The following is a 57671-nucleotide window of genomic DNA, read 5'->3' as shown; positions in this document are numbered from 1 at the left end:
TTGGCGTAGTGGGAGCCGGGATCGTGGGCGCGGCGATTGGCACGCGGCTGATTGGCGATGGGCATGCGGTAACTGTGTTTGACGCCGATCCTGAGGGGCTGCCGACATCGTCGGGCAATGCCGCGCTGATCGCGCTGCCGGAGATCGCGCCGATTGCCAGCCCCGGCATGCTGACCGCCGTGCCCAAATGGCTGCTCGATCCGCTGGGGCCGCTGACGCTGCGCTGGCAGGACCTGCCGGCACTGGCGCCATGGCTGATCGCCTTTCTCGCCGCATCGACGCCAGCCCGTGGAGCAAAGGCGCGGGCGGCGCTGACCGACTTGATGCAGACAGCCCTGCGTGACCATGAAGCCCTGGCGGAGATCGCCGGCATTCACGGGCATCTGCGGCAGACGGGCTATATCTCGCTGCATGATAGCCAGGCGAGCCTTGATGGCGCGCTGCGCGAAGCCGCAGGGGTCAAGCAGGCGCTGGGCTATGACTATGAAGCCATCTCGCCAGAGACAGCGCGCGCCATGGTGCCCCAGTTGGAAGGGCAGTTCTTTGGGGCCGTGCATCAGCCGGTCTACTGGATGGTGACCAATCCCCTGACGGTGCTGCGCCAGTATCAGGATTTTCTGCGGCGCAGCGGACAGTTGGTGCGCGGCACGGTGATTGGCGCCGAGCAGCGAAGCGATGGGATCGCGCTGCGCATTGAGGGCCAGCCAGAGCAAGTGTTCGACAAGGTGGTGGTCGCGGCCGGGGTCTGGTCGCGTGAGCTGGTGCGCGGCCTAGGGCTGAAAGTGCTGCTGGAGACAGAGCGCGGCTACAATACCACCTACACCGATCTCGGCTGGAACCTGGCCATGCCGGTTGGCTTTGCCGATCACGGGTTCATTGCCGTGCCACTGGTCGATGGGCTGCGCATCGGGGGGGCCGTGGAACTGGCAAAGCCGGAGACCAGCCCCAATTTCGGCCGGGCCAAGGCGATGCGCGCCAAGATGCGCCGCTATGTGCCGGCGCTTCCCGAAGGTGGAACAGAATGGATGGGGCGCCGGCCCTCGACGCCGGATTCCTTACCGGTGATCGATCAGCATCCTGGCGATGATCGGATTCTCTTTGCGTTTGGGCATGGGCATCTGGGGCTGACGCTGAGCGCAGTGACGGCGCGGCTGATAGCCGAGGCGGTTGGTGGGGCGAAGACGCCGGGGGCCTTGTCGATCAGGCGGTTTCAGTAGGGGTTATTCCCCGTACCGCAAGCCGGGAGAGATACCCACCCTGCTCGATTTAATAGACTTAGCTGACGCTAAACCCTAACTCGCGCCCCTCCCCCAAGGGGGAGGGCGGACGACGGTGGTCTGATCAGAAGCCGTATTTGGCAAGGTTCGGGCGGTTCGCGAGACCTTCTTCGACCACGGCACGGACCTGGGCGGCTTCGGCGCCGACCAGTTCAAGGCGAGGGGCGCGCATGACCGGCGAGGTGCCGCGGACAATGTGCTCGGCCAGCTTGATGTTGTGGACGAATTTCGGACCGATATCGAGGTGCAGCAGCGGCAGGAACCATCGGTAGATTTCCAGCGCTTCGGAAATCCGCCCCTGCTGAACCAGCTGGTAGATCGCGACTGTTTCCTTGGGGAAAGCGACGACAAGCCCGGCAATCCAGCCATGGCAGCCCAGGATCAGGCTTTCCAGGGCCAGGTCATCGACGCCGGTCAGCAGCTGATAGCGATCACCGAGGGCCTTGATGGTCTCGTTGATGCGGCGGGTATCCCCGGTTGATTCCTTGATGGCGACGAACTTCGGCTCGTCGGCCATTTCCTTGAGCATGGCTTCGCTGATGTCGATGCCATAGGCCAAGGGGTTGTTGTAGACGATGATCGGTAGGCTGGAAGCGGCAGCTATGGCGCGATAATGGGCCACAACCTCGCGGTCATCGGCCAGGTAGCGCATGGCCGGCAGGACCATCAGGCCCTTGACGCCGATCTTCTCACCTTCGGCGGCCAGCGCCGCACCAGCGCGGGTGGAATCTTCGGCGATGGTCAGCAGTACGGGCACGCGGCCAGCTGCTTCCTCGATTGCGGCCTTGGCAATGGCCAACTTCTCGCTCGCGACCAGGCTCGAGGCTTCACCAAGGGAGCCGCAAACGATGATGCCATCAACGCCGGCTTCGATCTGGAAAGCGACGTCGGCGCGGACGCCGGCGAAATCGACTTCCTGATCAGCGGTCATCTTGGTGGTGATCGCCGGGAGAACTCCCTTAAAATCGCTCTTCTGCATAGCATTCTCCATGACGAGATGGCGTCCAGCGCCGGTTTGTTGATCATATTTAGCCCTTTGTATTTAGTTTGTCGACAATAATCCAAGGCCCATCCGTCCGTTTTCCGTAAAGCCATATAGACCAAGCACTTAATGTCGCCAAACTGTCCACAATCGCATTGACAGCAGCTATTATTGACTGGATCATCATCGTCGAAGGCAGGTTGGCGTGTAATGCGACCCACGCAGAGTGCCAGGAGAACCGATGCTTATCTCGCAATACACCATGCCCGGTCGGCACATTCGCGACCACCTCATCGATGTGCCGCTGGACTGGTCTGGCGACCGCGACGGCCCGACGATCAAACTGTTCGCACGCGAGGTCGTCGATCCCGCCAAAAAGGACGAGAAGCTGCCGCTGCTGGTCTTCCTGCAGGGTGGTCCGGGTGGCAAGTCGCCGAGACCAACGGCGACGGCCCCCGCCTGGCTGGGCGAGGCACTCAAGACGCACCGTGTCATCCTGCCCGATCAACGCGGCACTGGTCGCAGCACGCCGGTCGACGCCGCCACCATGGCCCAGTTTACCGATCCACAGGCGGCGGGTGATTACCTCGCCCATTTCCGCGCCGACTCCATCGTTGCCGACTTCGAACACTTGCGGAAAACCGTGTTTGGCGAGACGCTCTGGCAATCACTGGGGCAGAGCTATGGCGGGTTTCTCACCCTGACCTATCTGAGCCAGGCGCCCGAAGGCCTATCGGCCTGCTATGTAGCCGGCGGGCTTCCCAGCATCACCCCTTCGGCGGAATTGGTGTATCAGCGGACCTATCCGCGCGTCGAAGCCAAGACCCGGCGCTATTACCAGCGCTATCCCGACGATGCCGTCACCGTGGGCGCATTGGCCGATTTTATCGGCAATAACGATGTGCGGCTGCCCGATGGCGACCGGTTGAGCATTCAGCGGCTGCAGACCGTGGGCATCGATTTCGGCATGGCGCCGGGATTTGAGAATGTCCACTGGATGATCGATGAGGCCTTTGCCTCCCCTGCCCGCGACAGGCTGTCCGACCATTTCCTCGCCGAGGTCATGCGGGCCACCAGCTATGACAGCAATCCACTGTTCGTGGTGCTTCAGGAAAGTCTTTATGGCGAGGGCGCCGGTGCGACCGGATGGGCGGCGCAACGGGTGCGGGACACCCTGCCCCAATTTGCCACCGACAGGCGTCCATTGCTGTTTACCGGCGAAATGATGTTTCCCTGGATGCTGGACGAGATCCGTTCGCTCCGCCCGTTCAAGCCTGGGGCAGAGGCATTGGCGCAGCGGCCACGCTATAGTGCGCTCTATGACACAGCCCGCCTCGCGGCCAATGACATTCCGGTCGCCGCCGTCATCTATCACGATGACATGTATGTGGACGCTGCCCTGTCGCTAGAAACCGCTGCCTCGGTGGGCAATCTCGAGCACTGGATCACCAACGAATTCGAGCATGACGGCATCCGCCAGAGCGCCGGGGTGTTCAAGCGGCTGCTTGGCATGGTTGCAGAAAAGGGTGGACCACGCAGAAGCTGATTGATGCAAAGCAGAACTGCGCAAGAGGAGGCTTGCACTGCCATGTTGGATTTCAATCTCGGCGACTTTTATCCGTGCACGGATCGATCGGACGGCGATGCCAGTCCCTGCACGGAAACTGAACCCAGACGAGGCCCGGCGTTCACCGGGATACTCGGCTGGCTGCGTGTGTTGGTACGGCGGCCGATCAAGGGCGCGGTCCGCCGCTCTCGCGCGCTCGGACACGCACCCGGCTAAGCCTCAGGCGATGCCGCTTGATCGGGCCGCATCCAGTTCTTCCAGCAGGCGGATGGGCACCATAACGCCTTCGCTGGCGGAGCGGGCACGCGCCTCCAGCCGGCGATCACCTGCCAGCCGAACGCCGTCCTGATTGGTAATGCTGGCAAACAGGGTTTCGGCGCGCGCCATATTGCTGGCGAAACCGGCGCCGAGGAACCGCTGGGGATCGAAGGCAATAATCAGTTCGCCCCCGAGTGGCGGGCTGCCCAACCCCTCATCCTCGGCAAAGGATTCCTGGCTGGTCAGATCACCGATCATCGGGCCGGCCAGCAATTCGACCATCAGGGCCAGGGCCGTGCCCTTGTGCCCGCCAAACGGCAGCAACGCCCCGGCCAGGCCCAATGCGGGATCGATTGTTGGCTGGCCATCGGCATCGATGGCCCAGCCCAGCGGAATGGACTTGCCCGCCCGCTGATGCAATTCGATCTCTCCACGCGCCACCGCGCTGGTGGCAAAGTCGAAGACGAAGGGATTCCCATCGGGGCGAGGCCAACCAAAGGCAAACGGGTTGGTGCCAAAGATCGGCTTGCTGCCGCCGTGGGGCGCCACGGTGCGCTGGCCGGCGGTCATGCCAATTGAGACCAGGCCGGCCTCTGCCAGGGGTTCGAGATCGGCCCACATGGCCGAGTTATGGTAGCAGTGGTTGATCGCCAAGACGGCAATGCCAAGCGATTGGGCCGCAGCAATCAGGGCGGGCCGCCCCACTTCATTGGCCAGCGGTGCAAAGCCGCGCCCCGCATCGACGCGCAGGATTGCCGGCGTTTCCTGCACCAGCTTGGGTACGGCCCGACCGTCGGCCTTGCCATTGGCGACGGCTCTCACATAGCCCAGCAGGCGATAGACCCCGTGCGAACGGCACTCATCGGCCTCGGCCGCAGTGACATTGCGGGCCACCGCATCGGCCTGTGCAGCCGAAACACCGTTCGCGGTCAGGACGTTAGTCGCCAGAAGCTGGATTTCGCTCAGGGAAAGCCGTCGCTCATTGTCATCATCAGACATGTTTTGATGCCGTCCATTTGTGTGGTTTCCGACCCAAGTATGGACAGATATGCGGGCAATGTCGACACAGTGTGGACAGTTAACGCCTTGTTTTATCCATGATGAGAGCGCGGTTTTGCCGCCGTTCTTCGATAGGACGCCGCGGAGCGCCGATCATAAATCGTTAAGTGGAGCTACCGCCGGGATGGCAACAACCGACGAAGCCAAGTCCGGGCGGAGGCCGTTTCCGATGATTGCCAAGGGGTGGAAACTGATGTTCCTGGCACTGGCATCATGGGCGATTGCGCTTGGCGTGCTCTATGGATTGCTCAAACTTTTCAGCCTGTTGACGGGCTGATCGCGGGCCGCGAATATCCGCATGGCGCTGAAACAACGCCAAGGCATCCCGCGCCGCTCCTGCGGGATCATGCATCTCGGCGACCCGCAGCCTCCCCGCAGCGGCAAGACGAAGGGCCAGTTCCTTATCGACAATCAGCGCCTGCAGTGCATCGGCCAGCGCAACCGGCTCGCGCGGCGGGACCAGAAGGCCGGTTTGACCGTCGATAACCAGTTCGGGAATACCGCCGACGCTGGTAGCGACCACCGGTCTCTGCTGGGCCAGCGCTTCCAGCAGAGCGATCGGGATACCCTCGCCAAAGCTGGCCAGTACCGAGATGTCGGCCTCGCCAATCATCTCGACCACTCGGGCATTCGGCACGGCCCCTGAAAGGGTGACGCGGCCGGACAGGCCCTTGGCCGCAACGGCAGTGGCAATTGGCTCCGCAAGCGGCCCACCGCCGACCAAAGTGCAATGGAAATCGACACCACGCCGGGTGAGCAGCTCGAGCGCATCGAGCAACACGCCGTGCCCCTTTTCGTCGGAAAGGCGGGCCACGCAGATCAGCCGACCGGCATCAGGCGGCGGCCGAAGACGGTGCGGATCGGGCGAGGGAAAGCCGCAACGGATCACCGTCACCTTGCTGGCATCTGCCGGCGCAATGTTGTGACGCAACAGGCCCTGGCCATAAGCGCTGATGCAGATCGCAAAGCGGGCATCGGCCAATTTATCACGATGCCGGAATACGTCCGGCTCATCGAGATCAATGCCATGAAAGGTCAGGCTGAACCCGACTTGTGCCAGGCGCGCGGCCAGCCAGGCAGTATTGGAGCCGGCATTGCCGAAATGACAGTGCAGATGGGTGACCCCGCCGGCGACCAACCAGCGAGCCAGGAGGACGGCCTCACCAAAATAGGCCAGCCATTTCAGCTTGGCGCGCCAGCCGGGTGCCGAGCCGATCGCGTCGCGAAAAATCGAAAAGCCCAGGCGCGGGCGGGTGAAGAGCATCCAGACAAAGGCACCGATCAGCGGCAGGATCGGGGGCGGCAACAGCCACCGGGTCTTAGCAAACTCGCTGCGGGCTGTCTCGTCCAGCAAATCTTCGGGGCGCGGGCGCCGCACCGAAAACCGCACGATCTCAACCCCCAAAGCTTCCAGCTCGAGGATTTCGCGCTGGATGAAGGTGTGACTGGGTGCGGGATAGAGGCTTGCGATGTAAGCGATCTTCATGCTGTGCGCCCAAGCAAGCGGCGCGACAGGCCGGAAATTTCCATGCGCAGCAAATCGCCCGACGCGCGACCGGACGCATCGACGAGCCGATCCTGGCTGATGAACCAGCGTTTCAGCGCCATGATCTGCAAGTCCTGGAGATTGTTTACACCGGGGTCGGCGGATACGGCGTAGCTATAGCCGGCCTGCTCGGTCAGTTGCTGGATGGTCTGCGTGCTGTCGCCATTGGGATAGCTGAACCCGACAATAGCGGTATTGGCCGCTTTCGCCAGGACGCTCCTGGAGCGCGCGATTTCGAAGTCGAGCTCGGCCGCCCACAATTGCGGCAGCAAGGGGTGGGTCATGGTGTGAGACCCGATTTCGTGACCGCCTGCCACCAGAGCACGCAAGGCCGCATCATCCATGATCCTGTCGACTGCCGCCGGTCGACTGGACCCGGCCTGCTTCTCCAGAGCGTCAACCCATTCCATGCGGGCCTGAGGCGTCATTGCCTTGGCTTGCCCCACCTCGGCGCGGGCATCGCGGCCAAGCGACACAAGCGCCCTGCCCGCTCGGTCATACCAGGTCTGACTTTCAGTACCCACCAGTCCGGCGACGATATAGAACGTCGCACGGAGACCAAAATCGGCAAGGATGGGAACGGCATAGCGGGCATTGTCCACATAGCCGTCATCGAAGGTGATGGCGGCACGCGGCCTGGTGGCCGGAGCAGCGGCTTGCCAGGCTGCCAGGCTCTGCGCCAAGGGCGCCACGTCGTAGTATCTGGCCAGCACCCGGCAATGCTCGGCGAAGACTTCTGGTGTCACCACCAGGTCGGGATCGTGGTAAGCCGCGCGTTGTTCGGCGGGCAGAACCCGATGATAGCACAGGATGGTCAGGGACTGGCCGTTCCGCCGCTCGACCGACGCGGTGAGCCCGCTCAGCCGCGCCGCCGTGGCAACAAGCCCACGCGCGCCTCGTTTGGCTCCAGCCTTGATCCCGTCAAAATTCATGCCGCATCCAACACATTCCTGCTGCTGCTCAATATGCACACCTGGCCAGGCAGGCGGGTCATTTTTCGCAGAAATAGTTAGCTCCTTTGTCTCGGCGGCACCAATACACGCGGATATTAAGGTTCTTTAGGCATCAGGCCGGTCAACGGTAGAGTATCGTTCGAGCCTCCCCTATATTGCTGACATAACACCAGATCCGGCAGTCGCTACTGGCCGGCCAAAGGTCATCCAAGGCATGCCGCTCCCACTTTCCAACCGCGAGACTATTGCGTCCCGGATACACTTTCTCGGCGCGCCATTCGATGTCATCGATCGCGATGCGGTCATCGAGGCCCTGCGGGCAGGCAGCAATCAGACGCCGTTCCGCTACATCGTCACCCCCAATGCCGATCACATCGCCAGGCTGTCGAGCCGGGATGATCTGGACACCTGTTATGAGAACGCCTGGCTGTCGCTATGTGACAGCAAGCCAGTCTGGCTGCTGTCCAAGACGCGGGGCAGGAATCTGGATCACATCACTGGCTCAGATCTGACACGCACGATCTTTGAGGACGTGCTGCGGCCCGGTGACGATGTTGCCTTGATCGTCGCAGAAGATCGGATTGGCGTGGATATCGCCAAGGCCTATCCGGCGGTCAATTTCCGCTGGCATGCACCGCCGCATGGCATTCTGGAGAAACCCCAGGCGCAGCAGGCCGTTATTGATTTCGTTCAGGCGTCGCCATCACGGTTTGTCTTTTTCGCCATTGGTGGCCCGCAATCGGAATGGCTGGCTGCAAACATCAAGGGCCATGCCACGGCCCGCGGGACCGCGCTGTGCATTGGCGCCTCGCTGGAGTTTCTGACAGGCAGGCGCAAGCGGGCGCCGCTGTGGATGCAGCGGTTTGGGCTGGAATGGCTGCATCGCCTATCGTCAGAACCGCAACGGCTTTGGAAACGCTACCTGTTCAGCGTTCCGGTGCTTCTGCGTCTCTATATCGCCGAGTTTACGCCCCCCCGGCAAAGCGAGCCGCGCCAGTGAACCATCGTCCCAAAGTCCTGCTGATCGCGGAAGCCTGCAATCCCGAATGGGTCAGTGTTCCCCTGGTTGGGTGGTCGATGGCTTCGGCACTGCGCGGAGTGGCGGACGTTCATATCGTCTCCCAGATACGCAACCGCGACGCGCTGGTCCGCGCCGGATTGGTCGAGGGCGTGGATTTTACCGCCATCGATTCAGAACGCATTGCCCGGCCGCTGTGGCGGCTGGCAACGGTCCTGCGCATGGGGGAAGGTCGTGGATGGACTACCGTCCAGGCGATTGACGCCATCTCTTACCGCTATTTCGAGCGTCTTGTCTGGCGACTGTTCGGGAGCAGCATCAAATCTGGTGAATTCGATATCGTTCACCGACTGACGCCGCTCTCCCCGACCATACCCAGCTCATTGGCCGGCAAATGCCGCAAAGCGGGCGTGCCATTCGTGATCGGTCCGCTCAATGGCGGCGTGCCCTGGCCCCGGCAATTCGACGCGGAGCGCCGTCGCGAACGTGAGTGGCTTTCCTATGTCCGCTCCGCCTACAAGCTCTTGCCGGGCCGTCGCCAGACCTTGCGCGCCAGTGCGATCATGGTCGGATCACGCCACACCGAGGCGGAAATCCCCGAACAGTTTCGTCCGCACACCATCTATTTGCCCGAGAACGGGATCGATCCCGATCGGTTCTCGCACCGCGCCGATCATCAGCCCGGCACGCTGCGCGCCTGTTTCGTTGGGCGGATGGTTCCCTATAAGGGGCCCGACATGGTCCTGCAGGCGGCAGCGCCTATGCTGCGCGAAGGGCTGATGCGGCTGGACTTTGTTGGCGACGGCCCCATGCTGGAGGAATTGAAGGCCCAGGCCATCGCCGAAGGCATTGCGGACGCAGTAACATTTCACGGCTGGGTAGCCCATCAGAGGGTACAGGAAATCTTGAGCCGATCGACGCTGTTTGCGTTTCCCTCGATCCGAGAATTCGGTGGGGGCGCTGTGCTCGAAGCCATGGCTCTGGGCGTGCCGCCGCTTATAGTGGACTATGCCGGACCAGGCGAGCTGGTCGACGCTGGCACCGGCTTCAAGGTACCGCTCGGGTCTCGCGAGGAAATTGTGGCGGCCCTTCGTGCTGCCATGGGCAAGCTCGCCTCGGAGCCGGACCTGTTGCGTGAGACCGGCAAACGGGCGCGTGATCGGGTCGAGACCCATTTTCTCTGGTCCCGCAAGGCCGAGCAGGTGCTCGAAGTCTATGGCTTCGCCCTCGGACAGCGTGAGCGCCCGCAGCCGTTGGAGGCCGCCGCCCTTGCGCCGGATCGGCTCGTGGGCGGCGCGCTCCTCTAGCGTTCGTTCCCCTGCGCAGTGGCCTTATTCAGGACCTTGCGCGCGTCGGCCGCCAATATGCGAACACTGGGATCGAGAACCATGGAATTGTGATCGCCAGGCACCTCGACCACGGTGAGGTTCGGGGTGTAGTGCGACCAGCCATTGTCCTCGTAGAAGAACTTGCGGCCGGGCTGCAGAATGCGGCCATCGCTCAGGCGATATTCCACCTCGGGTTGGGGACGGAACAGGGTGACGTCACCATCATAGGGCTTGACCACGTAGCGCGGCAGAGCCCGATTGAAGGCAGCTTCGATAGCGTCGTTATTGTAGCGGCCGGTACCGGCGACGCCGGCAGCCTCGCTGAGCAGTCGCCGCTGGAGTTCGCGCCGCCACATCAGCTTTCCCGCAATCCAGTTGGAAAAGAACGAGATTCCCTCGCGCCGTATGTCCTGGAGCCGCATGCTGATCAGGTCGGCGGTCGTCAGTCCCGGCTGGGTGGGGAGCGGGGTATCCAGCATGATCAGGTGGCTGACGGTTTCACCCTCGCGGCGCAGCTGCTGGGCCATCTCGTAAGCGACAAGGCCACCGCCGGAGAAACCGGCAAGCATATAGGGCCCGGCAGGCTGAACCGCACGGACCTCCGCGAGGCAGCTGGCGGCCATTTCCTCGAAGGTTTCGTGCGGGGCCACTTCGCCGTAAAGGCCACGGGCCTGCAGGCCGTAGACGCTGCGATCCTGCCCCAGCTGGCGCGCCAATTGACGCAGATTGAGGATATTGCCGAACATGCCGGCACAGATGAACAGCGGCGTTGCATTGGCATTGGGAGCAATATGCATGGCCACACGATGGATTGGCTGATCCGCCGGCATCGCATCGGCAGGCCCGGTTTCGTCGCCGCCTTCGGCTGTGGGCAGCTTCCTGGCCAGCTGCGCAATGGTGGGGGCTTCGAACAGTGTCGAAATCGGCAAGTCCACGCCATAAGCCTGGCGAATGCTGCGGAACAGGCGAACGGCGACCAGCGAGTGACCGCCAATATCGAAGAAATTATCCTCGATGCCGACCTGACCAATGCCAAGCAACTCGCGCCAGAATTCGGCAAGGCGGGTTTCGACAGCGTCGCGTGGTGCCACGTAGTCGCTCTCGAGGTCCGCGGGGCGCTCGAACAGCTGATCGTTTTTGCCCGGTCCTTCCGCCAGCTTTTCGGCCCGCTCGATCAGGCGAGGCAAATCCATTGAGCTGACGATGGGTTGCGCAACCTTGGTGGCGAGCGCCCGTTCGAGGGCTTCAAGCGCCTGGTCCGGCAGGATGCCCTGGCGCATCTGGGCAGCCAGCTGGCGCAATCCGGCCGACTGGGGGCGTTCGCGGCCATGGGCCTGCGGTGCGGTGCCAAAACCACCATCGCCGGAGAGCCGCTTGAGCAGGAGCCTGTCGACGGTGAGGATGAGGTTGCCCTCAGGATCGGTGATGACGACATCGAACGCCGCATAATCATCGCCAAAAGTGGTGCTGTCGGCCAGGCGAACCCAGCTGATGACGTCAGCGGGCAGCGGCTGGACCTGCACTATGCGCCCATAGGATGCCGGCGCCCACAGGACATCCGAGTCGGCATAGCCCGGCACCAGCTCCATGGCGAAACCGGTGGCGATATCCAGCAGACCGGGATGAGCCTGATAGCCGGCCGCCAGATCAGACTGGAAGGCAGGCGGCAGCGCCAGCGTTGCCACCGCGTCGTCGCGGCCGATCGCCAGACTGCGCAGAACACGCCAACGCGGACCGAACCGCAGGTGTGTTTCCTGCGCCGAGCTGAGGCTTGCGCCCGTCCCCGCAGTGTCCGAGCGCAGGGTACTGCGCGCCTGGGCGGCAGCGATCTCGGCACCACGGTCCAGTGGCAGGCTGGGCGCTGCCGTCAGGCTGGCTTCGGCGTGAATCTGCATCTTGTCGGGGGTGCTGCCCGAAGCGATCACGACACGATAGCGCTCACCATGCAGCTCAAAGCGCAGCCGGACCAGCCGATGCTCATTGTCGGCGATGAACATCGGGCGTTCGAATTCGAGGTCTTCGATGGCCATCGACGGCATTTCGGCTTCGCGCATGGCCTGCGTGATCAGCTCGATATAGCCGGTGCCTGGCATCAGAGCCTGCCCGGAAGCCAAGCGGTGTTCGTCAAACAGCCAACACGAGCGGGCATCGACCTCGGCTTCCAGCCAGCGCGTGCCGTCGGCATCTTCGACCCAGCGATGAAAGAACGGACCTTTGGCGGAACCGAGAACGCGCGAGGCTGCAGAATCGTCGTCCGTGGCGAGGTTGCGCGCGGCCATGCCGACGCCATTCCAGATGCCCCAGTGGACGGCTACGGTCCGACGGTCAGCCCGCGCCGACTGGTTTTCGGCAAAGGCGTTGAGGAAGGCGTTGGCTCCGACATAGTCCACCTGCCCGGCTGGCGCCGTATCGGTACTGGTCGAGGAGAACAGCACCAGCAGATCGAGCGGCTCGTCGGCCAGGGCCTTGGCCAGCACCAGCGTCCCCTGAACCTTTGGGGCCAGCACGCTCTCGGCGCTGTCATCGGTTTTGGTGGCGAGCGGAGCGTCATCGACAATGCCGGCGGTGTGCAGCACGCCGTTGACCATGCCGAACCTGGACTTGGCTTGCTCAAGCGCCGCCTGCACATCGGCTGGATTGCCGACATCGCCGCGCACAACGAGGACTTCGCCGCCCCTGGCCCGCATGGCCGATATCGCCGCGATGGCCCGATAGCGTTTGTCGGCACGGGGCAGCACTCGCTCCAGCAGCGGCCACTCGCCCTCCGGCGGCAGGGTGGTGCGGGCCATCAGGATGATACGGGCGCCGTAGGTATCGACCAGTTGCTCGGCAAAGGTCAGGGCCAGATCGCCAAGACCGCCGGTCAGCAGATAGACGCCCCCCTGACGGAAAGCGGGGGCCTGGTCAGTTGCCGGCGCCAGCTTCAGAGGCTGATGAATCCGTGACCAGCGGCGGCTACCCCGCCAGGCGACAATCTCGGACGCGGGCGTCGCCAACACTTCCTCGAGCAGGTGCTCGAGCATGGCGGATGGCGTTGTAGCCGAAACCGTACGCCCCTTGAGCGCAGCAATCAGGCTCTTGGGCGTATTGGCGGCCGCAATTGGCAAATCAACATCGACCAGTCGTACGGTCGCGCCGGACAACTCGCGCGGAATGACCAGCGCAGGCCCTTCAATGGTGGCTTTTTCCGGCTGGGTGAGACCTTCGCCATCAACCTGCTGGGCCCCATTGGTGACCACGGTGATCCCGAGCGCGTCAGAGGCGCCGGCATCGGCCAAGGCCTGGGCCAGATGCAGCAGACCATAAAAGCCGTTCTGCTGGATCCGGTCAAAGTAACTGGACCCAGGCCGGAAGGCTGCACGATGGGTGAGCAAGGGCAGATAGATGACCCGCATCGGCAATGCTGCATCGGCTGTCAAGCTGGCAACGAGCCTGTCATAACCTTCGCGGCCGTGTTCGGGGGCGAGCACATAGTCATCAGGGCCGCGGCGGATAAATCCATCGCCGGATGCGACCACGATCACGCGATGGCCGGCGTCGCGCAGCCGTGTGGCAAGCTGTTGCCCGGTATCGCCATCGTCGGCGAATAACAGCCAGGTCTTTGGCACGCTATCGGCACCGGCGATAGTATCGGGCACCGAACGTTTCCAGGCCGGGCGATAGCCCCAATCGAGCATATCGGCCAATTTGAGCAGAGGGGCGTCCTGGCGGGCAGCCTCTTGCTGGCGCTCAAAGAAGTACTTGCGATGCTGGAACGGATAAGTCGGCAGGCTCACGCGCTGTCCGAAGGGAGCCTCCACCTTGACGGGCAGGCCGACAGCCCAGGCACGGCCGAATGCCGTCGTGACATAAAGCTGCTCGTCCACGGCTTCGTCAGGGTGTGGCAACGAGTTGATGACCCGGTTGGCGTCGATATTGCCCTGGGCTTTGGCGAGAGAAGACAGTCCGCGTGACGGGCCAACCTCGATGAAGATACGGCCTTTGTCTTCGCTCAAGGCCGCAAGGCAAGCTTCGAACAGCACGGTCGAGCGGAGATGGCGGGTCCAATAGTCCGCGCTGGTCGCGTCGGCCGCCGACAGGGGCGCACCGGTCACATTGGAAATGATCGGGATCTTCGGAGCGCGCAGGCTGAGTGTGGCAACGAAGGCCCTGAACCGGGGCAGGATCGCCTCCAGCATGCGCGAGTGGGCAGCAACGTCGATGGCAATCGGCGTCGCGTCGATGCCACGATCCCGCAGCACGGCGGCGAATCTATCGAGATCGGCAGGCAGGCCGGAAACCACGCAGAGCCCAGGCGCGTTGACCGAAGCCATATCGAGTTCGGCCGGCAGAATGGCCCGCAATTGTTCGGCGGCCATCGAGACGCTGAGCATGCCGCCTTTTTCCAGCGTTTCAAACAGTTCGCCGCGCACCCGGACAAGATTGACCGCGTCGCTGAAGCTCATCACCCCGGCGATGCAGGCGGCGGCATTTTCGCCCATGGAATGACCGACCAGGGCGACGGGATTGATGCCGCGCGCCAACCAGAGGCGGGCGATGGCGATTTCAACGATCAGGATCGCCGGCAGTTGGACCGATGGCAGCGCCAGACGCGGATCGGGGACCGTTGCATCCAGCCAGCTGGCGCGCAGTTCTGCGGCGGCGGTTGCCGGGAGATAGCCCAGCCCCTCATCGACGATCGAGCGGAAGTGCGGGTCATTGGCATAGAGGCTGCGGGCCATGCCGTGATGCTGGGCTCCACCGCCCGGGAAGAGAAACACGGCGCCTGAGCTGTTCTCAACAAACGCGTGGCCCATCGCGCGCTTGAGCTCAGGCTGGGTCAAGGCGGCAATCGCATCGGCCCGGCCACGCACGGCGACGGCGGCGCGATGTTCAAAGCTCCTGCGGCCGGCCACCAGCGTATGGGCGACATCGGCAAGCGCCAGATCCGGATTGGCGGCAATGGCTGCGCCCAAATGCGCCTGGGCCGCTTCGACGGCCTTGCGGCTCTTGGCCGAGAGCACCAGCAGATGCACGTCATCATCGTTTGCCGGGGTGGCTTTGCGGGCGGGCGGTTGTTCGACAATCACATGCGCATTGGTGCCACCAACGCCGAGCGAATTGACGCCGGCACGACGCAACCGGGCGCTGGCGGGCCAATCGGCAAGCTTGTCGTTGACCACGAAGGGGCTGGCGGCAAAATTGATAGCGGGGTTGGGCTTTTCATACCCCAGGGTTGGCGGAATGACCCCATGCTTGACCGCCAGGGAGGCCTTGATCAGGCTGACCACGCCGGCTGCAGTATCAAGGTGGCCGATATTGGATTTTACCGAGCCGATGCGGCAATAGTTGCGCTTGTCGGTGCTGAGGCGGAAAGCCTCGGTCAGCGCCTCGATTTCAATGGGGTCGCCGAGATAAGTGCCGGTGCCATGGCACTCGACATAGCCGATGCTATCGGCGGCAATATTGGCAATGCCCTGGGCTTCGATGATCGCCTCGGCCTGGCCGGTGACGCTGGGCGCCAAATAGCCCGCCTTGCTGGCCCCATCATTGTTGATGGCCGAGCCCTTGATCACGGCATGAATGGTGTCGCCATCGGCGATGGCGTCCGAGAGGCGGCGCAGAACCACGATGCCGACGCCGCTGCCAAAAACCGTGCCGGCTGCCCGGTGGTCGAAGGCTCGGCAATGACCCTCCGGCGAGAGGATTTCGCCATCCTGATAGACATAGCCGCGCCGGTGCGGCTGTTCGATGGTTACGCCGCCGGCAAGGGCCATGCCGCATTCGCCATTCATCAGGCTCTGGGCGGCGTAGTGGACGGCGACCAGTGAGCTGGAACAGGCGGTCTGCACGTTGACGCTGGGGCCCCGCAGGTCGAAGGAGAACGAGACGCGGGTGGAGAGAAAATCCTTGTCATTGCCGGTGTGGCGCAGCAGGAACATGCCGGTCTGCTCGACCAGTTCACGATTGCTGCAGACGTTGAAGTAGAAATAGCTGCCCATGCCGCTGGCGGCGAAGACACCCACCGGGTCGACTTCGCGGTCAGGCATGCGTCCGGCATCCTCAAGCGCCTCCCAGGCGCATTCCAGGAAATGGCGATGTTGCGGATCCATGATCGCGGCTTCCTTGGGGCTCAGCCCAAAAAAGTCGGGATCAAACATTTCCATTTCCGGCAGGTCCGCGGTGCGCTGCACATAGCGACGGTCATCGACGGGATCGCCGGCAAGGGCAGCAGCGGCGACCTCCCCTGCCGTCAGCGGGCGGATCGACTCGACGCCATTGACCAGATTGGACCAGAACGCATCGACAGTGCTGGCGCCGGGCACCCGCATCGCCATGCCGACAATTGCAATATCGTTCGGTGAAATCTCGTCGTGCGGTCCCGACATTCCGGCCCCCGGTCTACAAGCGCGGCGCCACCAAGACAATCATACCAGCCACCATCACTTGGGCGTGGTTTTAGCCGATATTGATCGTTTTCGGAACAGCAGTTGAGGCACAAGCTGGTGACTTGGTTACTGGGTCGGGCCCCGATTTTCAGGGGCGGCGAGAGTAGTAGCCCACGGCTCCGGCGCGGCGGCCATTGCTCATTTGTACTCGATCAGAACCGCGCGGCGACCAGCGAGCGTTTCCAGATAGAACTGCGCGATCCCCTGGCACTCAGCAAACTTGCCAAGCACGGAAAACGCCGCAGCGCGCCAGTTCTGGGCATCGGACGCGCCCATCCGAAACGCCTGTCGGCAGATATCGGCGGGATAGGCCAGCAGCAAGAGCAGCCAGGACGGCCCCAGAATTGCTGACAGGACAAGCGATGTCGGCGCAATGGCGGACCAGCCCAAGGCGCGCGCCACATTGCGGCGCCAGATGCCGTGGGCATTGTCGCGGTGCAAGGCCGAAACCTCGGCGAAGGCATGGCCGCTCCGCACCGCGCGGCGCCACCACTGCCCGAGGCGGACGATATTGGCGTCGTGAAGGGTCATTTCGGCCGGGAGGCGCCAGACCAAGCCGCCGCGCTCACGCAGACGCACGCAAAGCTCGGGTTCCTCTCCGGCAATGAGTTCGGGGCGGAAGCCTCCAATGGCCTGAAAAACCTTCACCCGCACCAGAAAGTCGCCACCGCACTCGGCGATTTCGCCGATAGGGCCGTCCCACTCGCGATCGCACATCGCATTGAAGATGGTCCGGTCGGGGTATCGTTCACGCCGCCGCCCGCAAACCAGCGCGACGTCCGGGCGCTCATCGAGGAAATCTCGGGCGGTTTCGATCCAAGCTGGATCGAGCATGCAATCGCCGTCGACAAACTGGACGAATTCAAGGTCGTGATCGCGCGTGAGTTGGGAGAAGCCGGCATTGCGGGCACGAGCGGCCGTGAAGGGAACGGTGGTATCGAGGTCGATAACCGCTACCCCGCGCGCGCGCGCCATCGCCTGGCTGCCATCGCTGGATCCAGAATCGACATAGACCGAGCGCCCGGCCAACTCGCCGAGACGGTCAATGCAATCCACCAGCCGTTGCCCCTCATTGCGGCCAATGACCACGACGCCGACATTGCCCGGAGCGGTGCCCATTCAGTTTGCCCTTAGCCCGCGATTGGCGAGGAAATCTCCAACCAGTCGCGGCGCATCCCCATTGGGCTTGCGTTCCAGCCAGCACCGCAAGTGCCAGATGCCCTGCCCCGTCAACCAGCCGAGATCGGATGCCAGCGCGCCAAAGCCCTTGTGATACTTGTTGAAGTAGCGCCGTCGGGATTGAAACCAGTAGCTGGGTCGGCGGTTCACCTTCGGGCCCTTGCTGGGGAGGCCGGTGGCACGCCCACACAAATGTACAACACGGCTCGCCGGCACTGTCCAACATTGCCAGCCAAGATCAACGGCGCGCCGACAGAAATCGAGTTCCTCATAATAGAGGAAATAACCCTCATCGAGTTGGCCCACCTCTTCAAGAACGTCCCGCCGGATCATCATGGAGGCGCCCGAAACCCAATCTGCCTGGCTGGGCCGATCGGAGACTGGCAGCACAACGCGCCAATGGCGCAACAGCAGCGAAACCGGGCCCACGCGGGCCTCCGACTCCAGTTCGCCAAGCGCAGTGGGAAATCGGAAGGAACATGCCTGCAAGGTACCGTCGGGGTCTTCGAGCCGGCTGCCGACAATGCCGACATTGGGGTTCTGATCGAGAAAATCCGCCAGCGCCAGCACAGCGCCGCTTCGGACCACCGTATCGGGGTTCAGCAGCAGGTAGGACTTCGCGCCGCCGAGATCGGCGTCGACGACTTCGATACCCCGATTGTTGCCATAGGCGAAGCCGCCATTGACGTCCTGCGGCGCCAGCGTGACACGGTCGGACCAACCATTGCCGTTGATGGCCTTGCCAATGACCTCGGCCGAGCCATCGCCCGAGGCGCCATCGATGACCACGATATGGCTGCCTTGTGGCATGGATGGGTCGGCCAACAGTGCGGCGACGCTATCAATTGTCAGCTGCGCTGTTCGATAATTCACGATGATGACGGCGACGTCGAGCATAACTATCCTAAGCTTTGAGACAGCAGCGTGCCTCGCATTGCTGGAATTGGGTACCTGGTACGCTCATAGTGCATGCCGCAATTTACAGGGCAGATTTATTGTACAATAGTGAATTGTCCTTCCATTAAACCTCGGACGTCAAGCATGCCCCGCAGGAAATTCGGCTTCCCCGCCCTGCGGCGTCGGACTGCTCTATCATTGTTGCCAATGGGATTTTTCGGTGCGCTGCTGCTCGGCAGTTCGGCACGCAGCGCCGCGACCGACCATGCCAGCGCCCTGTCACTCTATGACCGCCCCGCGCTGGTTCCAGAGCGGCCGCTGAGCGTTTATCACCTTGGCCACAGTCTGGTCGGGCGGGACATGCCTGCCATGCTGGCCCAACTGGCCGGCAACGGGCACGATTATCAGAGCCAGCTTGGTTGGGGGACTTCACTCAAGGAGCATTGGGGGCCCATCGAAGGGATCAATGGCTTCGATGTCGAGAATGACCACCCCCGCTATCGAGACGCGGCAAGCGCCGTCGAGAGTGGCGATTACGACAGCATCGTTGTCACGGAAATGGTCGAGATCCGTTCTGCCATTGCCTACCACGACAGTGCGAATTATCTGGCGCGCTGGGCAGAACGCGCCCACAGCGCTCGCAATGATGTGAATGTTTATCTCTATGAAACCTGGCCGGAGATCACCGATCCGGAGGGATGGCTGGAGCGCGTCGATCTCGACCTCACCCGATATTGGGAGCAGCAGATCTTGTTGCCAGCCGCAGCGAAATCCGGGCATCCGATCTATGTCATTCCCGGCGGCCAGGCGCTGGCTGCGGTGGTGCGCGCCGTTATTGAGCGCGGCGGCGTCGACGGCGTGACGCGGGTGGAGGACTTTTTTGCCCTTGCGCCCGATGGCAGCCAGGATGCGGTGCATTTCAACGATCTGGGCGCTTATGTCATCGCTCTCACCCATTATGCCGTGCTGTATCAGCGCGACCCCAGCGGACTGCCCTATCAACTCAACAAGGCTGGCGGCAGCGCCGCAGTGTCACCTGGCCCGGCGCTCGCCGAACTCATGCAGGCGACGGTGTGGCGGGTTGTGAACGCCTATCCGAAAACAGGCTTGCCCAACCTGCCCTGACGGCAACACGGTTTTGCTGCGTCTCAAAGCGAACTCGGCGGTCAGAGAGCAACACCGCCAGGACGCGACCCAGTTCAGGGCCTGTTTGCTTTGAGGGCGACAGCAACCCACCCCGCCGCCGCCTGGAGCGACCAATAACCGCTCGGCGACAAGCCTGCATGGACGCAAGTATCGACACGGCTTTGTGATTTTTGCTTGGCGCACGATCTTAACTAAGCTCTTGATACCAAATGGACAAGATTTGAGCTGCGACCTATAGAATTCAGAAAAGCTTGGGCTTGCAAAGCGGGATGTGGATATGCGCGCGCTCAACATGTTGCTTCTGTTTTTAGTCTTGCTTGCATCGCCAGGCGCATTCGCCCAGTCGGAGTACCATCTGCAGCCTGGCGATTCCGTACAGATATGGGTCGACCAATATGCCGACATGTCACGACAGGTTGCATTGGCGCCGGATGGCAGGATTTCATTGCCGCTCGTGGGCAGCGTTGCTGCCGAAGGACTCTCGCTCGAGGACCTCGAAGAAGCGCTGATTGCCAAGCTGCAGCCCTTCCTGACTGAAGCCGTCAGCCTGAATGTCTCGCTGGTGCCGAGCGAGCAGAATGCGCCGAGCGTCTTCGCTGCGGGGGATGTCGCCGAACCGGGAGTTTACCCCTTCCGTCAGGGCATGACGGTTCTGCACGTCGTCGCCGTTGCCGGAGGGCCTTACCGCAGCACCTTCCTGGCAGCTGACCAGGACCGCGCCATCGAACTGGAAAGCAGTATAGACAATGACCAGGCTCGAATGGCCGAACTGTCGGTCACGATTGCCCGGCTGAATGCCCAGATTGCCGGGAATACGCAGTTGGACCTGAGCTCGGCGGAGAGCAGTTTACCAAGCTCGGCCTATATCGAGCGCGAGCAGGCCCTGCTTGCCATGCAGAGCGACTATCTGGGGGCACAACAGGATACCCTGGAACGGCTGCTGGCGGTCAATCAGAGTACGATCGAGGGGATCAAGGGCCAAATTGGTAGTATGGAGCAGCGGATCGCGTTGTCCCAGGAAAGGCTGGCAGCGGCAACCACGCTGGTCGAGCGCGGGGTAATGCAGGCCTCCCAGATGCGCGAGATCGAGATCAATATAGTCGACATGGAGGGGACCCTTAGCCAGTTGAAATCGGCGCTATCCAACCAGCAGGGGAGCATGCTGACCGAACAGGCCCGTGTCGACGGGCTCGTCCAGGATTATCGCGTGGGTCTGATGACACAGCTGGGGGCCGCAGAGCGCGAACGTGACACCTTGATTGCAAGATTGGCGGAAAGCCGTCGTGCGTTGACGTTGTACCGGCCGATCCAGGGAGGGGAAACGAGTCTGCGCTACTCCATCGTTAGGACGAAGGATGGTAGCACCACCACAATCGATGCTACCGAAGAGACACCGGTTGCGTTGGGCGATCTTGTGCGCGTAACGCGGGTGGCACAGGCAACGGCGGCAAGCCCTCAATAGGGCGACGGAGACTGGGACTGCGATGGACAGCGAACTACGAATTGTGCGCTATTACTGGGACCTTGTGTGGCGGCGCCCGCTGATCTGGCTCGTCCCGGCTCTGGTGGTCATGGTGATCGGCGCCTATGTCGTGTTCTCGATGCCGCGTTCCTACGTGTCCCAAGCGCGAATCGTCGCCCAATCACCGCAGATTTCCAGCGCCCTGGTCGAAAGCACAGTGACCGGAGAACGGCTGCAGTTCTTCGAACAGCGGGCTTTTTCACGGGACAACCTGGTCGGCCTGGCCAGAAAGTTCAACCTGTATCCCGGCGTCGCCAATACCGGTTCGGACAGCCAGCTCGCCACGCTGGTGCGCAATCACATAACCCTGCGCTACATGCCGGCCGACCCTAACGACCCCTCGTCGGATGCGGCGATCTTCACCCTTGGATTTGAAGGCGACACACCCCAGCTCGCTGCCGATGTCACCAACGAGATCATTGCGATGATCATCCGCGAAAACCGCGAGGCGCGCATGGGGCAGGCAAGGGAAGCCAGCCGCTTTCTTGAGCAGGAGGTGGCGGCATTGCAGGCGCAGTCCGACCAGGTCGAGGCGCGCTGGAATGCGTTCATCACCACCAATGAAGCGCTATTGCCGAGCCGTCTTCCGCTTTACACATCCGAGATGCAGGAACTCAATCAGGAATTGCTGACGCTGCAGACGGCCAGCGCTACCCTGATGTCCGATACGCGCCTGTTGGAAACCCAACTCTCCATTGCGTCTTCAGCGCAGACCAGCGCGGCTGCGGCGCCAATTGACGCCCTCCGGGCCGAGTTGTCGGACCGGCTGACGATATTCTCCGATTCTCACCCACAGATCCTGGCGCTGCGGGCACGCATAGCCGCAATGGAGGCGAGCCTGGCCAGAGGAGAGCAGCAGCCTGGTGAGGCGCCACGAGCGGAAGTTGCCCTGCTCACGGAGCGCATCGCTACAGCAAACCAGCAGCGGCAAGACTTTATCGCCCGTCGCGCGGTGGTCAACGAGCGCGTGGCCGCCTTGCGTGCCACCATCGCCCAGATGCCAAGTGTGGAGGCAGAGCTGTCGGCCCTGCAGCGTGAGCGCGATGCCATGCAGGCCAGCCTGGCCGGCATGCAGGCCAAGCTCGATACCGCTCTGGTGGGCCAGCGCCTGGAAAGCGATCAGCAGGATGCGCAGGTTCGGGTGCTCGATGCTCCCGAGGTGCCACGCTACGCCAGCGGCTCGGGTCGGACCCGCAATATGATGATTGTTCTTGGCCTGGCGGCGATCGTCGGACTGGCTTGTCTGGTGCTGGCGGATCTTCTTGATCGCACCATCAAGGGACGCCGGGACTTCACAGGCGTGCTGGAAGGCGCAACACTCGTGGTGCTGCCAAATTGGAGCGCCGGCAGCACCAGCCTGGGCGTGCCGATTGCTGTGGTGGGTGTGGTGATCGCAGCATTGGCGGCGATGCTCTATGTGACGCCCCTTGGCGCCACGCTGAGTGAAACCATCGGACTTGTGATTAGGCCCAGTTAGGCTCGGAGTAACAGACGTGGACAGCTTTATTAACGCCCTGACCCGCGCGCAAGATGCAGCAAGGCCGGCGCCTCAGGTCGTCCATCCGCTATCGGCGCGGCCGCATCTCAATCTGGTGCAAGAACCGCGCATGCTGGTGCCGACTGCGCTCAAGTCCAACCGCATCGTCAGCTATGATGGCACCGACAAGATGACGCGTGCTTTCGATGTGCTGCGCAATACCTGCCTGAAAGAGGCAGACCCGGACGCGACCGAAAGCGCCATCATTGCCGTTACCGCGCCGACAGTTCATTGCGGCACGTCGACGACTGCTGCCAATCTGGCATTCTCCATCGCCCGTATGCGCAAAGGCGAGGTTGTGCTCGTGGACCTGGCCCCGAGCGGCAGCGGACTGCGCAGCCTGCTTGGACTCGATCTGCGCAACAGCCCCGCCCCGCAGCCGAGCGATGCGTTCCAAAAGCTCGAGGTCGGAGGCGTCACCGTCCGCCTCACCAGTCTGCTGCCGGCAATCGAGGGCAAGGCTGGCGCCGAGCTGCGCAACGCCTTCATGGAATGGGCGAATACCGTCCGCCGGGATTTGGGGCCCGTCACGATCATTTTGGACCTGCCGCCCCTGCTCAGCGATGATCGAGCCGTTTCGCTGGTGTCGGAGATCGATATCGTGCTGTTGCTGCTTGCCGTCGGGGAATCGACGATGGCCGATCTCGACAATTGTAGAAGCTACCTGCACGGCGCCCGCTCCGTGCAGTTGGTGCTCAACAAGGCCCGCAGTTATGACCTTTGAGGTCGTGTTGAGGTGAGCTGATGTATGAACGGCATTTCGGCTTCAAGGAACGACCATTTTCGATCCTGCCGGACCCGCGGTTCCTCTATTTCGGTAGGCCTCACCGCATTGCTTACGCGATGCTGGAATACGGACTGATTGGCCAGGCCGGATTCACCGTCGTTACCGGGGCAATTGGTTCCGGCAAGACTACTCTGGTTCAGCGTTTGATCAGCAACCTCCCAGACGCCAATGTCACACTGGGCCTCATCTCAACGACATCGATCAGCACCGGCGGGCTGATGGAATGGATCATGATGGCGTTCCGCCAGCCATTCGAAAGCCTGTCCTATCCACGCCTGCACCAGGATTTTCAAACCTTTCTGCACGACCAGGCAGACAAGGGGAAACGAGTCGTCCTGGTGATCGATGAGGCGCAAAACCTTGAATTGGCACGCCTTGAGGAATTGCGGATGCTGTCCAATCTCAATATCGACAGCATGCTGCTGCAACTGGTGCTGGTCGGCCAGCCGGAACTGCGCGAAATGCTGCAACGCCCGGAGCTGAGCCAGTTCGCGCAGCGCATTTCATCAGACTTCCATTTGCCGCCGATGTTGCGGTCTGACGCTGTGGCCTATTTCGAGCATCGCCTGAAGACCGCAGGCGGCAATCCGCACCTGTTCTCGCGGCAGGCAATCTACGAAATCTTCGACTTCGCGCAGGGAACGCCACGCTCCATCAATATCCTGGCCGATAAGTGCCTGGTTTATGGCTTCGGCGATGGCGCGGCCAAGATTGGCAAGCACATCGCGCGCCGGGTGATCGACGATGTCAGGCATTTCGGGATTCATGCCGCAGTGCCGCGTCAGACCGACCTGTTCAACTGAGATCAGCGGCCCCGCACCCATTTTTCCCGGCTGCGTGCCGGCAGCTTGGTGGCGAGGGCAACCGTCGCATACACTCCAAAACCCACCGGATCGGCCATGGCCAGTTGGAGAAGTCGCATCGGCGTCAGCCTGGACTTGTGCTCGTTGGCCAGCAAATCCGGATAAAGTGCGGCGATTTCCGCCACTCCCTGGTCCTGGCGACGCCTGACCTTGACCAAGTTCTCGAAGCCTTCGACGATCGGCCATTGATAGTCTGCCGGGACGTTCTTTCTTTCCCCGGGCCCGAAGTGCAATCGCACGAATGTGTCGTCGGAGATAATTGCGGGGAAAGCGCCCCAGCGGCTCCGACCGGCGCGGTTGACGGCAAAGACCCCGCAGCCCGGCGCACCATCAATGACAAAGGGCAGCTGACTCCAGAAGCGGCCATAGGCGCGCGAATCCCAGCGCCGGGCACGAGCGATGCAGAGCGTGCCGGTGCCATAGGCGGGCGCATCGCCGCCCAACGCTTCGGTCAGTTGCGGCAGCAGGTGCGGGCTGACCACGACATCCGCATCGATATAGGCCAGCACGCCGCCCTGGGCCGCTCCCTCCCCGACATTGATCGCGTTGAGCTTATTGCCCAGCGCCACCTCGATCACCTGGAAGTCGACATTGCGGGCTCTGGCGGCATCCCCATAGCCGCGCGCGACCATAGCGGTATCATCCCGACAGCCATTAGCGACCACGAGCAATTGCCAGCGCGTTGGCACATCAAAGCAGCTGGCCAGCAGGGCATCGAGACAACGCCCGATCAGGCCTGCCTCGTTGCTGGCGGGCACGATGACGCTCAGCACCGGGCTCTGTGCCGGCTCACCCCTGGTCATGCGGGCTTGGCCAATTGTCCGATATAGTGGCCATAGGAGCTCTTGGCGAACAGACTTGCCCGTTCACCAAGCTGGGCATCACTGATCCAGCCCTGACTATGGGCGATTTCATCGGGACTGCCGACAAGCATGCCCTGGCGCTCCTCAAGGGTGCGGACGAAATTGCCGGCGTCGAGCAAGCTGGCATGCGTGCCGGTATCCAGCCAGGCATAGCCCCGCCCCAGCAGTTCGACGGCAAGCGTGCCGTCCGCCAGATAGGTCTCCAGCAAGTTGGTAATCTCGAGTTCGCCGCGGACCGATGGCTTGACCGAGCGGGCGCGGGCCGGCGCCGAGCCGTCGAGGAAGTAAAGCCCGGTGACAGCATAGTCGGAAAGCGGATTTTCCGGCTTTTCGACGAGAGATGTCACCGTCCCGTCCTTCCCGAACCCCACCACGCCATAGCGCTGCGGGTCGGCGACGCGATAGCCAAAGACCGTGCCGCCGACCGACTTGGCGTTCGCGACGACCAGGGATTCCGTCAACCCGTGACCAAAGAACAGATTGTCGCCAAGCACCATGGCGGATGACGCGCCGGCCAGAAAATCCTCGGCCAGCAGATAGGCCTGGGCCAGGCCATCTGGCGATGGCTGGATGATGTATTCCAGCTTGATGCCCCACACAGAACCGTCGCCCAGCAGGCGCTGGAACTGCGGTTGGTCGTCTGCAGTGGTGATGATGGCGATTTCGCGTATACCGGCCAGCATCAGCACTGTCAGCGGATAGTAGATCATCGGCTTGTTGAAGACAGGCAGCAGCTGCTTGGAAATGCCCATAGTCACCGGATAGAGCCGCGTGCCCGAGCCACCGGCCAGGATAATCCCCTTGCGCTCAACCATGCTGCTTCGCCTCCCAGGACGCCTGTGTCATGCCGTCAGCCCGATACGCTTGCCGAAATCGGCATGGCCCTGCACGCCCTGCCACCAGCTGTCATTGCCGAGATACCATTCCACCGTGCGCCGCAGCCCGTCCTCAAGGCTGGTCGCCGGCTGCCAGCCAAGCTCATCGGCGATGCGGGTAGCGTCGATAGCATAGCGGAAGTCATGCCCGGGACGGTCGGTGACGAAGTCGATCTGGTCGGCATAAGTCCCCGCGATGGGCCGCAGCTCGTCCAGGAGAGTGCAGATCGCCCGTACCAACTCGATATTGCTGACCTCACGATTGCCGCCGATATTGTAGGAACGCCCGGCCGCGCCGCCCTCCAGAACCGCCAGCAGCGCCTCGGCATGGTCTTCCACATAAAGCCAATCGCGCACATTGGTGCCATTGCCATAGACCGGAATTGGCTTGCCCTGGAGGGCGTTGAGCACGACGGTCGGAATCAGCTTTTCGGGAAACTGATAGGGTCCATAATTGTTGCTGCAATTGGTCAACAGCACCGGCAGGCCGAACGTGGCGTGCCAGGCGCGGACCAGGTGGTCGGATGACGCCTTGGAGGCCGAATATGGAGAATTAGGCGCGTAGGGCGTGTCTTCGGTAAAGGCGCCGGTGGCGCCGAGCGAGCCGAAAACTTCGTCGGTGGAAATATGGTGGAAGCGAAACTGCTCCGGTCGCCCTTCCGCCACCCAATAAGCCCGCGCCGCCTCCAGCAGGTTATAGGTGCCCATCACATTGGTTTCGACAAACGCCCGTGGCCCGTCGATCGAGCGGTCAACATGGGTTTCGGCAGCGAGGTGCAACACCTTATCCGGTCGATGCTGAGCAAAGACCGGCCCCAGTTGGTCTGGGTCGCGGAGATCGGCCCTGATGAATGCGTGGTTCGGACTGTCGGCGACGCTATCGAGATTTTCGAGGCGGCCTGCATAGGTCAGGGCATCGAGGGTGACGACTTGATGGCCCCGACCAATGGCGAGACGCACTACTGCCGAACCGATAAAACCGGCTCCGCCGGTAACCAGCAGCTTCATCGGGCTTGCTCCCAGGTGAAAGGTGAATTGAGCGCGCGCCACGCCCCGGCAGCGGCGTCCTTGGGTGACAGTATGGCGTCCACGCCATCAAGGCCCCAGTCGATATTGAGCGCTGGATCATCAAACCGCACCGCGCCCTCATGGGCAGGCGAATAGGTCTGCGAACATTTGTAGAGGACTTCTGTATCGGGCTCGCGCGTTACGAAGCCATGCAGAAATCCTGTCGGCACCAGCAATTGCCTGCCATTGGCCTCGGAAAGCTCCACCCCGAACCACTGCCCAAAGTGGGGTGAGCCGACGCGAATATCGACGATCACGTCGAAGATCCGCCCCCGGATCACGCGCACCAGTTTCGCCTGCGCCTTGGGGGGGGCCTGAAAGTGCAGGCCGCGGACGGTGCCGACAAAGCGCGAACGCGAGTGATTGTCCTGGATGAAGACGGTGTCGATCCCTGAATTGGCCAGGGTCTCGGCATTATAGGTTTCGCAGAAATCGCCGCGGTTATCGGCGAAGCGCGGCGGCGTGATCAGCACGCCCCCCGGCAAAGGTGTCGTCTCAACAGTGATTGATCCCATGCCATGCCCCGACTGGATGGACGCCTTCGGCCAAACCGGTTCGCCGCTTGAGCCCGAAATTGCGGCAAAACGCCGGGGGCGTCCAGCCAACTAATTGGCACAAGGTAAATTGATGGGGTCCGTCAACCTTACTGGACGACGAATTTGAAATGACCTTGCTCTTGGGATGCCCCTCCGGTTCAATGTGCCGGGCAGTTTTGCGGGGCGGAATGTGATGAACAAGAGCGCGGTAGTGTTGGTCGGCAATGAATCTCTTCTGGTTCAGTGCGCCGAAATATTGCTTGAGCGCGGTCACGAAATCGTCGGCGTGGTTTCGGATACAGCCCCAATCATCGAATGGGCCGAGAGCCGCGGCATTGCCGCCACCGGCTGGACGGGTGATCTCGTCGAAAGACTCGGCGCCACCCCGTTCGACTGGTTGTTCAGTATTGCCAATCTGCGCATTCTGCCCGACGCCCTGCTTGCCCTGCCCCGTACAGGCGCCATCAATTTCCACGACGGCCTGCTCCCGCGCTATGCCGGCCTCAACACGCCCAGCTGGGCGCTGATCGAAAATGCCGACATGCACGGGGTGACCTGGCACATCATTTCGGGGGAAGTCGACACCGGCGATATTCTGGTTCAGAAGGCCTTCGAGATCGCAGCGGACGAGACCGTACTGACCCTCAATGCCAAGTGCTTCGAAGCCGGGATGGCCAGCTTCGGCGAGGTGCTCGATGGCATTGAAACCGGCAGCCTGGCACCCAGCGCACAGGACTTTTCCACCCGCCAGTATTATGCCCGTGACCAGCGCCCCGACGCGCTCGGGACGCTTGATTTCAACAGCCCCGGGGAAGAGTTGTCGCGGCTGGTGCGGGCGCTGAGCTTTGGTGATGGCTATGCCAATCCGCTGGTCACACCCAAAGTGTTTGCCGGGGGCCGCGTTTTTGGCGTTACCGGCGTCGAGATCATTGATCAGCCCGCTTATGCCCAGCCGGGCAGCGTCATTCGCGTTGCCGACGATGTGGTGTTCGTGGCCACGGGCGATGGCAGCATCGGCCTGCGCACTGAGGGCGATGCCGCCGGCCCGCTTGCCCAAAGCGTTTTTGCCGGCATGCGGATCGGCCTGGATGACGGGACGCGTCAGGCGCTGACCGAAGCCGCGGCACCGCTCGTAGCCTCAGAGCCCCGCCAGAGGCGGCGGCTCAGCGACGCCATCGATATCGACCTGGCGCTGATCAATGCGGCTGATGGCGCGGCGGCACCATCCCAGCTCAAGGTGACCTTGCCGACCAATGGCCGCACCAGCGCTGTCATATCGGCATTTCTGGCGCGCCTCGCGGCGCAGCCGGCATTCTCGCTCGCCTATGCCAATGATGGCATGCGCGAGCTCGGCCAGCGCTTCCCTGGCTATTTTTCCGCCAGCGTCCCCCTCAACATCAAGAGCGAGGCGACTGCCAGCACGCATGCTGTCCTCGATGGCATCGCGGCGAGCGTGGACAAGCTGCGCGCTGACGGACCTTATCTTGCCGATATCTTCGCCCGGCGCCCTGGCCTGGTGCGGCCACGACTGTCGCTGGGCATACTGGAAACAAGCGGCCAACCCGAGCTGATCGCCGGTTGCGCGGCGACTTTCGCTTTTGCGCCGGAAGGCCAGGACATCACCTTGGTCTTTGACAGCCAGCGGTTGTCGCAGCTCAACGCCGCCCGCCTTGTCGAGTGGCTTGGGGTCTTTGCGGAAGCCCTTGTCGGCGCCGACCAGCCCCTCATGCAGATGCCGATCATGTCGGCCAATGAGCTGCACGACCTGCTCTATGGTCGCAACGACACCGCGCTAGACTATGAGCGCAATGTTTGCGTGCATCAGCTCATCGAACGTCAAGTAGACCGGACGCCGGATGCCATCGCCGTGGTGTATGGCAAGACCGCACTGACCTATCGCCAGCTGGACAGTGCTGCGAACAAGCTGGCGCACGCGCTCATCGCCCGGGGTGTCGGGCCCGACAGCCTGGTGGGCATTCATCTGGCCCGTTCGGTCGAGATGGTGGTGGCCGTGCTCGGCGTCCACAAGGCAGGCGGAGCCTATGTCCCGCTTGATCCGGATTTTCCGGCCGATCGCATTGCCTATATGGTTGAGGATAGCCGGGCTGTTGCGGTGGTCACCGACATGTCGGGAGCTGGCGCGCTCGCCGTTGCGCCGGATCGCCTGATCGCCATCGAGGACGTGCTAGCCGGCCCCGAATGCGAGCGACCGGCGGCCCCTGTCACCCCGAGCAACCTTGCCTATGTGATCTACACCTCCGGCTCTACCGGGCGCCCGAAGGGGGTCATGGTCGAGCATGGCAATGTGGTCAATTTCTTCGCCGGCATGGACCAGCGCCTGCCCGTCGACCCGGCTGGCGACAATGTCTGGCTGGCGGTGACGAGCCTGTCCTTCGACATCTCCGTGCTGGAACTGTGCTGGACGCTGACGCGTGGCTTCAAGGTCGTGCTGCATGCGCGCGCCTCGGCCCTTGCCGCACAAAACCGCACCAAGCTGGCCCGCCCGATCGAATTCGGCCTGTTCTATTGGGGCAATGACGATGGCGTCGGCCCGGCCAAGTACGAGTTGCTGCTGGAAGGCTCCAAGATAGCCGACCGCAATGGCTTTACGTCCGTCTGGACCCCGGAGCGGCATTTCGGCGCTTTTGGCGGTCCCTACCCCAATCCGGCAGTGACCGGGGCGGCGGTTGCCGCGGTGACCAAGAATCTGTCGATCCGCGCAGGCAGTTGCGTATTGCCGCTGCACCATCCGGCGCGCGTGGCCGAGGAATGGGCCGTTATCGACAATATCAGCAATGGCCGGGTGGCCCTGGCCTTCGCTTCTGGCTGGATGCCGGAAGACTTTGTGCTGCGCCCAGAGAATGCCCCGCCGAACAACAAGGCAGCTTTGGTCAACGATATCGATACGGTCCGCCGCCTCTGGCGCGGCGAGTCCGTCCCCTTCAAGATGGGCGATACCGAGATCAATGTGGTGACCCAGCCGCGGCCGATCCAGAAGGAATTGCCGATCTGGGTGACGACGGCGGGCAATCCCGAGACCTACCGCGAGGCAGCTCGCCAGGGCGCCAACGTCCTGACGCACCTGTTGGGCCAATCAGTCGAAGAGCTGGCCGGCAAGATCAAGCTGTATCGCGACACGCTGACCGAACTGGGCCGAAATCCCGCCGACTACAAGGTCACCCTGATGCTGCACACCCTGCTGGGTGACGACCGCGAAGCCGTGCGCGAACTGGCGCGTGAGCCGATGAAGGACTACCTGCGCAGCGCCACCGCGCTGATCAAGCAATATGCCTGGGCTTTCCCCGCCTTCAAAAAGCCGGCCGGGCTGCAGCAGCCCATGGATATCGACCTGCGCTCGCTCGATGAGGCGGAAATGGACGGTATTCTGGACTTCGCCTTCCAGCGCTATTTCGAGGACAGCGGCCTGTTCGGTACCGTCGAGGACGGCCTGCGCCGGATCGCCGAAGTGACGGCCATTGGCGTTGACGAAGTCGCCTGCCTGATCGATTTCGGTGTTCCCACCAGGACCGTACTGGAAAGCCTGGTGCCGCTGTCGGACCTGGTAGCGCGGACGCGCCAGCAGGAAGACGCCGATGAGGCACCGACCGGACTGGCGGCCGAGATCGCCCGGCACGGGGTCACCCATCTGCAGTGCACGCCATCCATGGCCATGCTGTTTCTGTCGGAGGAAGCCGACAGGCAGGCTCTGGGCGCGGTGCAGCATCTGTTCATCGGCGGCGAAGCGCTGCATGGGCGCCTGGTCAAGGACCTGCGCGCCAGCACGGCCGCCAGCATCGAAAACATGTATGGTCCGACCGAGACCACAATCTGGTCGTCGACCATCACAGTGGACGATACCGACGGCGTGGTTCCCATCGGCACGCCGATTGCCAATACGCAGCTCTATGTGCTCGACGCCAACCAGCGGCCGGTTCCGGCCGGGATGCCGGGCGAACTCTATATCGCCGGCGACGGCGTTGCCCGGGGGTATTATCAGCGCCCCGATCTGACCGAGAGCCGGTTCCAGGCCAATCCGTTCGCGGCCGGCCGGATGTACCGGACGGGCGACCTGGTGAGCATCGATCCTGGCAGCGGTGACATCATGTTCCTGGGACGCACCGACTTCCAGGTGAAGGTGCGCGGCTACCGCATCGAGCTGGGCGAGATCGAGTCCGCGATCGGCAGTTTCCCCGGCATACGCGAAGCGGTGGTGGTCGCCCAGGCAGACAACCCGGCGGACGTCCGGCTGGTGGGCTATGTGCGGTTGACGGCGGGAGAGCTGGACGAGGTTGCACTGCGCGCCCACCTCGCCAACGCCCTGCCGAGCTACATGGTGCCATCGCATTTCATGGTGCTCAAATCATTCCCGCTGACGCCGAACATGAAAGTGGATCGCAAGCGCCTGCCGGCGCCGGTGGCCGTCACAACTGCTGCTCCGACAGAGGAGAGGGCCCCGCTCGACAACGACGCCCAACGCACCATTGCGGCAGCGTTCCAGCGGGCCCTGGGCCTGCCCGAAATTGGCCTCAACGACAATTTCTTCGCCCTCGGTGGTCATTCCCTTCTGGCGGTGCACGTGCATCGCGAGTTGAAGGCCAGCTTGGCACCGGATCTGGCGATCACCGACCTGTTCCGATACCCTACGGTGGCGGCTCTGGCGCTGCGGATTGCCGATGCCGGAAAACCCGATGAACGCCTATCCGGCGCCGCACAACGCGCCGCAGCGCGGCGGGCAGCCATGGACCGCCGGTCGCGGTAGGTGAGTGATGCACCAGCCATAGAAAAGGCGCTGGCAGAGCTCGTTCCGGACGGGGCGGCTTCGGCCCGCCGCATTCCCGAAACGGTCGGGGACACACTGTTCCCCGAGGAGCGTGCGGCCATCGCCAGGGCGGTGCCGCGTCGCCGCGCCGAATTCATCGCGGGCCGGGCCTGCGCCCGCCATGCACTATTCCGATTGGGTCAACCCGCCATGGCCATTCCCAGCGGGCCCGACCGCGCGCCGATCTGGCCGGATGGCTTTGTCGGCAGCATTTCCCATTGCGAGGACCTTGCCATTGCGGTGGTGGCGCGTTGCCCTGGCGCCATCAGGTCGCTTGGCGTCGATATCGAGCCCGCCTGCCCGCTTGAGGCCGAACTTGTGGAGAACATCTGCACAGCAGCCGAGCAGCGTTACCTGGCGAATGCCGCGAATGCAGGCCTGCTGGCCAAGACCATCTTCTCGATCAAGGAAAGCGTCTACAAGGCGCAGTATCCACTCACCCACACCATGCTTGAGTTTCTCGACGTGGAACTGGTGCTCGATGCCACGGCGGGGCGTTTCGACGCCGTCGTGGCCAACAGCGCGCTGCCGCCTCTCGGCGGGCGCTTCCGGATTGAGGCTGGCCATATTCTGGCGCTGACATACATCGCCGCCTGAAGTTGCCCTGCCGAGGCCGGGATCGCCTACAGGGGAGCGCCGCTCAAAAGGCAGATCTTCGATCAAACATCGACGCGAATGTCTGGGCGACAATCTTGGTATCGAGCCAGACGGACCAATGGTGCATGTACCAAAGGTCATGCTCGAGACGGCGTTCCATGCTCGACACCGTTGGGGTCTCACCGCGATGGCCGTTGATTTGCGCCCACCCGGTAATGCCCGGCTTCACGTGCCGGCGGAACGCGTATTTGGCGATAAGCTGATCGTATTGATCATCCTGCGAGATCGCATGCGGGCGAGGCCCCACAATCGACATGTGTCCCAGTAGCACGTTCAGGAACTGTGGCAGTTCATCGATGCTGGTGGAGCGGATAAACGCACCAACCCGCGTAATGCGGCAGTCATTGCGAACCGCCTGGGTGACACCTTTGCCATCCTCCATCACCGACATACTGCGGAATTTGAGGATATCGAACGGCACATTATTGAACCCCCGCCGACGCTGCCGGAAGATCACAGGGCCCGGGCTATCGATTTTGATCGCGATCGCCACGAGGATCATCAAGGGCGCAAACGCCATAAGCGCAAGCAGCGCAACAACAATGTCGAAGGCGCGCTTGATACTGTATTCCACGAACGTGAGCGGCGCGCGCTGCAACTCGATGGCCAAACGATCACCAAAGCTCTGCGATGGCAAAACCGCGATCTTGGTGGCAAACGGATCGAGGATCAGCTTGACCGGCAAAGGCAAGTCGCGCAGTTCCAGCAGCAGCGCCTCAATGCTGCGCGGCGCCATGCCTTCTGCCAGTACATAGATCTCGCTCACATTCTGCGTGACCACGGGGCCGATCCGGGCAAACCAGCCATCCTGCAGCTCATCTTCCGCCAGTTGCAGTACATGCGTCGGCTCGACGCCAATGGCCGCCATCTCCTCGCGGAAATCATCCTTTGACGCGCCGGTCCCGCCGACGAGCAATATCTTGCGCTTTCCGACAATGCCCCTCGACGTTGCCACGCGAATATTGCGCGCCCAGAAAATTCGACTAACAACCGTGCCTAGAAATGCCACGCCCCAAAATATAAGCAGCGTTCCTCTAGAGAATTCGTCGGACGCCCCAAGCAGAAAAACGATGATCGCCATGAAGGCAACAAGAGAAAAAGCGCTTATCGATATATAGAGAAGCTGCTTCCTGAAGGAGAAAATAGAAGAGGAATTGTAATGCCCACCCGCCATCATGAACAACACGAATGCAGCCGACGCAACAAGCCCTATAGCCACATACTTCATCGGCTGGTCGATATATTCAAATGCGAAATAGTGGTAAACCAGCCCGGAGACAACAGCAGCAGATATAATAATAATGGCATCAACGCCGGCAACAGCGTACGCAATCGCGCTGCGGTTAAAGCGCAGTTCGCGATCTACTGACAACGTGTCAGACTGCAAGAATACGGCACCACCATTTGACTTTGCCATCTTCGTCTCGCCAGGGAATTGGCCAACCTTTAACACATAATTAATACCCCATGCACTTCACCGTGCAATACCGTTAATCGCAACACGAGCAAACGTGATCTATCGACTTCCCCTGCGCGGGAAAGCCAAGCAAAGCAGAGCTCTGGTAAATTGAGGACGGTGTCAGTTACGCCGGACGCAGTCGATACCGCCGGGTCAGGCCAAATCAGTGAGCAATCGCGGCCTGGCTCACCACGAAACTGTGAAGCAGATCCCAGTTCGTGTATATTGCCAGCGCCCCAAAGATAGCAGCGAGCGCTCCGAAGATAAGGTCGTGCTGCAGGTCCCAGACCTGGTGCTTGCGCGCCAGCCAGATCAGCGAAAAGTGCCCGATGATCGACGCAGCCCCCTGCGCAACCAAGGCACCGACGATGCCGGCCAGCTCTGCGCCAATGACAAAGGCGCTAACTTGCACAATTCCGCGAAAGGCGGTGACCAGGAAGTAGCGACGGGAGTCGCCGGCCGCGAGCGCACCCTGATCATAGGTCAGTCCAAGCACCCGGGGCAGACTGGATACCGCGACCAGGACAATGATGACGGCCGCATCGGCATAGCGCGGATCATAGAGAAACCGCACAAGCGGCGTACTGACGAAGGCCAACACGAGCACCATCGCCATGACGCTGCCGGTCAGAAAAAATCGTAGAAGCCGCATCTTGCGGGCGGTTCCGGCATCGCGCCTATTGGCGAATTCGCGATAGACCGGAATGAGGACGCGGCCGGTGATGGCGCTCGCCAGCACCACGGGTGCGGCTGCCAGGAACTGACCGATATTGTAGACACCCAGCATCTCGAGCGTCAGATAGATACCCAGAATGACACGATCACCTTGGGCCAGCATGAAGCCGAACGCAGTGCTGGGAATGATCCATTTGCCGAATTGAACGATCTCGCGCGCCGATGTCGGCTCGATATGGAAGCGACTGGGCTCGCCTGGGATCATCAGATAGGCCAGCGTCAGCTTGATGATTGCGCCGATGACCTGGCCAAGGACCAGCGCCCAGACCGATCCGGTCAGCCAGGCCAGCAGGATCGTAATCAAAGTACCGCTGACCTGACTGATCAGATCGAGCGCGGTTACCCGACCAAGTAATAAGTGACGCCCAGCCGTTTCCAGCCGCATTGGGTTGAATCCGGCGATCAGTACCGAGAGGCCCGCAACCGGCAGAAAATAAATCAGAGCAGGTTCGGAATAGACCTGCGCCAGGGGCCAGGCGAGCGCGCAAAGCAGCAGCCAGAGCAAAGCCCCGCGCAGCACCTGAATGGTCCAGGCGGTATCAAGAAAATCACGCTCATCGCCGCGCTTGTTCTGTACGACCGACACCCCAATCCCGACATCGGACAACATGGTGACGCCGATCATGAGCACCGTTACCAGTGACATGAGCCCGAAGGCCTCCGGGTATAACAGCCGGGTCAGAACCAGGTTCGAGGCAAGCCGAATGATCTGCGCTGCGATATGGCCTGACCCGGTCCATGCCGAACCACGTAGCGCGCGGGCAAACAGGCCATCGCCGCGCATTATGCGGCCAAGTGCATTCGTTATGTCAGTCATTGTGGAATCTCGCGGCGGGCGCACGCAGTTGAGGCAGCATCATTGCTTGGACGTCATTTTGGGCATTAGCCTTAAGTGTCCGCAACGCCCTGAACCGCCGAGATAAACACTTCTATCCGAACATCCCAGGACGAAGCGCCGATCTGACCGGTGGGCGATTGAGTTCTACTGGTCGTCTGCATCGGTATCCAGCCGCCTATAATCGCCCTGCCAATAGACGAGCGGGTCAACGCCTGTACGGTGGCTGACACTCAAGACCCGCCCGATCAGGATCGCGTGCGAGTGCCGCTCGATTGCCTCATCCAGATCGCATTCAATGACTGCCAGGGCGTCGATCAGAGCTGGTGCTTGTCCGTGCTGTTGCCAGCGCGCGTCGGCATATCGCTCTGCGCCCCTCAGGCCACGCCGACCGGCAAAGGTTTCGGCGATCTGCCGATGGGCCGATGACAGGATATTGACGGTGAAGCGGCGATAACGCTGAACGATGGGCCAGCTGGCAGAGTTGCGATTAAGGCTGACCAAAAGGGACGGTGGATCAATGGAAAGTGACGTCACCGAGGTAGCAGTGAAACCGGTGCGGTGGGCACCCTCTCCCACGCTCACGACGGAAACGGCACCTGCAAGTTGCCGCATCGAGGCGCGAAAAGACACTTCGAGATCGGCTTCCGCAGCCGACGCCTGGCCATTTTGACCTAAGCGATCTGACTGAAACGGATCGTGTCGCATACGGCCCCACTGCGCCCGAGCATTGAACAGCGATTGTGCCGTTCACCTCAATCCTGTCTAGGGCTCACCTTCGAGGTTGTAAAATCAAAGTTCACCGCAGTATTAATTTTGGAACTGTGACCTAAGGCTTTCGATAATAACGAAAACCGACGCAGATGCATCACAATCTATTTTGATGCTGGGAGGGATCAGCGCCAGGTGCTTTGGCGCCGTTGCAACCGATCACCTGCGCGGTTGTCGAGAGGGGCCCGTTCAGGGCTATGCCGAAAGGCGACTGAGCATGGACAAATGCACGTCGTTCCAGTCGGTTTCCTGCAGTGGCGGGATCATGACCTGCGTGTCAACCAGGCCCGACAACCGCTGCGCCAGGGCCGAGGCCGCAGACTGCCCGACATTGTTGGTGTCGTTATCGCCAAAGATGAGCACCTTGGTTACGCCAGCGGGCGGCTCCCAGGCTTCAAGTCGACCAGCATTGAGCGCAGACCAGCACGGCACGCCATGAAGGGCCGCTGCCGCCAATGCCGTTTCAACGCCCTCGGCAATGCCGAGCACCTTGTCGTGCCGGGCAAGCCGCACAGCGCCACCGGCGGGCAGGCTACCCATGGTCAGCCGCGGCGCATGTCCGGGCGCCTTGTCGCCGTGTTGCGTCAAAAAGGTCCGTTGCAGGCCGGCCAGATTACCGTGAACATCGACGAAAGCGGCGAGCATTACGGCGCAGGGCTGGCCATTGCGGCTCACGGCAGGGTGGAAGCGCAGCGCCCTTGAGGGCACATAGGCGCCCAGCCGCTTGCGCAGATATTGGTCCGCCAGATCGCCCGCCACAATCGGCCGGGCAGACCGCCACATCGCCCAGACAGCGGCCAGGGTCTCGGCCTGATCATGCCTGTGCTCAAGCTCGGCGAGGCGATCGACCGGCGCGGCCTTGGCGCCGATAACGCTTTCGACCAATCGCGCCGCCTTGGAAAAATCACAGGCATTCAGGTCCATCAGCAGGCGGAAGCCATTGCCGGCGCTACCGCTGGGATTGGATGAGTCCGTGCCGTGCTGCTGGGCGCAAAACCATGTCCCCCGGCCGTCCTTGTCATCGAAGCGGAACCGGTCCTTGCCGCCGCATACCGGGCAAGGCACATGTTTTCCCGTGAGTGCCGCCGCGGGAATGCCGAGCGCCGACAGGATTTCGGTCCAACGTCCCTGGACGCGATCACCAATTTTGCGCTGCACTCGAGGCGACTCCCGGCTTAGGTTTGCTGCTCCTCTAGCAGCAAACCTGTCCTATCGCGCCGGGGGTAAATCAGAGATTGACGAAGGATTCACCTAGTCTTCTTCGACGAACACCTCATTGCGCTTTTTGCGGAACTTCGGCAGGGCGGCGATGACAACGGCCAGGACTGCCAGACCCAGGAGCGTTGCCGAGATCGGCCGTTCGAGGAAGATCATCGGGTCGCCGCGCGAAATGATCATGGCGCGGCGGAGATGTTCTTCGAGCAGCGGACCGAGCACGAAGCCCAGCAAAAGCGGCGCCGGCTCGCAGCCGAAGCGGATCAGCACATAGCCGACGATGCCGAAAAATCCGATGGCATAGATGTCGTAGACATTCTGGTTGATCGAGAAGCAGCCGATGCAGGCGAACAGCACGATGGCCGGGAACAGCGCCCGATAGGGGATCGAGAGCATTTTAACCCACAGCCCGATCAGCGGCAGGTTGAGCAGCACCAGCAGCACGTTGCCGATCCACATCGAGGCGATGATGCCCCAGAACAGCGCCGGCTGGTCGTTGATGACATTGGGGCCGGGGGTAATGCCCTGGAGGATGAATGCGCCCACCATCAGCGCCATCACCGGATGGGCCGGGATACCCAGTGTCAGCAAGGGTATGAACGAGGTCTGCGCCGCAGCATTGTTGGCTGACTCCGGCCCCGCCACACCCTCGATGGCCCCATGACCGAATTCCTCGGGATGCTTGGAGATGCGTTTTTCCGTCGAATAGGAAGCGAACGAGGAGAGGATATGGCCGCCGCCCGGCAGCACCCCGAGCAGCGACCCCAGCGCGGTACCGCGAATGACCGGGGCGATGATCCGCCTGAAATCAGCCTTGCTAAGCCAGAGCCCGGTGACGGTCTTGACCATCACGTCGCGGCCCTTTTCGCTTTCGAGATTACGCAGGATCTCGGCGACGCCGAACACACCAACCGCCACGGAGACAAAATTGAGTCCGGAATAGAGCTCGCGCACACCGAAGGTGAAGCGCGGCTGGCCGGTATAGATATCCTGCCCCACCATGCCGAGCAGCAGCCCCAGCACGATCATGCCGAGCGCCTTGAGCAGGGAGCCATGCGCCAGGGCGATCGAGACCAGAAGGCCCAGAACAATCAGCGCAAAGTATTCGGGCGCGCCAAAATTAAGAGCCGCTCGCGCCAGCGGCGGCGCGAAAAAGGCGAGGAGCAGCGTTGCGACGGTGCCGGCAAAGAACGACCCCAGAGCGGCGGTCGCCAGTGCGGCGCCCGCCCTGCCCTTCCTGGCCATCTGGTAACCGTCGATGGCGGTGACTGCAGACGAGCTTTCGCCTGGCAGGTTGATGAGGATGGCGGTGGTGGACCCCCCATACTGCGCGCCGTAATAGATGCCGGCCAGCATGATCAGCGCTGCCGTAGGCGACAGCGAGAAGGTGATCGGCAGCAGCATGGCAATAGTGGCCGTCGGCCCGATGCCGGGCAACACGCCGACCAGCGTGCCGAGCAATACGCCGATGAAGCAGTAGAAAATGTTGATCGGGTCAAGCGCGACCGAAAAGCCCAGGCCGAGCGAAGCAATGATGTCCATGGCGCGCCCCTATTGCCCGAGCCAGGGGCCGACGAGCGGCACCCCAATTCCAAGGCCGATTTTGAAGATCAGCGTACACAGCACCGTCAGCCCCACAGCCAACAGTGCAGAGAACAGTGGCGCATTGAGACGGCTGGCCATGGCCGAGGCAAAAGCGGTGATCAGCACGACGGGAACGAAGCCCAGGCCGCGAATGGTGGCACCAAAGAAGGCGACCGCCCCCAGGATCAGCACGATGGCCCGCCACGACGGTGCCAGTTGCTCCTCCTTGTCGGGTTTACCGATCCCGGTCGCGGCGACGGCGAGCCCGAGCAGCACAAGAACGCCGCCCAGCAGCAGCGGCATGAAGCCGGGCCCCATGCGAAATGGCGTGCCGGTATCGTAGTTCAGCGCTTCGAGCGCGAAATATGACCCCGCTGCGACGAACAGGCCGCCCGAAACGAGGTCTTTGGTTGATGCATTGATGGCCATTTGCCGCTCCCCTGGACGTGGAGCCTCCGGCCCTCAAGGGGCCGAAGGCAGTCTTTCTAGGCCAAAGGCTATTCGGCGTAGATGCCGGCGGCGTCGATGATGCCCTTCCACTGGGCAGTCTGGCTTGTCAGCATCTCGGTCAGGGCTGCCGGGGTCGCCTCGGCGGCGCTGACCGGCACGGTGCCCAGTTCGGCGAAGCGTTCGATCACCGTCGGATCAGCCAGCGCGGCCTGCAGCGAGCTCCCCAGTCGGGCAATGATCTCCGGGGTGGTGCCGACGGGCGCGTAGAGCCCATGCCACACACCCACCTGCAAGCCGGGCAGGCCAGCCTCGGCAGTGGTTGGCAGATCCGGCAGGTTGCCCAGACGCTCGGGCGTCGTCACGGCATAGGCCTTCACTTCTCCGGCCTGGATTTGGCTGGTGGTGTTGGTCGTCTGGTCGCAAAGCAGATCGATCTGGCCGCCGATGATATCGGTCATGGCTGGTCCCGAGCCCTGATACGGCACGGTCGTCATCTGGGTGCCCAGCGCCTCCATGAACAGCATGCCGCAAAGCTGGCTCGCCGAACCAATGCCGGCATGGGCATAGGTGATGTCCTCGCCATTGGCTTTCACGAAGGCGATAAGCTCGTCCAGGGTATCGGGCTCAAAGTCCTTGCGCGCCACCAGGGTCATGGGCACGGAGGTGATCAGTCCGATGGTCGCGAAATCGGTCTGCGGATCATAGGGCAGGCTGCGGTAGAGGCTCGGCGCCGTCGACATCCCAATGTGGTGCAGCAACAGCGTGTAGCCATCATCGGCAGCGGTCGCGACCTGACCCGCCCCCAGGGTGCCACCAGCGCCGCCGACATTCTGCACGACCACCTGCTGGCCCAGGTCCTTACTCATCACTTCAGCGATAAGGCGCGCCACGGTATCGGTCGGTCCGCCGGCCGAGAACGGCACCACAACCGTCACTGGCTTGGTCGGGTAGTCCTGCCCGAAAGCCGTGCCGGACATGGCCAGGCCGGCCAGCAGCGCCGCTGCGGCGAATTTGATTGCATTGGTCTTCATGTTCATCCTCCCAGATTGTGCGCTCAAGTCCTCCCAAGGCACGGCTCAGGCATTGCAAAAGTCATGCCAAGCGAAAAACGCAAGGCTGGTATGCATGCAGCGCAAGCTGTGCTAGCAAGTCGGCAAGAAATTGCGCATGCCACCGGCGAAACTCGGCAAGTTCTTGCCCAATACTGATAAGGCATTGATGAGAATGGCCAGTCAGACGCCCCGCGCCGAACGTTTCCGGGCGCGGAACGTGATTTGCACCTTGGCGGCTCTGGCATTGGTCCTGGCGACGGGCTGGGCAGCGTTTGAACTCACCTTGGCCAGTGCCATCGCGGGAAGCTCCGAACAAGCGGACCGGCGATTGGCGCTGTTTGACCGCACGCTCGAGGCGATGATCGAGCGGTTCCACTATCTGCCCGCCACCATCGCGCAAGCCGATGAATCCCAGGGGGTCCTGGAGCGGCCGGACGCCCCTGCAGTCCGCACCAGCGCCAATGGCTTTTTATCCAAACTGAATGAAACGGCGGGTGCCGACGAGCTGTTCGTGATGGACAGCCGGGGCAGTGTCGCCGCCGCCAGCAATTGGTGGACGCTGGATAGCCTGGTCGGCCAGGACTTCTCGTTCCGCCCATATTTCGCCGAAGCGATGGCGGAAGGCTCGACCAAATACTACGCGTTCGGCATTGCCACCAGCGTGCCCGGCTATTTTCTGTCCCAGCGTATCGAAGGCCCCGATGGGCCGCTTGGTGTTGCCGTGGCCAAGATCAATCTCGGCGAGATCGAAGCCAATTGGTGGCGATCGGGCGAGTTGATCGGCATTGTCGATGTCAACAATGTGGTGATCCTCTCCACCCGCCCCGACTGGCGCTACCGGCCACTGCTCGAGATCGACTCCACCCTTGTCGCGCATACTGCCAGCCAGCAGCGTTATGGCGATAACGGCATCCGCAATGAGGGGATCGTTCGCGATTTCTGGCCGTCGCGTGGTGCGGAAATGGCATTCCTGCATAGTGGCGATCCCGAGACCGATGGCTATTTTCTCTATTCGGAACTGCGGCTGCCGACGCATGGCTGGCGCATTGCCTCGTTCACACCGATGGGACCGCTGTTTCGCGATGCCTGGACCGCGGCAGCGGCTGCCGCTCTGGGTTGCGCCGCCTTGGTGCTGATCGTTGTATTGCTGGTCCAGCGCCGGCGCATCCTGGCGCAGCGACTGGCCGAGCATGAGCGGCTGGAACAGCGGGTGGCCGAGCGCACGGAGGATCTGCACACCACCAATGAGCAGTTGCGGGCCGAGATTGCCGAGCGGGTGCGTGCCGAAAGTGACAGTCGCGATGCCCAGACCAGCCTGGTGCAGGCGGCCAAGCTTGCCAGTCTTGGCCAGGCGCTGGCCGGGGTCGCGCACGAGGTGAGCCAGCCCGTGGCGGCGCTGTCCACCCATATCGCCAGCGCCAAACTTCTGGCGGCACAGCGCAATGACCGCGAGATCGGCGGCATTCTGCTCACCATGGACAAAGTGCTCGACCGTATCTCCTCGCTCACCGGGCATTTGCGCGATTTCTCCCGCAAGCAGACCCAGGTAGAGATGAGCTGCGATCTCAGCCCGGCAATCAGCAATGGGCTCGATATGGTCGACCACAAGCTCAAGCGGTTCGGCGTTGACGTGCACTATGCGCGCCATCGCGGCGCACTGATCGTGCCGGCCAATCCAGTGCATCTGGAACAGGTGCTGATCAACCTGTTGTCCAATGCCGCCGATGCCATGGAACACACACCGATTCGTTTGCTCTCCATCGCGGTCGTCGCGCAGGGATCGCGGGTCGATATCAGCGTCAGCGACACTGGCGAGGGCATCGCCCCCGCCGACATCCCCAATATCTTCGATCCCTTCTACACCACCAAGCAAGCCGGTCGCGGCCTCGGGCTGGGTCTGGCCATTTCCTATGGGCTGGTCCGCGATATCGGTGGCACGATCGCGGTGGTCAGTCGCCCCGGGCGGGGGTCGATCTTCACCATTCGCCTGCCACTTGTCGTGGCGGCAGCTAATATCAATGAGGTGCGCGCGTGAGCGAACCGTCCGTGTTGATTGTCGAGGACGAGGAAATGGTCCGCGTCGCACTCGAGCAATGGCTGCGCCTGTCGGGCTTTGCAACCTATGTCGCCAGTGACGCCCGCGAGGGCCTGGCCCTGCTCGATGACGTGCATCCCATGGTGGTGCTGAGCGATGTGCGCATGCCCGGGATCAGTGGGCTCGATCTGCTGCGCGCCATTCGCGAGCGCGCGACCGCAACCGAAGTCATCCTCATCACTGGCCATGGCGATGTGCCCATGGCCGTCGAGGCGATGCGCGATGGGGCGTTCGACTTCCTGCAGAAGCCCTATGTGCCCGATCAATTGGTCAAGGCGCTGCACCGCGCCGGCGAGCAGAGCCGACTGAAGCGCGAAATCGCCGAATTGCGCCGACGGCTGGATGGCGGGGAAATCGAACTGGCGACGCGACTGGTCGGCACCTCGCCGGTAATGGTGGACCTGCGCCGCGCGGTGCGCGAACTGGCGCCCATTCCAGCCGATGTGATCCTGCAGGGCGAAACCGGCACCGGCAAGGAAGTCGTGGCGCGGTGTCTCCATGATTTCTCGCCGCGCGCCAGCGGCCCGTTCGTTGCGCTCAATTGCGCGGCGATCCCGGCCGAGTTGATCGAGAGCGAACTATTCGGCCACGAGGCCGGAGCCTTTACCGGCGCCAAGGGCGCGCGGATCGGCAAGTTCGAATTCGCCAATGGCGGTACCCTGCTGCTCGATGAAATCGAGTCCATGCCGCTGCTGGCCCAGGCCAAGGTCTTGCGGGTGATCCAGGAGCGGCAGGTCGAGCGGGTCGGCTCCAACCGGCAGATCCAGCTCGATGTCCGCATCATTGCCGCATCAAAGGTCGACCTGATCACCGAAAGCGAGGCGGGGCGGTTCCGGGCTGATCTCTACTATCGGCTCAACATGGCCACCCTGGCCCTGCCACCCCTGCGCGACCGAGGCGACGATTGCGTGCTGCTGTTCCATCATTTCCTGGGCGCGGCGAGCAAGCGGTTCGACAAGCCGGTACCCGTCCTGCACCCGGCCGATGTCAATGCGCTGCTGATGCATGCCTGGCCGGGTAATGTCCGCGAACTCAAGGCCGCCGCCGACCGTTTTGCCCTTGGCCTTGGCAGCACCGGGCGATCCCTCGACGCCATACTGGGACCGCGCAACAGGCCCGCTTCAAGCACAGCCAGCCTAGCCGAACGCGTCGCGGCCTATGAACGCCACGTCATCGAAGCCGAATTGGCCCGCCACGGTGACTCCATCTCCGCAGTCGTCGACGCCCTTCAGGTTCCCCGACGCACCCTCAGCGAAAAAATGGCGCGGCTGGGGGTGCGACGATAGGGGGTGCTGCGGCGGCGCCGACAGGCGTGAGATCAGCCCTGCCGGGCCTTTTCAATAGCGGCAATATCGATCTTTTTCATGGACATCATGGCTTCGAAGGCGCGCTTGCCTTCGGCGCCACCGGCCTGAAAGGCATCGGTCAGCGCGCGCGGCGTGATCTGCCAGGAAATGCCCCACCTGTCCTTGCACCAGCCGCACATGCTTTCCTGGCCGCCATTGTTCACGATGGCGTTCCAGTAGCGATCGGTTTCGGCCTGATCGTCGGTCGCGATCTGGAACGAGAAGGCCTCGCTGTGCTTGAACGCCGGCCCGCCATTGAGGCCCAGACAGGGAATGCCGAAGACCGTGAATTCAACCGTGAGCACTGCGCCGGCTTTGGTCGATGGATTGTCGCTCGGCGCCTGGCGCACGGCGCTCACGCTGCTGTTGGGGAAGGTTTCGGCATAGAAGCGCGCCGCCGCTTCGGCCTCCGTGTCATACCAGATGCAGATCGTGTTCTTTGGCGTTGTCATGGCTCGTCCCTTCGTTTCCCAAAGCCGATGTTTGACTGCTTAGGCTCGTGAAGCATCACAATCCTGAAATGCGGCCAAGGCATGGGCGTTCCGCCAACGCAGCCCGAAGCGGGGCAGCCGTCCCAGATTTGGGACGGCGCCTGCGCCTTGTCAGTTCGCCACCTTGAAGCTGCGCAGGCGCAGCGCATTGCCGAGCACGAAGACGCTCGACAGGGCCATGGCACCGGCGGCAAAGACCGGCGACAGCAGGATACCATGGCTCGGATAGAGCAGGCCTGCCGCCACCGGGATCAGCGCCGTATTGTAGGCGAAGGCCCAGAACAGGTTCTGCCGGATATTGCCGATCGTCGCCTTGGACAGCGCGATGGCGGTCGACACGCCCTGCAGGCTTCCCGACATCAACACCACGTCCGCCGCCTCGATGGCGATATCGGTGCCGGTGCCGATGGCCAGCCCCACATCCGCCTCGGCCAAGGCCGGAGCGTCGTTGATGCCGTCGCCAACAAAGGCGAGCTTGCCGTATTGAGCCCGCAGGCGACGCACCGCCTCGACCTTGCCGTCCGGCAGCACTTCGGCCACGACATCGTCGATCCCCAGCCGGGCCGCGATGGCCCTGGCCGTGCGGGCATTGTCGCCGGTGACCATCGCCACCTTGAGACCCAGATCGTGCAGCGCCTTGATGGCTGCTGGCGTGGTCGCCTTGATCGGGTCGGCCACCGCGATGACTGCCGCGAGTCTGCCGTCAATGGCAGCATAGAGGGGCGACTTGCCCTCGTCGCCAAGGCGTTCGGCAGTTGCGGCAAATACTGCCACATCATGGCCGAGTTCGACCATATAGCGGTCGGCGCCGATCTCGACCCGCTTGCCGTCGACCTGAGCCTTGACCCCGAAACCGGTCACCGATTCAAAGCCCGATATGGCGGGCAGCGTAATGCCTTCGCTGACAGCGGCTTCCACGATGGCGCTGGCAATCGGATGTTCCGACTTGGCTTCGACGGCGGCGACCAGCGCCAGAACCGTCGAGCGGTCGAAACCGGCAGCCAGTTCCAGATCGGTCAAGGCCGGCTTGCCCTCGGTCAATGTGCCGGTCTTATCGACAGCCACGACCTTGGCGTCCTTGAGAAGCTGTAACGCCTCACCCTTGCGGAACAGTATGCCCAGTTCGGCCCCGCGTCCGGTGCCCACCATGATCGAGGTCGGCGTCGCCAGACCCATGGCGCAGGGGCAAGCGATGATCAGCACGGCGACGGCATTGACCAGCGCAAAAGTGAGCGCCGGCGACGGGCCGAAATACAACCAGGCGGCAAAGGTCAGCGCCGCGACGGCGAATACGACCGGCACGAACCACATCGTCACCCTGTCGACCAGTGCCTGGATAGGCAGCTTGGAGCCCTGGGCTTCCTCAACCATCCGAATGATCTGCGACAGCACGGTATTGGCGCCGACCGCCGTGGCGCGGAATGCGAAGGCGCCCTTCTGGTTGACCGTGCCGCCAACGATTGCGCTGCCCAAGGACTTGGCAACCGGGATCGGCTCGCCGGTGATCATCGACTCGTCGACATAGCTGTTGCCCTCGACCACCTCGCCATCGACGGCCAGACGTTCGCCGGGACGCACCTCAAGGATATCGCCGGACAGAACTTCACCGATCGGCAGGTCGACAACCCTGCCATCGCGGCGGACGCGCGCCGTCTTGGCCTGCAGGCCGGCCAGCCGCTTGATCGCCTCCGAGGTGCGCCCCTTGGCGCGCGCTTCGAGCAGGCGGCCGAGCAGGATCAGTGTGACGATCACCGCTGCGGCTTCATAATAGACATTGATCGTGCCGGCTGGCAGGAAGCCGGGCGCGAAGGTGGCGACCAGAGAATAGCCATAGGCGGCGAGCGAACCAACCGCCACCAGCGAGTTCATGTCCGGGGCGAGACGCCATAGCGCCGGCAGCCCCTTGTCATAAAAACGAAAGCCCGGGATGAAGAGCACCAGCGTGGTCAGCGCGAACTGGATATACCAGCTCATCTGCATCCCGATCGTCGCGTCGATCAGCGCATGGGCGCCCGGTATGAGGTGCGATCCCATCTCCATCAGAAAGACCGGTGCCGTCAGTACGGCCGCGATGGTGAAATCGCGGGTCAGCCCCCGCAGCTCGGCTTCCTTCTTTTCGGCGCGCTCGGCGTTTTCATCGGCACCGCCTGTGTCGAGAGCGGGGCCAATCAGCCTGGCGTCATAGCCGGCATCCGCAATCGCCGCGATCAGGGTCGCTGCATCGGCCGAACCATGGACGGTGGCACGTTCCGTCGCCAGATTGACGACCGCCCCAGTCACCCCGGGCGTCGCTTTCAGCGCCCGTTCGATACGGCCAACGCAAGAGGCGCAGGTCATGCCCTCGATCGACAACTCAGCGGGCGCAATCACCCCGCCTGCGGGCTCCAGCACGGAATAGCCGGCTTGTTCGACCGCCTCGACCAGTGCCGCGCGCGGGGTGGCTGGCCTGGCGGTGATGCTGGCACGTTCCGTCGCCAGGTTGACCGATACGGTCTCGACGCCGGGAACCGCCTTCAGGGCTCTTTCGATACGGCCGACGCAGGAGGCGCAGGTCATGCCCTCGATGGGGAGCGATATCGTTGCTGCCAGGTCGGTTGTGCGAACGGGGGCATTCATGGCCGCCTCCTTAAATATTCCGAATTTCAAGTTCGTGCAGAAGATGCAGCTTCCCACCATGGGAAGGTCAAGACCCAATTTTTCAGTCTGGTGCTCCTTGACCTTACCATAGCTGGAAGCCCCACCTTTGGCGTCATGAGACCCAAACCAAGGAGCAATCTCATGGAACTCAAGATCGAGAACATGACCTGTGGCGGCTGCGCCAGGTCCGTCACCAGGGCGATCCAGTCGGTCGACCCCACTGCAAGGGTCGAGACCAACCCCGCCAGCCGCCTCGTTACGGTAGAGACCACTGCGACAAGAGCGGACCTGCAACAGGTGCTCGAAGAAGCCGGCTATCCGGCAAGTGCAGGCTGAAGGCGCGCATCGAAGCGCCATCGCAATGGCCACGGCCGTGCTTGAGCACGGCGGGCCCCGGCAGACCGCAGGTCCGCAAAAGCCCGCCACGCAGTTACGCGCGGCGGGCCCATTGTGCTGTCAAGACGTTTGCCGCTCGCCCAGTCCGCCTGCTGGCGGGGTCAGTCCGGGCTGGCGCTCGATCACGGGCGCAGTGCTTTCTCGAAGAAATCGGCGAGCTTGCCATAGGCAAAACGCGTGAGATTGCGGCTCTGCTTGGACCAGGCATGGCCAGTGCCGGGCAGTGTAACCAGCTCGAACGTCTTGCCCTGTGCGATCAGTTTTTCGACCAGGGCCATCGTGTCGGCGTAGAGCACGACCTCGTCCTTGGTACCGTGGAGGATCATCAACTCGTCCTGCAGGCCCTCGGTGTGGAACAGTGCCGATTGCGCGCGGTAGCGCTCGATAAAATCCTCGCCCTCGGCCAGGCCCATGATCCAGCCCTGCTCGGGATAGGCGTGCCAGACATTGGTGGCAGGTGCGCCGGCAAAGCCCGCGGCATAGAAGCCCGGCTTCTTGAACAGCGACATCAGCGTCATCAGGCCACCATAGCTGGAGCCCCAGAGACCGACGCGCTTGGGATCGGCATAACCGAGGCCGGTCAGCGTGGTGACACAGTCGGCGATGTCCTCGATATCCTGCGTGCCATAGCTATGCAGCATGGGCCGGTTCCACTCCCGGCCACGGCCGAAGCTGCCGCGAATTTCGGGACTGACGACCACGAAGCCGCGGGCGGCGAGATATTGATCGATGCCCCAGCTTGGATGGGCAGCGCGACCGCCCCATTGATTGAGCAACCCATCCGAATAGACCGAGCCGACGACCATGGGATAATTGCCATGCAGGGTGAAGCCCGGTGGAAGCGTGACCCGCGCCATCAGTTCGACGCCATCGACATGGCTCTTGAACGGCACATAGCGCACGTCGGCCCAGCGTCGGCTGGCAAAGGCCGGCAAGGGTGAGTGCGTAACCTGTGTGGCTTCGCCTCCACCCTGCAGGGGTCGAACGAAGAGCTCGGGCGGCGTCATGTCATCGCTGAACAGATCAGCGAAGGCGCTGAAATCGGCCGTATAGGTGGGGACGTGGATACCGGCAGCCTTGGTCAGCTGCGCGATGGCGCCGCCCGCGATACCAACCGAATAGACGTGCCTCTCGGCGGGATGGGCTGCATTGGCGGTGAAATAGATCAGGCCATTGGCCGCATCGAGGCAGAAATCGGCGATTTCCCATGCGCCTGCGGTCATGGGCTCGAGCGCGGCGCCTTCCGAGGGCAGAATATGGAGGTGGTTATAGCCGTCGCGATCGGTCAGCACGATCAGCCCCTTGCCGTCGGGCGCGAAGGCAACCTGCCAGTCCGGGCGGATCTTGATCGGGTCATGGGCGGCGTAGAAGACATTGCGCGCGCCCGTCCGGGTATCGAACATGAAGATGGTGTGGTGCTTGATCGACAGATCACTGCTGCTGATGAACAGCGACGCGCCATCGGGCGACAGGTCATAGCCCCAGATCGCGTCTTCCGCATCGGGCCGGTCGAACCAGCGCGTCGCGCCCGCACTCACAATGCCAACACGGCGACGCGTCAGCAGATCGCCGGGGAAAGAGCGGACAAACCGATCCTTGTGCGCTTCGCCCCGGGCGTCATAGGCGATTTCGATCTTGCGGGTATTGGTGTCGTCAGCCTGAACGAAGACGATGTCTTGCCCATTGGCCGCCCAATGGAAGGACTCAACGCTGACAAAATCGCCCCCGGCGACAAGGGTTTCCGGCGCCCCCCCAGCATCGACGTCGATGCAGAGCAGCGCATTGCCACTCAGAAACGCCAAGGCGCCGGTTGTGGACGAAACAGCGAGGGCGCGAACACTCCCCTGCCCGATAGCCAGCGGCCTGACGGTGCCATCTTCCAGGCAGATATGGAGCCGCCCATCCAGCACAAAGGCCAAACGGTCCGCGCCCAACCAGGCCAGTTCGGCAATACCGGCCGGCTCCCCGCTGGTCTGGCCAGTGCCGAGATGGGTTTGGCGATACAGGCCCTTGCTCTCCCGATCCCAAATCCAGATATCGCGGAAGGTGTGCCCGCCATCATTCCAGAGGAAGGCGAGCTTCCTGCCATCGCCCGACCATTGGGCACCGATCGGCAGCGTCCCGATGATGTAGGGCTCGCTATAAAGCGTTTCAAAGGACAGGCTATCGGTGGCGCTGGACGTCATGATCGGCTCGATTGTGCGAATTACAGGGCTCTGGCAGCAGGGCTGCAGCTCACTTCGGCTGCAGGTCGGTCTTGTAGACCGCGCCGTCCTTCATGATCATGCGCATGTTCTTGTCGGTCTCTGTCAGCACCGAGATGTCCTTGAGCGGGTCGCCATCGACCACCAGAATGTCGGCAAGCGCGCCGGGCGCGATGACGCCCAGATCGGAGCGCTGCACGATCTTGGCGTTGACCGAAGTTGCCGATTTCAGCACGTCCACCGGACGCTGCGCACGGGCGCGAATGGTCAATTCCTGCAGCTGGGCAAATTCCATGTCGCCCATCAGGTCGGTCCCGAAGCCGAGCTGGACGTTTTCCGACTCGCAGAGCCCAAGCATGGCGATGCCGGCATCGTTGACCATGTTGAGCTTTTCCATCACCACCGGCGACAGGCCCAGGCGCTCGCCATGCTGGGCGGTCACTTCATAGGCCACCAGCGTTGGCACGATGAAGGCATCGGCTGCCGCGACCATGGCTGCGGTCTGGCGGTTGATGAGGTTGGCATGCTCGATGGTGCGAACGCCGGCCCGGATCGAATGCGCAATCGCGGCGCTTTCATAGGCGTGCGCGCAGACATATTTGCCGCGCACGGCCGCCTCCTGCACGACGGCGCGGATTTCCTCTTCGGTGAACTGGGTAGCGTCGATGGCATCGGTTGGCGAGCCAACGCCCCCCGAGGCCAGTACCTTGATGTGATCGACGCCCTTGCGCATTTCATTGCGCACGACACTGCGGAGCTTTTCGACGCCTTCAACGATGCGGCAGGTGAAATTGAAGGCGCTCGCATTCATGTCGATGTCGATGCGATCGTCGGTCGTGCTGCGGTGATCGCCATGCCCGCCGATCTGGCTGAGCGCCGGGCCGCCAACGAAAAGCCGTGGGCCGGGAATGTAGCCCTGGGCGATGGCATTGCGGATCCCGACATCGCCACCCGCCACGTCGCGCACGCTGGTGAAGCCGCGGTCCAGCATCTTGCGGATACGGGGCACGGCGCGCGCCGTCATCTCGGTCAGCGCGATATTGCGATCATGTTCGGCAACCAGGTTGATGGCGTAGACATGGACATGCGCATCGATCAGACCGGGCATCAGCGTCCGTCCGCCAATGTCATATTCGGTTACCGACGTGCCGGAGATCGACTTGTCGGTGACGGCCTCGATACGACCATCCACCACCAGGACATTCATGCCCGGAACAGCCTCATCGCGCAAACCGTCGAATACGGTCGCATTGGTGAAAGCGATAGCTGCCATTGGTCTTTTCCTCCAGCCGTGCAGGCACATCCGGACCGAGATCGGCCTGGTAATCGGCCCCAATGTGTCGGCATCCGGATGGCCTGTAAAGTCGTTTGATCAAAAAATCATAGATTGAAGATTCGCTTGTGAATCGTGAACAGATCGCCATGGCGCGCGCGCCGTTGGCCGTTGACAGCATGGCCCGCACACCCATACTGTTCCAGCGTTTGATCAAATGCTCATTACGCTTGGCTGCGAGGGGAAACCGCCGCTGGCGCAATAAAAAAGGGACCTGCCCGGCGCGGCAGAAGGAAAAAATGGAACATCGCTTATCTGCCGCCCTGGCTTTGGGGGCGTTGACACTTGCCTTGATGAGTTCCGTGGTTGTTGCGCAGGACGCGCAGACTGGTGGAACGCTCCGGGTTCTGGGCACCGCCGAAGTTGACCGCTTCGACACGGTCCCACCGGCCACTGCCGATACCGGCAGCTTCTTTCGCGCCACCACGCGCCAGCTGATCAACTTTGCCGCTTCCACCGATCCGCAAGAGCAGATCGCGCCGCAGGCCGATCTCGCCGACAGCGTTCCGGTGCCGACCGATGACGGCAAGACCTATACGTTCAAGCTGCGCCAGGGCGCCAATTGGGACGCCCCCGGCGGTCCGCGCCAGATCGTTGCCGCCGACGTCGAACGCGGTTTCATGCGTCTGTGCAATCCATCCATCCCCGCGCCAGCCGTGTCCTATTTCGAGGACCTGATTGTCGGCTTTGCTGATTTCTGCGCCGGCTTTGGTGGCGTTGAGCCGACCGTCGAGGCCATGAAGGCCTATATCGAGCAGGGCGACGTCGCCGGCATCGAGACCCCGGCGGATGATACCGTCGTCTTCCACCTCAACTATGCCGCCAACGACTTCATCTATCTGCTGACGCTGCCGGTAACGACGCCTGCGCCGGTGGAAGTACTCGACTATCTTCCGGACAGCCCGGATTACCGCGACAACTACATCTCCAACGGCCCCTACACGATTGCATCCTATGTGCCGGACACGAAGGTGACGCTGGAGCGCAACCCCGCCTGGCAGGCGGAGAGCGACCCGCTGCGCAAGGCCTATGTCGACACTATCGAAGTGATCGCCGGCGTGCAGCCTGACGCTGCCATGCAGCAATTGCAGTCGGGTGATGGCGACATGCTGTACGACATCAACGTACCGCCTGTGACCGTGCAGATGCTGACCATGCAGGGCGACGACAAGATCTCGACGCTGGCCGAAGGCGCCTCGCGCATGATCTGGATCAACACCGTGTCGGAAAACAATGACGGTGCACTCCGCAATCCGCTGGTCCGCCAGGCGCTCAACTATGCCGTCAACAAGGCAGCCGTGGTGCAGCAATTGGGTGGCCGAGAATTTGCCACGCCGCTCAATGGCATTTTCCCGCTCGGCATTCTGGGTCATCACGACTTCGCGCCCTATCCCACTCCGGATGACCAGGGGGACCCGGAACGGGCTCGTGCGCTGCTGGCGGAAGCCGGATATCCCGATGGCCTGTCGTTGAAAATGCCCTTCCGCAATGCCGGCAATGGCGCATCGGAAGCTCAGGTTCTGCAGGCAAGCCTTGAAGAAGCTGGTTTCAAGATCGAACTGGTGCCGACCCCTCCGTCCGATTTCTATCCGCGCCTGATCACCAATTTCGACAATGCTCTCAATGGCGTCTGGGACCTGGTGCCTTCGGGCTGGTCGCCGGACTGGCCGGGTGGCGCAGCCCGCTCGATCTTCCAGCCGCAATACACCTATGACGGCACGCATGGCACGTTCAACTTCTCGGACTACAACAACGAGGAAGCCAACGCGATTGCCGCCAAGGCGCTGGCCACGTCCGATCTTGCCGAGGCCGCGCTGCTGTGGAACCAGGTCGACGAAATCGTCATGGCCAATCCGCCCACCGTGCCGCTTATCTCCCAGACCACCGTGCTCTATCACGGTGCCGGCGTTCAGAACTTCCTGCCCTATGCGGCTGGCGGTAATGGCGACTGGACCAATGTCTGGCTGAAGCGCTGATCGCGTCCACACCTGCAACGTCAAGACGAGGCCGGGTCCCGATCCAACCGGGCCCGGCCTCCCTTGATTGTTCTATCTGCGACTCCCGCCCATGACCGTTTTATCCGTTCGCAATCTGAACATCGCCATCCCGACCGGGGATGGCCATGTGCACGCGGCCCGCGACGTCTCCTTCTCGGTGGAAGCCGAGGAACTCTTCGGCATTGCCGGTGAATCGGGCTCGGGCAAGAGCGTCCTGTCCCAGGCGATCATGGGCCTGCTGCCCGGCGCCCTTATCTCGGGCGAGATCCTGTTTGAAGACCGTGATCTGCTCAAGCTCTCCCCTCGGGAGATGCAGCAATTGCGGGGCAACCGCATAGCGATGATCTCGCAGGACCCGTTATCGAGCCTGCATCCGTTCTACACAATCGGCCAGCAGATCATCGAGGCCATCCGCACCCATCGCCAGACCAGCCATGAAGCAGCATTGGCCGAAGCCATCGATATCTTGGGCCGGGTGGGCATTCACGATGCCGACAAGCGGGTCAATGACTACCCTCACCAATTCTCCGGCGGGATGCGCCAGCGCGTGATGATCGCGATGGCGATCGTGCTGCGCCCTGCCCTGCTGATCGCCGATGAACCGACGACCGCGCTCGATGTCACCGTCCAGGCGCAGATCATCAGCCTGCTCAACAATATGCGCCGTGAGTTCGGGACTGCCATCATCATGGTGACCCATGACCTCGAACTGCTGTCATCCGTCGCCGACCATGCCATGGTCATGTATGCGGGCAATCGCATGGAGCTGGGGCCGGGCAATGCCGTGCTCCGCACGCCCTCGCACCCCTACACAATGGGGCTGCTGCAATCCTCGCCCACCCATGAGTCGCGCGGACCGCTGCCATCCATTCCAGGCCAGCCACCGAGCCTGCTGATCGAACAGAAGGCCTGCGCCTTCGCGCCGCGCTGCCCATCAGTAATGGATATCTGCCGGACGCAGCGCCCGCCGCTGCGCCGTTTCGACGACAATACGCAGTCGCTGTGCTGGCTCGAGAACAAGGCCGTCCGTGCGCCGGCAATCGCCGCGGCGGCGGAGGAAAGTGCAGCTGCCTCCAAGTCTTCCGACATCGTCGTCAGTGTGTCCGATGTCCGGCTGGCCTATGGCGCGCGGTCGCTGTTCAGCAAGGGTGGCGGCGTCGAAGTGCTCAAGGGCGTCAGCCTCGAGCTGCCGCGCGGCACGACGCTAGGCATTGTCGGCGAAAGCGGATGCGGCAAGTCGACCCTGGCCCGCATCATTGCCGGCCTCCTTCCCCCAACCTCGGGCGACGTCGAAATCGAGGGCAAGAGCATCATCGACCTGGACCGCCAGAGCTGGGTCGAGATGCGCAAGCGCATCCAGATGGTGTTCCAGGACCCGTTTGGCTCGCTCAATCCCCGCCGCCGCGTCGGCGCGATCATCGGCGATCCGTTCCGCATCCAGAAGGTCGCACACGGCGACGATCGCAAGAACCGGGTGCGCGATCTGATGGAGCTCGTCGGGCTCAATCCGGAACACTACAACCGCTTCCCGTCCGAATTTTCCGGTGGACAGCGCCAGCGGATCGGCATTGCCCGCGCCCTGGCTCTCAATCCCTCGATCATCATCTTCGATGAGCCGGTTTCCGCGCTCGACGTGTCGATCCAGGCGCAAATTCTCAACCTGATCGCCAAGCTGCAGCGCGACCTCGGGCTCTCCTATCTATTCATATCCCACGACCTTGCCGTGGTCCGTCATGTCAGCAAGGAGATCATCGTGATGCAGGGCGGACAGGTTGTCGAGCGCGGCGAAACCGAAGCCCTCTACCACCGCCCCCAGCATTCCTATACCCGCGAACTTCTGGCCGCCGCCGATCCCAACTACCGCAAGGGTGGTGGCGCGACTGCGGCCTCCATCAGCGAGGCCCTCACACCATGACCGGTGAAATCAAGCAACGCAGCTCCTTCGAGCTGACCATGCGCCGCCTGCTGTCCGATCGCGCCGGTCTGGTCTCGCTGTCGTTCATCCTTGCCCTGATTGCCGTGGCCATCGGGGCCGATGCCATTGCGGCGATCACCGGCCACTCGGCCGTCGCCCAGTTCCACGATATCGGGTTGACGCCGACAGGCCTGCCGGTCCCGCCCGGCACCGACTTCCTCTTCGGCAGCGATCAACTGGGGCGCGATGTGATGGTGCGGCTCGCCTACGGCGCCCGCGTATCGCTCTCCATCGGCGTCGTGGCTTCGCTCCTGGCGGCGCTCATCGGCGTCACCGTGGGCCTGGTCGCCGGCTATTTCGGCGGCTGGATCGATGGCGTGCTGGGACGGCTGATGGACTTGGTGATGAGCATCCCGGTCCTGCTCTGCATGCTGTCGCTGGTCGCGGTCTTCGGCTCGAGCCTGGCGCTCAGTGTCACCGTCATCGTGTTTTTCTCATGGACGACGATGGGCCGCGTCATCCGGGGGCAGGTCCTGTCCCTGAAGGAGCGTGAATTCGTTCTCGCCTCCCGCTCCATGGGGGCTGGCCACCTTTCCATCATGGTCACCGACATCCTGCCCAATCTGGGCGCCCCCATCATCATCTACACCACCATGATGGTGCCGACCTCGATCATCTTTGAAGCCACCTTGTCGTTTCTCGGTCTCGGCATCGCGCCGCCAGCGCCCAGCTGGGGCGGCATGCTGGCGGAAGCGGCGAACAACTCGATCTACATGTTCGCCTGGTGGCTGGTGCTCTTTCCTGGCCTCGCGCTGCTGCTCACCACCCTGTCCTTCAACATTCTGGGCGACGCTCTTCGGGATGCGCTCGACCCCAGCAGCAGCAAGCACCGGCTGCGCAAGAAACCAAGCAAGCTGGTTGAGGCTGCGTCATGATTTCCTTCATCGCCAGCCGCATCGGCTTTGCGGCGCTCGTGCTGCTGCTGCTCAGCGGCTTCGTCTTCACCCTGTTTTTCGTCGCCCCCGGCGACCCCGCGCGCATGGTCGCCGGGGAGCGCGCCACCGAGATCCAGGTGGCCATGGTGCGCGAGAATCTGGGCCTCGACCGCCCAGTCATCGAGCAATATGTGAGCTTTCTCGGGCGCAGCCTGAGCGGGGACCTCGGCTACTCCTACCGCAACCAGCAGCCGGTGATCGAGCTGATCAAGAACCGCATGCCGGCGACCATTTCGCTCTGCGTCGGCGCCGTCATCATGTGGCTGTGCATGGGCATTCCCATTGGCATCATGTCGGCGCGCCACCCCGGCAGTCTGCGAGACCGGGTCGGACAGGGCTTCGTGCTGATCGGCGTCAGCTTCCCCTCCTTCGTGCTGGGCATGGCTGCCCTCTATTTCCTCTATTTCATGCCCCGGCAGGCCGGCTTTACGCTGTTTCCGCCGGGTGGCTATCGTCCATTTCTCGACAATCCCGGCGTCTGGGCGTGGCACATGGCCCTGCCCTGGTTCACCCTGGCCCTGACATCGGCCGCCATCTACGCGCGACTGACCCGCGGGCAATTGCTCGAAGTTCTCGGCGAGGACTATATCCGCACCGCGCGGGCCAAGGGCCTGTCCGAGCGCAAGGTGATCTACAAGCATGGCGTCCGCTCGATCTTCTCGCCACTGACCACCCAGCTGGGCGCCGATATCGCGGCACTGCTGGGCGGAGCGCTGGTGACCGAGCAGGTCTTCGGCCTCCAGGGCATCGGCTCGCTGGCCGTCCAGTCCGTTCAGACGCAGGACCGCCCCGTGATCATCGGCGTCGTGATGTTGGCAGGGTTCTTCATCGTTATCGCCAACCTGATCGTGGACTTCCTCTACATCGTGCTCGATCCGCGCGTGCGCGGCTGAGACCTTATCGAGATGCCCGGCATCCCCGCAGGGTTGCGGCGGCCGCCAGATTACTGACCTTTGGAGAACAGGCTTGGAGACTCTTTGGACACGCACTGCCCGC

The 57671-nt window shown here is 62.6% G+C and carries 41 protein-coding genes (2 of these 41 cut by a window edge); 19 read left to right on the top strand and 22 right to left on the bottom strand.

Annotation, left to right across the window (positions count from 1 at the left end; all coding sequences use genetic code 11):
• Positions 1–1217, top strand: the 3' portion of a protein-coding gene (locus BUA69_RS02790) for an NAD(P)/FAD-dependent oxidoreductase (protein ID WP_046136389.1). Its footprint begins 10 nt before the window's first position; the window shows 1217 of its 1227 coding nt (coding positions 11–1227); the start codon falls outside the window, past its left edge; its stop codon occupies positions 1215–1217.
• 124 nt (positions 1218–1341) lie between these two features.
• Here the strand turns inward: BUA69_RS02790 and BUA69_RS02785 are convergent, their stop codons facing one another.
• Positions 1342–2256 carry a dihydrodipicolinate synthase family protein gene (locus BUA69_RS02785; RefSeq protein ID WP_046136390.1) on the bottom strand — a complete coding sequence of 305 codons (915 nt, stop codon included), beginning with the start codon at positions 2254–2256 and terminating at the stop codon, positions 1342–1344.
• Positions 2257–2500: 244 nt separating this feature from the next.
• Between BUA69_RS02785 and BUA69_RS02780 the strand changes: the two genes are divergently transcribed.
• Complete coding sequence (locus tag BUA69_RS02780; RefSeq protein WP_046136391.1) at positions 2501–3805, top strand: alpha/beta fold hydrolase; 1305 nt, start codon at positions 2501–2503, stop codon at positions 3803–3805.
• A gap of 240 nt (positions 3806–4045) precedes the next feature.
• On the opposite strand, the gene BUA69_RS02775 is transcribed toward BUA69_RS02780, so the two are convergent.
• From BUA69_RS02775 to BUA69_RS02765, 3 genes are all read right to left on the bottom strand, one after another.
• The gene (locus BUA69_RS02775) at positions 4046–5083 is read right to left on the bottom strand and encodes an Ldh family oxidoreductase (RefSeq protein WP_046136392.1); all 1038 of its coding nucleotides are present in this window, start codon (positions 5081–5083) and stop codon (positions 4046–4048) included.
• Between the two features lie 271 nt (positions 5084–5354).
• On the bottom strand, positions 5355–6629 hold the full coding sequence (locus BUA69_RS02770; RefSeq protein ID WP_046136393.1) for a glycosyltransferase family 4 protein: 1275 nt from the start codon (positions 6627–6629) through the stop codon (positions 5355–5357).
• A complete protein-coding gene (locus BUA69_RS02765; protein ID WP_046136394.1) occupies positions 6626–7621 on the bottom strand; it encodes a polysaccharide deacetylase family protein in 996 nt (331 codons plus the stop codon). The genes BUA69_RS02770 and BUA69_RS02765 overlap by 4 nt, the downstream gene beginning before the upstream one ends.
• Before the next feature lie 235 nt (positions 7622–7856).
• On the opposite strand from BUA69_RS02765, the gene BUA69_RS21130 reads away from it, so the two are divergent.
• Both BUA69_RS21130 and BUA69_RS02755 read left to right on the top strand, forming a co-directional pair.
• Entirely contained in the window at positions 7857–8642 is a 786-nt protein-coding gene (locus BUA69_RS21130; protein ID WP_046136395.1) for a WecB/TagA/CpsF family glycosyltransferase, read from the top strand.
• A complete protein-coding gene (locus BUA69_RS02755) occupies positions 8639–9967 on the top strand; it encodes a glycosyltransferase family 4 protein (protein ID WP_046136396.1) in 1329 nt (442 codons plus the stop codon). Before BUA69_RS21130 ends, BUA69_RS02755 begins: the two co-directional genes overlap by 4 nt.
• Here BUA69_RS02755 and BUA69_RS02750 read toward each other — a convergent pair.
• From BUA69_RS02750 to BUA69_RS02740, 3 genes are all read right to left on the bottom strand, one after another.
• The gene (locus tag BUA69_RS02750) at positions 9964–16356 is read right to left on the bottom strand and encodes a type I polyketide synthase (protein ID WP_046136397.1); all 6393 of its coding nucleotides are present in this window, start codon (positions 16354–16356) and stop codon (positions 9964–9966) included. The two genes, BUA69_RS02755 and BUA69_RS02750, sit on opposite strands and share 4 nt — an antisense overlap.
• Before the next feature lie 198 nt (positions 16357–16554).
• The gene (locus BUA69_RS02745) at positions 16555–17535 is read right to left on the bottom strand and encodes a glycosyltransferase family 2 protein (protein WP_046136398.1); all 981 of its coding nucleotides are present in this window, start codon (positions 17533–17535) and stop codon (positions 16555–16557) included.
• Positions 17536–18492, bottom strand: coding sequence for a glycosyltransferase family 2 protein (locus BUA69_RS02740; RefSeq protein ID WP_046136399.1), 957 nt, complete (start codon positions 18490–18492; stop codon positions 17536–17538). It abuts the gene before it with no gap.
• A 369-nt stretch (positions 18493–18861) separates the two neighbouring features.
• On the opposite strand from BUA69_RS02740, the gene BUA69_RS02735 reads away from it, so the two are divergent.
• From BUA69_RS02735 to BUA69_RS02715, 5 genes are all read left to right on the top strand, one after another.
• Positions 18862–19617: a hypothetical protein gene (locus BUA69_RS02735; RefSeq protein ID WP_201777474.1), complete on the top strand. Its 756-nt coding sequence runs from the start codon at positions 18862–18864 to the stop codon at positions 19615–19617.
• A 298-nt stretch (positions 19618–19915) separates the two neighbouring features.
• Entirely contained in the window at positions 19916–21100 is a 1185-nt protein-coding gene (locus BUA69_RS02730; protein WP_046136401.1) for a polysaccharide biosynthesis/export family protein, read from the top strand.
• Positions 21101–21122: 22 nt separating this feature from the next.
• Positions 21123–22637 (top strand): GumC family protein, encoded by a 1515-nt coding sequence (locus BUA69_RS02725; protein WP_046136402.1) that lies wholly within the window; start codon positions 21123–21125, stop codon positions 22635–22637.
• A gap of 16 nt (positions 22638–22653) precedes the next feature.
• Positions 22654–23421 carry a P-loop NTPase family protein gene (locus BUA69_RS02720; RefSeq protein WP_046136403.1) on the top strand — a complete coding sequence of 256 codons (768 nt, stop codon included), beginning with the start codon at positions 22654–22656 and terminating at the stop codon, positions 23419–23421.
• 20 nt (positions 23422–23441) lie between these two features.
• A complete protein-coding gene (locus BUA69_RS02715; RefSeq protein WP_046136404.1) occupies positions 23442–24287 on the top strand; it encodes an ExeA family protein in 846 nt (281 codons plus the stop codon).
• A gap of 2 nt (positions 24288–24289) precedes the next feature.
• Here BUA69_RS02715 and BUA69_RS02710 read toward each other — a convergent pair whose 3' ends face one another.
• The 4 genes from BUA69_RS02710 to rfbC are packed head-to-tail and all read right to left on the bottom strand — an operon-like array spanning position 24290 to position 27668.
• Complete coding sequence (locus BUA69_RS02710) at positions 24290–25150, bottom strand: glycosyltransferase family 2 protein (protein WP_046136405.1); 861 nt, start codon at positions 25148–25150, stop codon at positions 24290–24292.
• Positions 25147–26025: a glucose-1-phosphate thymidylyltransferase RfbA gene (rfbA, locus tag BUA69_RS02705; protein WP_046136406.1), complete on the bottom strand. Its 879-nt coding sequence runs from the start codon at positions 26023–26025 to the stop codon at positions 25147–25149. The genes BUA69_RS02710 and rfbA overlap by 4 nt, the downstream gene beginning before the upstream one ends.
• Positions 26026–26052: 27 nt before the next feature.
• Positions 26053–27093: a dTDP-glucose 4,6-dehydratase gene (gene rfbB, locus BUA69_RS02700; RefSeq protein ID WP_046136407.1), complete on the bottom strand. Its 1041-nt coding sequence runs from the start codon at positions 27091–27093 to the stop codon at positions 26053–26055.
• Complete coding sequence (gene rfbC / locus BUA69_RS02695) at positions 27090–27668, bottom strand: dTDP-4-dehydrorhamnose 3,5-epimerase (protein ID WP_072866446.1); 579 nt, start codon at positions 27666–27668, stop codon at positions 27090–27092. Before rfbC ends, rfbB begins: the two co-directional genes overlap by 4 nt.
• A 214-nt stretch (positions 27669–27882) precedes the next feature.
• Between rfbC and BUA69_RS02690 the strand changes: the two genes are divergently transcribed.
• Both BUA69_RS02690 and BUA69_RS02685 read left to right on the top strand, forming a co-directional pair.
• Positions 27883–32448, top strand: coding sequence for a MupA/Atu3671 family FMN-dependent luciferase-like monooxygenase (locus BUA69_RS02690; RefSeq protein WP_046136408.1), 4566 nt, complete (start codon positions 27883–27885; stop codon positions 32446–32448).
• Positions 32449–33105: a 4'-phosphopantetheinyl transferase family protein gene (locus BUA69_RS02685; RefSeq protein ID WP_052950698.1), complete on the top strand. Its 657-nt coding sequence runs from the start codon at positions 32449–32451 to the stop codon at positions 33103–33105. It abuts the gene before it with no gap.
• Positions 33106–33148: 43 nt separating this feature from the next.
• Here the strand turns inward: BUA69_RS02685 and BUA69_RS02680 are convergent, their stop codons facing one another.
• The 7 genes from BUA69_RS02680 to BUA69_RS02650 form a co-directional block, all read right to left on the bottom strand.
• Positions 33149–34582, bottom strand: a complete 1434-nt coding sequence (locus BUA69_RS02680; RefSeq protein ID WP_046136409.1) for an undecaprenyl-phosphate glucose phosphotransferase — start codon at positions 34580–34582, stop codon at positions 33149–33151.
• Positions 34583–34787: 205 nt separating this feature from the next.
• Positions 34788–36176: an oligosaccharide flippase family protein gene (locus tag BUA69_RS02675; protein WP_046136410.1), complete on the bottom strand. Its 1389-nt coding sequence runs from the start codon at positions 36174–36176 to the stop codon at positions 34788–34790.
• A gap of 165 nt (positions 36177–36341) precedes the next feature.
• Positions 36342–36809, bottom strand: coding sequence for a flavin reductase family protein (locus BUA69_RS02670; protein ID WP_046136483.1), 468 nt, complete (start codon positions 36807–36809; stop codon positions 36342–36344).
• A 351-nt stretch (positions 36810–37160) separates the two neighbouring features.
• Positions 37161–38123, bottom strand: coding sequence for a DUF7146 domain-containing protein (locus tag BUA69_RS02665; RefSeq protein ID WP_052950701.1), 963 nt, complete (start codon positions 38121–38123; stop codon positions 37161–37163).
• A gap of 93 nt (positions 38124–38216) precedes the next feature.
• Entirely contained in the window at positions 38217–39722 is a 1506-nt protein-coding gene (locus tag BUA69_RS02660) for a tripartite tricarboxylate transporter permease (protein WP_046136411.1), read from the bottom strand.
• 9 nt (positions 39723–39731) lie between these two features.
• Entirely contained in the window at positions 39732–40193 is a 462-nt protein-coding gene (locus BUA69_RS02655) for a tripartite tricarboxylate transporter TctB family protein (protein ID WP_046136412.1), read from the bottom strand.
• A 68-nt stretch (positions 40194–40261) separates the two neighbouring features.
• Entirely contained in the window at positions 40262–41245 is a 984-nt protein-coding gene (locus tag BUA69_RS02650) for a tripartite tricarboxylate transporter substrate-binding protein (protein ID WP_046136413.1), read from the bottom strand.
• A gap of 193 nt (positions 41246–41438) precedes the next feature.
• On the opposite strand from BUA69_RS02650, the gene BUA69_RS02645 reads away from it, so the two are divergent.
• Both BUA69_RS02645 and BUA69_RS02640 read left to right on the top strand, forming a co-directional pair.
• Entirely contained in the window at positions 41439–43301 is a 1863-nt protein-coding gene (locus BUA69_RS02645; RefSeq protein ID WP_052950702.1) for an ATP-binding protein, read from the top strand.
• Positions 43298–44647, top strand: coding sequence for a sigma-54-dependent transcriptional regulator (locus BUA69_RS02640; RefSeq protein ID WP_201777475.1), 1350 nt, complete (start codon positions 43298–43300; stop codon positions 44645–44647). The genes BUA69_RS02645 and BUA69_RS02640 overlap by 4 nt, the downstream gene beginning before the upstream one ends.
• 32 nt (positions 44648–44679) lie before the next feature.
• Here the strand turns inward: BUA69_RS02640 and BUA69_RS02635 are convergent, their stop codons facing one another.
• A complete protein-coding gene (locus BUA69_RS02635; RefSeq protein WP_046136414.1) occupies positions 44680–45159 on the bottom strand; it encodes a VOC family protein in 480 nt (159 codons plus the stop codon).
• Between the two features lie 150 nt (positions 45160–45309).
• Complete coding sequence (locus tag BUA69_RS02630) at positions 45310–47814, bottom strand: heavy metal translocating P-type ATPase (protein WP_046136415.1); 2505 nt, start codon at positions 47812–47814, stop codon at positions 45310–45312.
• 162 nt (positions 47815–47976) lie between these two features.
• On the opposite strand from BUA69_RS02630, the gene BUA69_RS02625 reads away from it, so the two are divergent.
• Positions 47977–48171 (top strand): heavy-metal-associated domain-containing protein, encoded by a 195-nt coding sequence (locus BUA69_RS02625; protein WP_046136416.1) that lies wholly within the window; start codon positions 47977–47979, stop codon positions 48169–48171.
• A gap of 182 nt (positions 48172–48353) precedes the next feature.
• On the opposite strand, the gene BUA69_RS02620 is transcribed toward BUA69_RS02625, so the two are convergent.
• Together BUA69_RS02620 and BUA69_RS02615 are read right to left on the bottom strand one after the other, a co-directional pair.
• Positions 48354–50417: a S9 family peptidase gene (locus BUA69_RS02620; protein ID WP_046136417.1), complete on the bottom strand. Its 2064-nt coding sequence runs from the start codon at positions 50415–50417 to the stop codon at positions 48354–48356.
• A 49-nt stretch (positions 50418–50466) separates the two neighbouring features.
• Positions 50467–51708 (bottom strand): metal-dependent hydrolase family protein, encoded by a 1242-nt coding sequence (locus tag BUA69_RS02615; protein WP_046136418.1) that lies wholly within the window; start codon positions 51706–51708, stop codon positions 50467–50469.
• Between the two features lie 299 nt (positions 51709–52007).
• Between BUA69_RS02615 and BUA69_RS02610 the strand changes: the two genes are divergently transcribed.
• The 5 genes from BUA69_RS02610 to BUA69_RS02590 form a co-directional block, all read left to right on the top strand.
• A complete protein-coding gene (locus tag BUA69_RS02610; RefSeq protein WP_046136419.1) occupies positions 52008–53744 on the top strand; it encodes an ABC transporter substrate-binding protein in 1737 nt (578 codons plus the stop codon).
• Between the two features lie 91 nt (positions 53745–53835).
• Positions 53836–55680, top strand: a complete 1845-nt coding sequence (locus tag BUA69_RS02605; protein ID WP_046136420.1) for a dipeptide ABC transporter ATP-binding protein — start codon at positions 53836–53838, stop codon at positions 55678–55680.
• A complete protein-coding gene (locus BUA69_RS02600; protein ID WP_046136421.1) occupies positions 55677–56615 on the top strand; it encodes an ABC transporter permease in 939 nt (312 codons plus the stop codon). Before BUA69_RS02605 ends, BUA69_RS02600 begins: the two co-directional genes overlap by 4 nt.
• On the top strand, positions 56612–57568 hold the full coding sequence (locus BUA69_RS02595; protein WP_046136422.1) for an ABC transporter permease: 957 nt from the start codon (positions 56612–56614) through the stop codon (positions 57566–57568). Before BUA69_RS02600 ends, BUA69_RS02595 begins: the two co-directional genes overlap by 4 nt.
• A 73-nt stretch (positions 57569–57641) precedes the next feature.
• Positions 57642–57671 carry the beginning of an NAD(P)/FAD-dependent oxidoreductase gene (locus BUA69_RS02590; RefSeq protein WP_244468800.1) on the top strand. The gene runs 1239 nt beyond the window's last position, so only the first 30 of its 1269 coding nucleotides appear in the window; the start codon lies at positions 57642–57644; its stop codon lies beyond the right edge, outside the window.

It is taken from the genome of Devosia limi DSM 17137 (genome assembly GCF_900128975.1).
GTDB classification, from domain to species: Bacteria; Pseudomonadota; Alphaproteobacteria; order Rhizobiales; family Devosiaceae; genus Devosia; species Devosia limi.
The sequence above is the reverse complement of the archived record's forward strand: the minus strand, read 5'-3'. Positions and strand labels throughout refer to the sequence as shown.

Bases quoted from the DNA above. Each gene is read 5' to 3' on its own strand.
- BUA69_RS02785 (WP_046136390.1), bottom strand. From the start codon at position 2,256: ATGCAGAAGAGCGATTTTAAGGGAGTTCTCCCGGCGATCACCACCAAG.
- BUA69_RS02780 (WP_046136391.1), top strand. From the start codon at position 2,501: ATGCTTATCTCGCAATACACCATGCCCGGTCGGCACATTCGCGACCAC.
- BUA69_RS02775 (WP_046136392.1), bottom strand. From the start codon at position 5,083: ATGTCTGATGATGACAATGAGCGACGGCTTTCCCTGAGCGAAATCCAG.
- BUA69_RS02770 (WP_046136393.1), bottom strand. From the start codon at position 6,629: ATGAAGATCGCTTACATCGCAAGCCTCTATCCCGCACCCAGTCACACC.
- BUA69_RS02765 (WP_046136394.1), bottom strand. From the start codon at position 7,621: ATGAATTTTGACGGGATCAAGGCTGGAGCCAAACGAGGCGCGCGTGGG.
- BUA69_RS21130 (WP_046136395.1), top strand. From the start codon at position 7,857: ATGCCGCTCCCACTTTCCAACCGCGAGACTATTGCGTCCCGGATACAC.
- BUA69_RS02750 (WP_046136397.1), bottom strand. From the start codon at position 16,356: ATGTCGGGACCGCACGACGAGATTTCACCGAACGATATTGCAATTGTC.
- BUA69_RS02745 (WP_046136398.1), bottom strand. From the start codon at position 17,535: ATGGGCACCGCTCCGGGCAATGTCGGCGTCGTGGTCATTGGCCGCAAT.
- BUA69_RS02740 (WP_046136399.1), bottom strand. From the start codon at position 18,492: ATGCTCGACGTCGCCGTCATCATCGTGAATTATCGAACAGCGCAGCTG.
- BUA69_RS02735 (WP_201777474.1), top strand. From the start codon at position 18,862: ATGCTGGCCCAACTGGCCGGCAACGGGCACGATTATCAGAGCCAGCTT.
- BUA69_RS02730 (WP_046136401.1), top strand. From the start codon at position 19,916: ATGCGCGCGCTCAACATGTTGCTTCTGTTTTTAGTCTTGCTTGCATCG.
- BUA69_RS02725 (WP_046136402.1), top strand. From the start codon at position 21,123: ATGGACAGCGAACTACGAATTGTGCGCTATTACTGGGACCTTGTGTGG.
- BUA69_RS02715 (WP_046136404.1), top strand. From the start codon at position 23,442: ATGTATGAACGGCATTTCGGCTTCAAGGAACGACCATTTTCGATCCTG.
- BUA69_RS02710 (WP_046136405.1), bottom strand. From the start codon at position 25,150: ATGACCAGGGGTGAGCCGGCACAGAGCCCGGTGCTGAGCGTCATCGTG.
- rfbA (WP_046136406.1), bottom strand. From the start codon at position 26,025: ATGGTTGAGCGCAAGGGGATTATCCTGGCCGGTGGCTCGGGCACGCGG.
- rfbB (WP_046136407.1), bottom strand. From the start codon at position 27,093: ATGAAGCTGCTGGTTACCGGCGGAGCCGGTTTTATCGGTTCGGCAGTA.
- rfbC (WP_072866446.1), bottom strand. From the start codon at position 27,668: ATGGGATCAATCACTGTTGAGACGACACCTTTGCCGGGGGGCGTGCTG.
- BUA69_RS02690 (WP_046136408.1), top strand. From the start codon at position 27,883: ATGAACAAGAGCGCGGTAGTGTTGGTCGGCAATGAATCTCTTCTGGTT.
- BUA69_RS02680 (WP_046136409.1), bottom strand. From the start codon at position 34,582: ATGGCAAAGTCAAATGGTGGTGCCGTATTCTTGCAGTCTGACACGTTG.
- BUA69_RS02675 (WP_046136410.1), bottom strand. From the start codon at position 36,176: ATGACTGACATAACGAATGCACTTGGCCGCATAATGCGCGGCGATGGC.
- BUA69_RS02670 (WP_046136483.1), bottom strand. From the start codon at position 36,809: ATGCGGCAACTTGCAGGTGCCGTTTCCGTCGTGAGCGTGGGAGAGGGT.
- BUA69_RS02660 (WP_046136411.1), bottom strand. From the start codon at position 39,722: ATGGACATCATTGCTTCGCTCGGCCTGGGCTTTTCGGTCGCGCTTGAC.
- BUA69_RS02655 (WP_046136412.1), bottom strand. From the start codon at position 40,193: ATGGCCATCAATGCATCAACCAAAGACCTCGTTTCGGGCGGCCTGTTC.
- BUA69_RS02650 (WP_046136413.1), bottom strand. From the start codon at position 41,245: ATGAAGACCAATGCAATCAAATTCGCCGCAGCGGCGCTGCTGGCCGGC.
- BUA69_RS02645 (WP_052950702.1), top strand. From the start codon at position 41,439: ATGGCCAGTCAGACGCCCCGCGCCGAACGTTTCCGGGCGCGGAACGTG.
- BUA69_RS02635 (WP_046136414.1), bottom strand. From the start codon at position 45,159: ATGACAACGCCAAAGAACACGATCTGCATCTGGTATGACACGGAGGCC.
- BUA69_RS02630 (WP_046136415.1), bottom strand. From the start codon at position 47,814: ATGAATGCCCCCGTTCGCACAACCGACCTGGCAGCAACGATATCGCTC.
- BUA69_RS02625 (WP_046136416.1), top strand. From the start codon at position 47,977: ATGGAACTCAAGATCGAGAACATGACCTGTGGCGGCTGCGCCAGGTCC.
- BUA69_RS02620 (WP_046136417.1), bottom strand. From the start codon at position 50,417: ATGACGTCCAGCGCCACCGATAGCCTGTCCTTTGAAACGCTTTATAGC.
- BUA69_RS02615 (WP_046136418.1), bottom strand. From the start codon at position 51,708: ATGGCAGCTATCGCTTTCACCAATGCGACCGTATTCGACGGTTTGCGC.
- BUA69_RS02610 (WP_046136419.1), top strand. From the start codon at position 52,008: ATGGAACATCGCTTATCTGCCGCCCTGGCTTTGGGGGCGTTGACACTT.
- BUA69_RS02605 (WP_046136420.1), top strand. From the start codon at position 53,836: ATGACCGTTTTATCCGTTCGCAATCTGAACATCGCCATCCCGACCGGG.
- BUA69_RS02600 (WP_046136421.1), top strand. From the start codon at position 55,677: ATGACCGGTGAAATCAAGCAACGCAGCTCCTTCGAGCTGACCATGCGC.
- BUA69_RS02595 (WP_046136422.1), top strand. From the start codon at position 56,612: ATGATTTCCTTCATCGCCAGCCGCATCGGCTTTGCGGCGCTCGTGCTG.